Raw genomic sequence first — 56,742 nt, forward strand, 5'->3', positions numbered from 1 at the left:
AGCGACTATTTCCAACACGACCCCTGCCTCTTGGCTCTTGCGAGCCTACGTGGGGGTTCTTGTTGTCGCTCGTCATCGATCCGCCAGACTTGCTTGAGGCGGTTGATGGTATGCAGCCAGCGAACCGGTACCAGATACTTGGCGTCTCCTTCCTCACCGTCCTCGTTGCGATATAGATGGAAGTAGTCTTCCCTGGAGGCCAATTTCAGCAGGGTCCGTTTGCCTTCCGAGAGTATGGCGAGGGTCCTGGAGTGCCAGGACGCGCGGCCGTGCTGATGCCCCTATACTGGCAGTAGCACTTCGAGCGCACCCGCGGAGAGGGGGAGTCGTCGAGGCCGAGGATGGTCTCGGTCTGGCCGGCCATGCCGATGCGGGTCAGAGTGCTTGGCCCAGAGGGACATCCCGCTCCTTCAGGAGGGCAACACAATGGCAGGCGATGCGTCGAAAGGGCTTTGGGTCACCCTGGTCTCCGGATTCCTGGCCATCGCCGGCATTGGCGCGAAGGGCCTGGCCGATCTTCATCTCGAGAGAGCCAGGCTGGATTCCCAACTCATCATCAGCGCGCTGGGCTCTTCGTCGGAGGAGTCGCGGCGCGAGACCCTACGGCTATTGGTAGATGCCCGGCTGATCGCCGATGAACAGACACGAGAAGGCCTGAAGCAGTATTTCGAGGGCACGTCGCCGCGTACGCCGCCACAAGTCGCGTCGTTCATTCAGAGCGGCGAAAGGGTCACCCTCACACCCACCACCGAAGCCAATGCCAACAAGACCGACATCGACCTGTTCGTCTGCGGCTCTGCCAAAAATAGCGAGAGCGCCGAGGCACTGATCGACAGGGTTCACCAAGCGTTGAATGAATCCGGTGAGTTCGGTCGGATCGCCCTCAAGGTGTGGGAAGGCAATCTCTACCAAGAGGCACCCGAGAGCATCTTGCAGGGTTTTTCGACGATGATTGTGGATGCCGGCCATGCGGAGTCCGGCCAAGTTCCCTTGATGGAGTCTGCCCTCAGCCACGTGTCGGAGTTGCCACCGGTAAAAGTGTTGAACAATCCCGGACCGAGCACCCCCTGGTTGATTTCGCTGGTGCTTTGTCCGGGTTAATCGCGCGTAGTGTCTAGTGATGTACCGAAAGGCCACGGCGCTTTCCTGGGCGGCATCACCACCCACTCGGGCTCCTCGAATTCGCCGATCGCCCGGATCTCGCAGAAGGGCGCGGCGCTGCGGATGATCTCCTTCACTTCCGGGTTCGGCTGGGCTTCCATGGCGTCGCGGCTGGCCTTGCTGTCCCAGTGGGCGATGGCGATCAGCGTGGTCGGGTCATCGATCTTGCGATGCAGTTCGGTGCCTCTCGCGCCTGGGGCCTGCTGTATGATCTCGCTGGCGCGGACCCAGGCCTCGGCGTAGTCCTCGGCTTGGTAGCCGTCGCGGATATGCACCTCGAAGATGTATTTCATGGGGAGACTCCTCCTCGGTTTTCTTCCTTGTCGGTTTCACAAATCAGTGTATCTCGCCACAGGCTTGCGTTCGCCCCGATCGGCACGTCCGCTGATATGCTGTAAGGCGATGCGCCCCGCTATCGATCACAAGGAGTGAGCATGTCTGATACCCCTTACGCTAAGACCCTCGCCGCCCTGGATGCACTGCATGCGGAGGATCCGCGCAGTGTGGAGGTGGACGGCGAGCCGGTACCCCAGGAGCTGTGGCATGCCGGGCGCATGAGCGCCTGGCTGGAGCGGCTGCATGAGCACCCCGACGAGCTGGTGCAGCTGGCGGTGCGCGGCCAGCACCTGCAGCGCTGGCAGGTGCCGCGGAGCGACTATCCCGAGGGACGGGTAGGTTACCTGACCTGGCGGCGCGATCAGGGTCAGCGCGCCGGCGAGACCACCGCTCGGCTCATGCAGGAGGCGGGCTACTCCGCCGAGCAGGCCGAGCGGGTGGAGCGGATGATTCGCAAGCAGGGGCTGGGGCGCGAGCCCGGCACCCAAGCCGTGGAGGACTGCGCCTGCCTGGTGTTCCTGGAGAACTATTTCGGCGACTTCTCAAAACAGATCGACCACGACCACCTGATCCGCATCGTGCAGATGACCTGGAAGAAGATGTCACCGGGAGCCCATGAGCTGGCACTGGGCCTACCCATGAGCGATGAGGCGCGTGGCCTGGTGGAAGAGGCGCTGGCGGGATAACGACAAGGATAGCGCCGACGCCTCAGGCTGGCCGGTATTCCTGTGTAGCAACCGGCTATGCCAGGCCCACCATCTGGGCGGTGTACCAGGCGATCATGCGCTCCTCGTCGGTGGGAATCACCCAGGCGCCGACGCGGCTGTCGGCCGCGCTGATGCGTTCGGCATCTCGGTCGTTGGCGTCGACATCGAGCTCGAGGCCAAGCCACTCACAGCCGCGGCAGATGGCTTCGCGCACCGGGGCGGCGTGTTCGCCGATGCCGGCGGTGAAGACGAGCTGGTCGAGCCCGCCCAGGGCGGCGGTCAGGCTGCCGATCTCGCAAATGGCGCGGTAGGCATAGAGTTCCACCGCTTCGCGCGCCTCGGGTGCAGCGCTTTCGAGCAACTCGCGCATGTCGCCGCTGATACCGGAAACCCCGAGCAGGCCGGAGCGCTTGTAGAGCATCTCGGTGAGCGCCTCGGCGCTCATGCCTTCCTGCTGGATCAGATGCAGCACCAGCCCGGGGTCGAGGCTGCCGCAGCGGGTGCCCATGGGCATGCCTTCAATGGCGGTGAAGCCCATGGTGGAGGCCACACTAGTGCCGTTGCGGATGGCGCACAGGCTGGCGCCGTTGCCCAGGTGGGCGACGATCACCCGTTCGCGACGAGCATCGCCCAGCTGTTGGGGCAGCACACGGTTGATGTAGTCATACGAGAGGCCGTGGAAGCCGTAACGGATCAGGCCGCGCTGGGTCAGCTCGCGGGGCAAGGCAAACTGGCGGGCCACCTCGGGCTGGTTGGCGTGGAAGGCGGTGTCGAAGCAGGCCACCTGTGGCAGGTCGGGGTGGCGCTCGGCGAGCGGCGTCACGGGTGCCAGGCAGAAAGGTTGATGAAGCGGTGCCAGCGACTCGAGTTCGCCCAGCTCAGCGGTGATCTCGGGCGTGAGTGCCACCGGCTGGTGGTAGTCGCGGCCGCCGTGCACAACCCGGTGTCCCACCGCGGCGAGTGACAGGTCGGGCAGCTCGTCGAGCCAGCTAAGCAGGCGCCCCATGGCGTCGGGCAGCTCGAGCCGGGTGGGCAGTTCGTCCTTCTCCATCGCCACGGGGCGGCCTTCACTATTCTGCAGCTTCAACCTGGGAGTGCCGCCGTTCAGCCCGGAAAACATGCCGCGATAGCGAGGCGTCAGGGTGTCGAGCGATTCGGCACCCGTCAGCGGGTAGAGGGCAAACTTCAGGCTGGAAGACCCGCTGTTGAGGGTCAGGATATTGCGCATCTCGAGCTCCTTCATCTCAGGCTTCTTGTCCGGGCAGGCCCTGACGCTTCTGATGGTCTGCCACGAGCAGGGCCAGGGCGCAGGAGGCCATGCGGGTGATGGCCTCGTCGGCGCGGCTGGTCAGGATGATAGGGACTCGGGCGCCCAGCACCAGCCCGGCACCGCTGGCATCGGCCAGGTAGGTCAACTGCTTCATGAGCATGTTGGCGGCCTCCAGGTCCGGGGCGACCAGGATATCTGCACGACCGGCGACCGGAGATTCGATCCCCTTGGTGCGCGCGGCGCTTTCGGAGATGGCGTTGTCGAAAGCCAGCGGGCCGTCCAGTGTGCCGCCCTTTATCTGGCCGCGGTCGGCCATCTTGCACAGGGCGGCGGCATCCAGAGTGGAGGGGATCCGGGGATTGATCGTCTCCACCGCGGAGAGGATGGCCACCTTGGGGTCGCGATTGCTCAGCGCGTGGGCCAGGCCGATGGCGTTGCAGATGATGTCGCGTTTCTGGTCGAGGCTCGGGTTGATATTGATGGCGGCGTCGGTGATGAACAGAGGCCGTGGATAGGTCGGGACGTCGAAGGCCATGACGTGACTGATGTTGCGTTCGGTGCGCAGGCCGCCGTCGCGCTTTAGCACTTCGTGCATCAGCTCGTCAGTGTGCAGGGAGCCTTTCATGAGGGCTTCGGCGCGTCCCTCTCGCACCAGGGCCACGGCGCGTTCTGCAGCGGCATGGCTATGCGGAACGTCGATGAGCTCGAACTCGCTGATATCGACCTCGGCGGCATCGGCCGCGGCGTGGATCTTCGCTCTCGGGCCGACCAGCAGGGGGATGATCAGGCCGTGGTGGGCGGCGGCCACGGCACCAGTCAGTGATACATCGTCCACCGGGTGAACCACGGCCACGGGAATGGCGGATGGATGGTCGGCGGCATTCAGGATCTCGTGCAGGCGGCCTCGCTCGGCCAGGCGCACCGTGGGCATCACGGTGCGGAGCCGGCGTACCTTCTCCTTGGGCGCGAGCACCCGGGCCTCGCCTTCGATAACCACCTTGCCCTTCTGGTTCTCGCAGCGGCAGTCCAGGCTCAACTGCGAGCGGGCGTCGTCCTTGGCGGTAACGCGTACGCTGACCTTGAGCACGTCCCCCAGGGCAACCGGTGCCCGGAAGCTCAGCGTCTGTCCCAGGTAGAGGGTGCCGGGGCCTGGTAACTGGGTGCCCAGCACCGTGGAAATCAAGGCTCCACCCCACATGCCGTGGGCGATGACTTCCTGGAAGCGGGAGCTGCGCGCGAAATCGTCGTCCACGTGGGCCGGATTGACGTCCCCGGACATGATGGCGAACAGCTTGATGTCATCCAGGGTCAGGCGTTTCTCGAGGTGTGCTTCGTCACCCACCTGGATCTCGTCGTAGGTGCGGTTCTCGATATAGCGGTCGTCGTTGGGTGCAGCCATGTGGGTCGCTCCGATGTTGATTACTGCGTTGCAGCAATTATAGACTCCCATCATAGCCGGCCGTTGGCTACCGTTCGTTGATCTATATCGGATGCTCGTCAATTCGATGCTTGCGTGGGGCAGAGGTGGCGCAGGGGTAACGACGCTCGCGGGCGGGTCCTGTAGAGGACCCGCCCGCAGGGTTCAAGCGAGCCGTGGCCCGCCGGGGAGATGGCTCAGGGCACCAGGGTCTGGGCGGCCTCGAGGTAGGCCGCACCGTGGTTGCGGACGCGCTCGCGCTCGGCGCTCTCGGAGCCCAGATGCACTTCCTCCAGATCCACGGCCATGGCGTCGAGCTCTTCATCGAACTTCGCCAGCGCATTTTCCAGGGTATAGGAGAGCCGGTGGACGGTGCCGAGATCGGCGTTGCTCAGCTCCTCCTGGGCGAGCAGCACGGCCAGCTGGTGGTTGGTATCGGAGAATTGGCTCACGGCCTCGGTCAAGGTATCGGCGGCCTCGCCCTCGAAGTGGTCGGGGCGCTCCTCGGCCTGGACGGTGGTGGCCAGCAGGCCGGTGCAGAGGGCGGCGAAAAGCAGGTGTTTCATGTTGGTATCCTTCATGATGATGAGAATCAATCGCATGAAGAAGCTATCACTCTCTCCTCCTAGTGACAATAATTGTCGTTTGCATTCATATCGCACTTGACCTGGGTCACCCCCTGACAAGCTGTCACTCAGTACCGAACTGCACGGTCAGGCTCTCGTCACTCTCGCAGGGCTTGCCGTGGCGAAGCGTCAGGCGACGCTGGGTAAGGTTCATCACCACCGAGAACAGCGTTTCCATGCGCTCCTCGGGGGGTTGGTCGGGATTGAAGTGTCGGCAGATGGAGAGCGGTGCGTTGTCATGGTCGCTGAGGATGGCGAACAGCTGGCCCTCGCCGATCTCGCCTTCGGTAGGTAGCCGCTCACGCAGTAAGGTATCCAGCCGCGCCAGGCGTGTGCGGGAGTCGGGGCGCGGGAAGTCCTCGACCTGGCAGGTGACGGTACGGGCGTAGAGGTGATTGGTGTGGGTGACCATGCCACCCTGCGGAGCCAACTGGCCTGGCTCGCCGGGGTGGACCTCCAGGCCGGCGGCCTGGCCCCCTTCGTTGCCGACTTGGGCACTGGCGATCAGGAAATGGGCTGGCGAGCAGACCCGGTCGTGGCTGGCTACTGCCACGGCACGTTCGATATCGGGGCTCTCGAGGATCTTGCGCAGGGCGACGTGGATGGGGAGCCCCTCGCCACAGGTTCGCGAGCGGATGGCATTGAGGCAGACCCCAATGCCGTGCTCGTTCATGCCGATCTTGGCCACCATGCCGGCTTCACCGATGCTGAACAAGGCGGGGGCATCGCGACCGCTGATCTCCAGGGCCACCACGTTGTGCAACTGGTCGGTCCGCCAGTCCCAGTTCTGGGCCAGCCACTGGTTGCCATCGCGGTTCAGGGCGAAGGCGGAGCAGCCGCCGCTGGCCTGGGTCAGCGAGATCTCGCTGCGGCAGTTGAGGGTAAGGATGTCCTCGAAGTCGAGCCCGGCTCCCCGGCCAATGCCTTCCATCTCCTCGAGGATGGCCGGGAAGCCGTGCTCGATCATCGGCAGGAAGCGCTCTGCCGCCTGGCGCGCCCTGGCCCAGTCCAGGCCCACGAAGTCCTGGAACAGCCGGTCATAGACCTCGAGGCTTTGGGTGATCAGCTCGGCATGGGCGCGGCCGTGAGCCTCGCCGATCTCGGCGCGGCTGCCGGAGAGGGGGGTGATATGCATGCTTATAGCACCTCGTCGAGCAGCTCGAGGAAGGCGGCCCAGGACTTCTCGTCGGCGCGCTGCTGGTAGCGGTCGCTGCCGAAGACGGTGAAGGCATGGGGCGCGCCGGAGTAGATCTCGATCTCGTAGGTGACATCGGCGGCCTCGAGTTCCTTGCCCAGGGTGGCGACGTCGTCCAGGGAGATCGACTGGTCGGCACCGCCGTGGGCGATCAGGATCGGGGCGGTATCGCCGCCGTAGGACTGGCCCTCGGGAGTTGCCAGGCCGCCATGGAAGGTGGCGTAGCCGGCGATGTCCTCTGCCTCGCCGGAGCGGGCGAGCTCCAGCACCACGGCGCCGCCGAAGCAGTAGCCCATTACCACGGTAGGTGTGGCGGCTCCCTGGTTGCGCGCCTCGGCCAGGCCGGCCAGGGTCAGGGTGCGCATGCGCTCGCGGTCTTCATATAGCCGAGCAGTCTCGGCCTTCTTGGCATCGATCTCCACCGGGCGATTGCCCTGGCCGTAGAGGTCGACGGCGAAGGCGTCATAGCCTTCTTGGGCAAGCATGTCGGCGCGCTGGCGCTCATAGTCGTCGAGGCCGTCCCAGTCGTGAATGACCAACACGCTGCCGCGGGCCTCGCCCTCGGCAGTGGCGAGGTAGCCCGCGAAGGTCTCGTCGCCGACGTCGTAGGTAACGTCCTGACCGGTGGGCTCGAAGGCGAAGGCACTGCCTGTGGCGAGGCCCAGGGTGGCGGCGAGGGTCAGGGTGGCGTGAAGCGGCTGGCTCATGTTGAATCTCCAGGGTCGATGGACGCCTGTCAGTATAGGCGTGCTCTCCGCGAACGTTGGTGATGCAGGCTTGTGTTCTGCCGGGAAGGGTTCCAGATTGTGAGGGTGTGTTACCCGATCAATCTGAGCGAGACGACAATCATGAAAAAACACGTACTGGCGATGGCAGTCGCTGCGTCCACGGTGGCCCTTTCGGGCGTGGCCCAGGCCGAGGTCAAGATCGGTTTCCTGGGCGGCTTCACTGGCGGGATCGAGAGTCTGACACCGCCGATCTTCGACGGTGCCCAGCTGGCAGTAGATCAGGTCAACGAGCAGGGCGGCCTCCTCGATGGCCAGATGATCGAGATGCCCACCGGTGATACCACCTGCTCCGATGCATCGGCGGCCTCCAACGCCGCTGACCGCATGGTCAATACCGAGGAGGTCACGGCCATCGTCGGCGCCCTGTGCACCGGCGCTACCATCGCGGCGGCCAACAACGCAGCCATTCCCGGCGGCGTTGTGATGGTATCGCCGGCTTCAACGGCACCGGCAGTCAGCGAACTCGATGACAACGACCTGGTGTTCCGCACCGTGCCCTCGGACGCCTTCCAGGGCGAGATGCTGGCCAAACTGCTGCTCGAGAAAGGTATCGACGAGGTGGCGGTCACCTACGTCAACAACGACTACGGCCAGGGCCTCTCCGACGCCTTCGCCACGACCTTCGAGGCCGAGGGCGGCACGGTCGCCGCGAACCTGGCTCACGAGGATAACCGTGCCGACTATCGTTCCGAGCTCGGCACCCTCTCGGCCAGCGGCGTGCCGACATTGGTGGTGCTGGCCTACGCCGACACCTCCGGCCAGACGGTGCTGCGCCAGGCCTACGAGAGCGGCATGTTCACCCAGTACGTGGGGGCCGACGGCATGGTCGGCAACAGCCTGGTGGATGCCGTTGGCGCCGATGTGCTCGAGGGCATGATCGCCACTCGTCCTGGCAGCCCCGACCTGCCGGGTACCGAGATGTTCAGCGAGGCCGCCGAGGAAGCCGGGGTCGATCCCGATGCGGTGTTTGCGGCCCAGGCCTACGACGCGGCCTTCTTGTTGGCACTGGCCATCGAGCAGAACGGCAGCGCCGAGCGCGAGGGGCTCTCCGAGGCACTGCGCAGCGTCGCCACCGCGCCTGGCGAGGTAATCCTGCCGGGTGAATGGGAAAAGGCGGTGGAGCTGATTGCCGCTGGCACCGAGATCGATTACCAGGGGGCCTCCGGCACCCATGAGTTCAACGAGGCCGGCGATGTGCCTGGCATCGTGGTCGAGATGGTTGTCGAAGACGGCGAGTTCGTGCAGGTCGGCGAACTCGAGGCTAACGACAGCTAAGGTACCGGTAACCAAAGCAAGAGGCCCCGGCGGGCAACCGCCGGGGCCTCTTGCGTATGGGCGCCCCTCGTTTGGAGGCGAGGTGTTAAGGAGCTGGCCCTTATCCGTGGTGGCGGACCTTCTCCGGAAGCAGCCCCTTGGGCGCGTAGCGCAGCACCAGGGTGATCAGCAGGCCGATCACGAAAACCCGCGCCTGCAGGGCACGGCTGTCCATGTTGGTCGGTGTCTCCCAGCCAAGGCCTGCGCCCAGGGCCATCGCCAAGTCCATCAGGTACAGCGCCATGGGCGCCGACATGATCCAGATGATGTAGACCGCCACGGCGCCGAAGATGGTGCCCAGGTTGTTACCGGGGCCGCCAAGGATGACCATCACCAGCACCAGGAAGGTGTGGTTGAGCGGTAGGTAGCCCTGGGGATCGAACATGCTGTTGAAGCTGGCCAGGGCCGCACCGCCGATGCCCATCAGGATGCAGCCCAGCACGAAGATCTCCAGTCGACGCTTGTTGATGTCCTTGCCCATGGCGGCGGCGGAGATCTCGTTGTCGCGGATGGCGCGGATCATCCGCCCCCAGGGCGCGTGATAGGCGCGGCTCAGCAGGAAGAAGATCGCCGCGATCATCACCGCCGTGACCGAGAGATAGAGGGCCCGGGCCAGGGTGAAGCCTACCTCGGCCGGGCCTGGCACCGGCCAGGGTAGCGGCGAAACCGTGGCGGTGCCGCGGGTCAGCCAGTCGGAGTTCTTGAGGAAGGCCTTGATGATCTCGGCGATACCCAGGGTGGCGATGGCCAGGTAGTCGCTGCGCAGTCCCAGGCAGACACGTCCGATGAAGTAGCCCACCCCGCCGGCGAGTGCCCCGCCGACGACCCAGCCGACGCCGACCGGCAGGCCGAGGCCGCCGACGAAGCCGGCGCGAGACTCGATCTGGTCGGTCACGCCGCGGAAGGCATTGACTACTACCAGATAGAGAACCAACCCGAGGATGACGGCGAGGAGGGTACGCAGCTTTTTCGGCACGCCGATGCGGTCAAGCCGGGTGGCGCCGAACACCACCAGCACGGCGGCGATCATGTAGAGCAATGCCAGACCCAACTCGCCGGGCAACTCGCTTTCCCAGAAGTCCGGGTTTATCGGAAAACTGAAGAACATGGCGCAGAAGCCGCCCAGGGCAACGAAACCCATCACGCCGGCGTTGAACTGGCCGGCATAGCCCCACTGGATGGTCAGGCCCAGGGCCAGGATGGCGTAGCAGGCGGCCTCCACCAGCATGCGGGTGCTGTAGGCCGGGCCCATGGCGGCATAGACGGCCAGCACGGCCAGCAGCACGGCGGCGAAGAGCAGGACCTCGCGTAGCGGGAAGCGGCTCTGAGCGGCGACGGTATCGGCGCGTTTCGTTTCCATCAGATCACCTTACCCTTGAAGATGCCGGTGGGGCGCCACACCAGGATGACGACCAGAATGAAGAAGGGCACCACGATCTTGTACTCGGTGCCGACGAAGGCCAGGTTGCCGGATTCCAGCAGCCAACTCGGCAGGCTGTCGCGGAAGGGTCGCAGCAGAACGCTCCAGTTGAAAACGGCGAGGGTCTCGGCGAAGCCGACCACGAAGCCTCCGGCAACGGCGCCAAAGGGGTGGCCCACGCCACCGACGATGGCAGCGGCAAAGATCGGCAGCAGCAGGAAGAAGCTCAGGTCGGGCTTGAAGGTCACGTCCAGCGACAGCAGGGTGCCGGCGATCGCGGCCAGGCCCCCGGCGATCACCCAGGTCACGGCGACGATAGTGTTGGTGTTGATGCCCGATGCCTGGGCCAGGTCGGGGTTGTCGGACATGGCGCGCATCGCCTTGCCCAGCCGCGAGCGGCTGAGAAAGACGTGCAGGCCGATGACCGCAACCAGGGTGATCACGAAGAGGTAGAGCTGCGGTTCGGTAATCACCACCGGGGCCCGCGCGCCCTCGAAGGGCAGGGCGAGTCGAAAGATCTCCTTGCGGTCATCGATGTAGAGGCTCTGGCCGCTGGTGCCGGCGAATAGGCGGATCAGGCCCTGGAGCATCAGGGTCACCCCCAGCGAGCCGATCACCAGCACGATCGGCTTGACCCCGTGGGCGCGCAGCGGCTTGTAGAACGCCTTGTCGATGCCCACCGCCAGCAGGGCGGTGAGCGCCATGGCCAGGGGCAGCAAGACCAGCGCCGAGGGCACGCCGAAGGCGTCTCCCGCTGCGGGGAAGGCGGTCGCCAGCAGCAGCACCATGAAGGCGCCGAAGGTCATCATGTCGCCATGGGCGAAGTGGGCGAAGCGCATGATGCTGAAGATCAGCGTCACGCCCACCGCGCCGATGGCGTAGATCGAGCCGCTCACGCTGCCGGCGATCACCACGTTGTTGATAAAGAAGACGAGTTCATTCACGGGATGGTTCTCCAGTACTGGCTCCGGGGGCTAGCCACCGAGGAAGCTCTTGGCGACTTCCGGGTCGGCCAGCAGGGCGGCGCCGGTATCGGTGAAACGGTTCTGGCCGGCGGCCAGCACGAAGCCGCGGTCGGCAATGGCCAGGGCCTGCTTGGCATTCTGCTCGACCATCAGGATGCCCACGCCGGCCGAGTTGATCAGCTTCACCTGCTCGAAGATCTGGTTCATGTAGAGCGGCGAGAGCCCGGCAGTGGGCTCGTCGAGCAGCAGCAGGCTGGGCTCTGCCATCAGGGCCCGGCCCATGGCGACCATCTGCCGCTGGCCGCCAGAGAGCTCGCCGGCCGGCTGGTGGCGCTTGTCGTGGAGGGGCGGGAAGAATTCGTAGACCTGCTTCAGCATGCGCTTGACGTTACCGGGCTTGAGGAAGGCGCCCATCTCCAGGTTCTCCTTCACCGTGAGGCTCGGGAAGACGTTGTGCTCCTGGGGGACGAAGCCCATGCCCTTCTGTACCAGCTTGTTGGTCGGCAGGTTCTGGATCGGTTCGCCACGCAGCAGGATCTCGCCCTGGCTGACGTTGAGCAGGCCGAAGATGGCCTTGAGCATGGTGGACTTGCCGGCGCCGTTGGGGCCGACGATCACGCCGATCTCGTCGGCCTCGATGGCCATGTCCACCCCGTTGAGGATGTTCATGCCACCGTAGCCACCGTGCACGTCGCGTGCGTCGAGTAATGGCATTCAGACGTTCTCTGCGTTCGTTCTCGTTGTTGGAAAGCGCTGGGATGCGCTGGCCGGAGGCGCCGTCGGGCGGCGGCTTTCCCGTCAGGACGCGGCGCCGAAGTAGGCCTCGATGACCTGGGGGTTGTTCTGGATCTCCTCGATGCTGCCCTCGACCATCACGCTGCCCTGGGCAAGCACGATCACCGGCTCGCAGAGCCGCGCGATCATGTCCATGTCGTGCTCGATGACCAGGAAGGTGTAGCCCATCTCACGGTTGAGCCGCTCGATGTTGGTTACCAGGTCGCCGAGCAGGGTGCGGTTGACCCCGGCGGCAATCTCGTCGAGCAGTACCACCCGAGCGTCGGTCATCATGGTGCGGCCGAGCTCCAGGAGCTTCTTCTGGCCACCGGAGAGGTTACCGGCCAGCTCGTTACGTACGTGGTGCAGGCCGATGAAGTCGATCACCTCCAGCGCCCGGCGACGCACCTCGGCCTCCTCTTTGCCCACCAGGGAGGGCTTGAACCAGGCGTTGAAGAGAGTCTCGCCGGCCTGGGCCGGGGGTACCATCATCAGGTTCTCCAGCGCCGTCATCTGCGAAAATTCATGGGCGATCTGGAAGGTGCGCAGCAGCCCCTTGTGGAACAGCTCGTTGGCGGGCCGGTTGGTGATCTCTTCGCCATCGAGCAGTACCCGGCCGCTATCCAGCGGCAGGGCGCCGGCGATGATGTTGAACAGCGTCGACTTACCGGCCCCGTTGGGGCCGATCAGGCCGGTAATCGAGCCCTGCTCCACCTGGATCGAGCAGTCATTGATGACCTTGAGGCCACCGAAGGCCTTGTGGACGTGCTGGACGTCGATGATGGCTGCCATATCGTGTTCCGTCGGTTGTCGTTCTTACAGTTCCTGGCTGTCGTCGGCCAGGAAAGTGCGGCCGGCGGCGAAGGCGCCGACGATCACCACGGCGCCGATGGCCGGAATCAGGTAGCCCTCCACCTGCGGAATGCTGCGTAGGAAGACGAAGGCGACCGCGGCGGGCGCCACGAAGCGTACCAGGAAACGCCAGATGCGGAACCAGCGCTCGTTGGTCCGCATCTCCTTCATCACCTCGGCGTGGGTCAGCGCCCAGCCGGCGAACAGTGCGATCAAAAGACCGCCCAGCGGCATGAAGATGTTGGTCAGCAGCTCGATGAACGCGAAGGGACTGCGTCCGAAGAGGGTGTGGAAGAGCGTGCCCTCGGCCCAGAGGTTGAAGCTGAGTACGGTGAGCAGCCCCAGCGCCCAGCTGGCGATGACCATGATCGCCACTGCCTGGGGCCGGGTCATGTCGAAACGCTCGACCAGGAAGGCCGCTACCGGCTCGATCAGCGAGATCGAGGAGCTGATCGCCGCACCCAGCACCAGGATGAAGAAGGCACCGCCGACCAGCGCCCCACCGGGCATCTCGGCGAAGGCCAGCGGCAGGGTGACGAACATCAGCCCCGGGCCCTCGCCGGGATCGAGCCCGGCCCCGAAGACCAGCGAGAAGATTGCCAGGCCGGCGACCATGGCTACCGCAGTGTCGACCACGGCGATGGAGAAGGCGGTGCGGGTCAGCGAGGCTTCGCCGGGCATGTAGGCGCCATAGGCCATGATCGCGCCCATGCCCAGACTCAGAGTGAAGAACGACTGGCCCATGGCCTGCAGCCAGCCTTCAAGGCTGAGGTCGGCGAGGTTGAAGGTGAACAGGAAGCTGGCCGCGGCGCCCAAGTCGCCGATGATGGCCCCGTAGCTCAGCACCACCAGCAGGATCACGAACAGTGAGGGCATCAGCACGCGCAACCCCGCCTCGATGCCCTTGTGGATGCCGAGGCCGACGATCAGTGCCGAAGCGGCGATGAACAGGGTGTGATAGAGCGTCAGCAGCCCGGGCGAGGCGAGCAGGGCATCGAAGCTCTGTCCCACGCCGGCGGCGTCCACGTCGATCAACGCACCGGTGAACATCAGTCCGGTGTAGTGGATCGCCCAGCCGGCGATCACCGAGTAGAAGCTCAGGATCAGGAAGGCCGAGGCGGCACCCAGCCAGCCGATCGACTCCCAGCTCCGCGACGTCTGGTGAGTACGTGTCAGGAAACGCATGCCCATGATCGGGCTGCATCGGCTGTTGCGCCCCAGCATGATCTCGGCAATCAGGATGGGAATGCCCACCGCGAAGATGGTCAGGGCATAGATCAGGATGAAGGCCCCGCCGCCGTTCTCGCCGGTCAGATAGGGAAAGCGCCAGAGATTGCCGAGCCCGACGGCCGAGCCGACGGCAGCGAGCAGGAAGGTGCCCTTGTGGGTCCAGACGTTGTGCGTGCTCATGGGGATCCAGGATTGTCTTGGTGGGCCTTGTGGGCCTGCCCCGCGACTTTGCGGCACAAGCCCCCTTCCTGGCTAGTAGACCTGCGTTTAGGGGGCGTTGGCGGAGACGATGGTATCCGTGCGCTGAATCACTCCTTGTCGTCCTCGGCGTCGTCGGGTTCGGGTTCCAGGGCGCGCTTGTCGTCCGGCAGGCGCACGGTGTCGCCGAGGGCGAGCTTGCCGTGGGACTTGAGGCGTCGGCCGTTGTCCATGGCGATGATCGCCGCTACCTCGCCGATGCTGGTGCCCTCGACCCAGGCATCAACCTTCACCCGAACAATGGTGCCTTCGTAGCGGGCCGAAAGGATGTCGCCCTGCCGGGGCTCGATTCGCTGCTCGGGATCGTTGGCGAAATGTTCCAGCACGCTGTCGCTGCCGGGGGCGTCCCACTCCACGTGCTTGTGCATGGTGGCTCTCCTTGGGTAAGGGGAATACAGCCTCCAGCATAGCCGTCGACGCCGTGAACGACAGTACGCTGCGGGCGTAAACGAAAGAGCCCGCCTGGTGGCGGGCTTCTCTGCGCTGGCGCGAGGGACGTTATTTCTTGCCGGCGCGCTTGCGATCGTTCTCGGTCAGGTGCTTCTTGCGCAAGCGGATGTGGTGCGGGGTGATCTCGACCAGCTCGTCGTCATCGAGGAATTCGATGGCCTGCTCGAGGCTGAACTTCACCGGTGGGGTGAGGACGATGTTCTCGTCGTTGCCCGAGGCGCGCATGTTGTCGAGCTTCTTGCCCTTGGTAGGGTTGACCACCATGTCGTTGGCGCGGTTGTTGATGCCGATCAGCATGCCCTCGTAGACCTCGGTGCCGTGGTCGATGATCAGCTTGCCACGCTCCTGCAGGGCATAGAGGGCATAGGCCAGGGCCTTGCCGGAGACCATGGAGACCAGTACGCCGTTGCGGCGCTCGATGGAGGCATCGGGCTTGAGCGGGCCGTAGTGGTCGAAGCGGCTGGTGAGGATGCCGGTGCCGGAGGTCAGGGTCAGGAACTGGCCACGAAAGCCGATCAGCCCGCGGGCGGGGATCATGAAGTCCAGGCGCACGCGGCCCTTGCCGTCCGGGTTCATGTTGAGCAGCTCGCCCTTGCGATAGCCCAGCTCCTCCATGATCGCGCCCTGGTGCTGCTCCTCGCAGTCGATGATCACTTCCTCGTAGGGCTCCTGCTTCTCTCCATCGATCTCGCGGATGATCACCTCGGGACGCCCAACGGCGAGCTCGAAGCCCTCGCGACGCATGGACTCGATCAGCACCGAGAGGTGCAGCTCCCCGCGCCCGGAGACCTTGAACTTCTCCGGGGTCTCGCCCTGCTCCACGCGCAGCGCCACGTTGTGGATCAGTTCCTGTTCGAGCCGGTCCTTGATGTTGCGGCTGGTGACGAACTTGCCGTCCTTGCCGGCGAAGGGCGAGTCGTTGACCTGGAAGCTCATGGAGACGGTGGGCTCGTCCACGGAGAGCGGCGGCAGCGCCTCGACGGCAGCCGGGTCGCACAGGGTGTCGGAGATCGCCAGGCTGTCGATGCCGGTGATGCAGATGATGTCGCCGGCAGTAGCCTCGTCGGTCTGCACGCGCTCCAGACCCATGTGGGTCATCACCTGGCCGATCTTGCCCTTGCGGGTGTTGCCTTCCTTGGTGATGACGGTGACCTGCTGGTTGGGCTTGACCGAGCCACGCTTGATGCGGCCCAGGCCGATGACGCCGACATAGCTGTTGTAGTCCAGTGCGGAGATCTGCATCTGGAAGGGGCCGTCGAGCTCGACCTTGGGCGGCTCGACGATGTCGACGATGGACTGGAACATGGGCGTCATGTCCTCGGCCAGTTCATCGGGGTCTGGTCCGGCGATGCCGTTTAGCGCCGAGCAGTAGATGATCGGGAAGTCGAGTTGGTCGTCGCTGGCCCCGAGGTTGTCGAACAGGTCGAAGATCTGGTCGATGACCCAGTCCGGCCGAGCGCCGGGGCGATCGATCTTGTTGACCACGACGATGGGCTTGAGACCCTGGTCGAAGGCTTTCTGGGTGACGAAGCGGGTCTGCGGCATGGGGCCGTCGACGGCGTCGACCAGTAGCAGCACGGAGTCGACCATGGACATGACGCGCTCGACCTCGCCACCGAAGTCGGCGTGTCCGGGCGTGTCGACGATGTTGATGTGGTAGTACTGGCCGTCGGGGCCTTGCCAGCGGATCGCCGTGTTCTTGGCCAGGATGGTGATGCCGCGTTCCTTCTCCTGGTCATTGGAGTCCATGATGCGCTCCTGCCCCTCGGCCTTGCGGTCGAGAGTACCGGACTGGCTGAGCAGTTTGTCGACCAGGGTGGTCTTGCCATGGTCGACGTGAGCGATGATGGCGATGTTGCGAAGGTTATCGATCACGACGGGATCCTGCTGACAAAATTGGGGCCGCATTATAGGGGCAGGGTGATGACGGCTACCAGCCTTGTCGCCTTTTATCTTGCCGTGCCATGGGATATCAGTGACTTGGCAGCCTTTCCGTTTGACCATCCATGTCTCAAGCCACGACGATTGTGATCCTGGCATGGCAGGCACGCAGACGCTCGATCAGGTCGGGCACAGCCTCGGTGTCGAGTGCCGGGTCGCAGCCTCCGATGCGCTCGAACCAGGTCCGCGAGACGCAGAGGGTGTCAGCAGGCGTCTGGTGGCGTAGACGTTGCCAGAGTTGTATCAGTCGGCTAGTGCTCGCCGTAGCCAACACCACGGCGTCCCAGCTGTGTTGCTCTATGTCAGTCAGCGATTTCTTGAGCCAGCCGGCGGGGATGGCGCGCCCCTGGGCCGGGAATAGCAGGGCCTGTCCCTGACTGTGGGCCGCGGCCATGTTTAAGCGATCCCCCAGCGGGGTGCCTTCTGTGGTCACGAGGCACGCATTGTGTCCTCTTGTCAAGCGCACCAGGCGCGGGTCTTTAGTGTCGTCGGCAAGCATTACTTGCACCCGCAGGTCGCGCCGTTGGCGGAGTGGTCTCAAGGCCGCCAGGCGGCGGGGGAGGCCGGAACCCGCGGAGCGGGCATCGAGGAGAATGCTGCAGGCGATCATTCTCGTACTGGCTCCAGTGGTGGGTCGTGCCCGGGTCGGGCTGATATGGCGCCATTTCCAGAACCCGCGCCTCACCGGCCTGCGCCGCCATGTAAGTGAGTGTAGTTTTTGGTTGTAAAGCGTATCAATGAGGCGCCGGACTGATATTTCTTCGCACGAGACATGACATTTTGGCCGCCTCAAGCATGAGGTGCGCCATCAGCGGTCTAGGGGTGTGGAAGCACGTGCCAAGATGGTGCGCAGGAGGCTGATTGTGCACTTTAATGGTGCAATGAGGCGCGCAACATCCCCGCTCCCCGCGTCGACATGCCGATGTTGGTGCAAGGTGTGTCCGGCGTGGAGGAGATAAAATTCTGTTAAATCAATAGAATGTGGAATGGGTGGCATAGATCGGTGCAAAACTGGCACGCTGCCTGCATTGCTTTGGGCAGTGCCATGCTCGTGCATGGCGGCCGTGGGCAGCGCTGCTGCGGCGTGCTACAACACGTGCTGGGATCGCCAGTGCCATTGCTTTACATCAGCCCAACCTTTCGAGCCTAGCTCACAGTGGAGGACATCATGTCTGCCAAGACTCTCGCCCTGATTGAAGAACACGACATTACGTGGGTCGACCTGCGCTTCACCGATACCCGTGGCAAGGAGCAGCACGTCACCATCCCGGCCCGTGACGTCGACGAAGAATTTTTCGAGAACGGCCAGATGTTCGACGGTTCCTCCATCTCCGGCTGGAAGGGCATCAATGAGTCGGACATGATCCTGCGCCCCGAGGACGGTACCGCCTTCCTCGACCCCTTCACCGAAGATGCCACCCTGGTGCTGCGCTGCGATATCATCGAGCCGGCCACCATGCAGGGCTACGAGCGTGACCCGCGTTCCATCGCCAAGCGTGCCGAGGCCTATCTGCAGTCCTCCGGCCTGGGCGATACCGCCTTCTTCGGTCCGGAGCCCGAGTTCTTCATCTTCGACGAGGTGCACTGGAAGTCCGATATCGAGGGCTCCATGTACAAGATCACCTCCGAAGAGGGTGCCTGGTCCACCGATCGTCAGGTCGAGGGCGGCAACCTAGGGCACCGTCCGCGCGTCAAGGGCGGCTACTTCCCGGTTCCGCCGGTGGATAGCTTCCATGACATCCGTGGTGCCATGTGCAACACCCTGGAGGCCATCGGCCAGACCGTCGAGGTGCACCACCACGAAGTGTCGAATGCCGGCCAGAACGAGATCGGCGTCAAGTTCAACACCCTGGTCAAGAAGGCCGATGAGCTTCAGGAAATGAAGTACGTGGTGCACAACGTCGCTCACGCCTTCGGCAAGACCGCCACCTTCATGCCCAAGCCGCTGGTCGGCGACAACGGCAGTGGCATGCACGTCCACCAGTCCTTCTGGAAGGAAGGTGTCAATCAGTTCGCCGGTGACGAATACGCCGGTCTCTCCGAGATGGCGCTTTATTACATTGGTGGCATCATCAAGCACGCTCGCGCCCTGAACGCCTTCGCCAACGCTTCCACCAACTCCTACAAGCGTCTGGTGCCGGGCTTCGAGGCACCGGTGATGCTGGCTTACAGCGCCCGCAACCGCTCCGCGTCGCTGCGCATTCCCTACACCGCCAGCCCCAAGGGCAAGCGTGTCGAGCTGCGCTTCCCGGACCCGACCGCCAACCCCTACCTGTGCTTCGCGGCGATGCTGATGGCCGGCATCGACGGCATCAAGAACAAGATCCACCCCGGCGACGCCATGGACAAGAACCTCTATGACCTGCCGCCGGAAGAGGGCAAGTCCGTGCCGACCGTGGCCCATAGCCTCGATCAGGCCCTGGAGGCGCTGGATGCCGATCGCGACTTCCTTACCGAGGGTGGCGTGTTCACCGACGAAATGATCGATGCCTACATCGAGTTGCTCAGCGAGGACGTGGAGCGCATCCGCATGACCACGCATCCGATCGAGTTCGACATGTACTACAGCTGCTGATCGTGCCCGGACCTTCCGGTCCGGTGTGGTTCATCACCACAGTGTTGAGCGAAGAAGGGGTTCCGCCATGGCGGAACCCCTTCCTTTCGTACACTATCCAAGAAGCGATGATGCAATATCATGGCCGTTGCCGTCAGGCGGCGGCAACCACGCAGGGGGTAGGCATGAACAAGGTACTCGTGATCCTGGCGCTGGGGCTCTCGGTCAGCCTCGTGGCCCAGGCTCAGACCATCTACCGCACCACCGACGCCCAGGGCAACGTGGTGTTTACCGACAACCCCGAGCGCGGCGGCGAGGAAGTCGACCTCGATCCACTCACGGTGGTGCCCAGCCGGGGCGATGTCCGCGAGGCGGAGTCGCCGGCCGTGATCAATGGTGGCGACAGCGGGAGTAGTGGCGGGACCTCAGCCGGTGCGGGGCAACCCTTCATGCCTTATGACAGCTTCAGCCTCCTCTCGCCGGATCAAGAGGAGACCTTGCCCACCGGGGCCGCCGGCAACGTCCGGGTGACCCTGGGCATCGAGCCGGACCTGCGCGAGGATCATCGTGTGCGTCTGCTGGTGGACGGCAGGATCAGCCAGACTGCCATGCATACCGATACCTTCATGCTCAACAACCTGAATCGCGGGGAGCACGTGCTGCAGGCCGAGCTGCTGGATGCAAGTGGGGCAGTGCGACATCGCACGTCCCCGGTGACCCTTTACGTGCAGCGGGCAAGCGTCAACCTGCCCCAGAACCCCAACAATCCGTCCAACAATTAGCTGCCCCCTCGCCGGCCACATCGGCCGCTGTGTCCGGACGGTAGCCACAGGCCCTGTCGCGAGCCTCAGCCTCGTGACGAGGGCAGCTTCGATGCCTTCGATCATGCCGACCGGGTGAGCGAGGGCAGCGCCTTCAACTATCTGGAGCGACTGCGCGACGGCGAGGCTCCGCATCATCCCGATGCCGGTCGGAATGCACCGACATACCCGCCCCACCGCCATCCTTCCCGCGACTTCCGTCCCCCGGCGTCGCGCTGACCGTCCTGCTCGTATTGCATCCCCGCGGCACGACAATCGGCAGTCCGCGCCATTCTGCACTAAAATGGTGCGCAATTCGGGTGCGGCCCTGCCCCGATAAGGCGCCATGACGTGCCCCGTAGGATGGCGCGCTTCTTGCAGCATGTCTTGAAAGACACGTCTTGAGAGTGCCTCCCGAGGGAGGCCACAACCGGACCGGGCAGGACCTTTTCATGTACCAACGCTTGATGGAACACCTCACCACGGCGGTGCTGCTGCTCGACGGCGAGCTGCGGCTGCGCTGGATGAATCCGGCCGCCGAGGCGCTGCTGGCGATCAGCCTGAGTCGCCTCAAGGGGCTGCCTCTGCCATCCCTGGTGGACGGTGGGAAGGAAATCGGCGAGCTGCTGGCCAAGGCTCGCGACGAATTTCACCCTTTCACCCAACGCGAGGCGCGCCTGACCCTGGCCACTGGCGAGATGCTGACCGTGGACTACACCGTCTCACCGCTTTCACCCGACGAGCTGCTGCTGGAGGTGGAGCCCCGTGATCGGCTGCTGCGCATCTCCAGGGAAGAAGCGCTGCAGACCCGCCAGGAGACCATCAAGGTACTCGCACGGGGCCTGGCCCACGAGGTCAAGAATCCACTGGGCGGTATCCGCGGCGCGGCCCAGCTACTGGAGCGTGACCTCGACGATCCCGGCCTGCAGGAGTTCACCCATATCATCATCGAAGAGGTCGACCGGCTGCGTGATCTGGTCGATTCCATGTTGGGGCCCAACCGGGTGATACGCCACGAGCCACTCAATATCCACAAGGTACTGGAGCGGGTCCGCGCTCTGCTGATCGTCGAGCATCCGGGCGTTTGGATCAAGCGCGACTATGATCCCAGCTTGCCGGACCTGTCCGGTGATGAATCGCAGCTGATCCAGGCCGTGCTCAACGTGGCGCGCAATGCGGTGGAGGCCATGACCGAGGCTGGCATTGCCTCGCCGAGGCTCACGCTGTGCACCCGGGCCCGCCGCCAGTTCACCCTGGGGGCCGAGTGCCACCGGCTGGTCTGTGAGGTGGCGATTGTCGACAACGGCCCGGGCATTCCTGCGTCGCTGCGCGAGACCCTCTTCTACCCCATGGTTTCCGGGCGTGCCGAGGGCAGTGGCCTGGGGCTCTCCATCGCGCAGTCGATCCTGCACCAGCACCATGGGCTGATCGAGTGCGTGTCCGAACCCGGCCATACCCAATTCCGACTGCTGATTCCGCTGGAGAAGCGCCATGACTGATGTCGCACGCGTGGTGGTCGTCGACGACGATCGCGCCATTCGCTGGGTGCTGGAGCGTGCCCTGGCCCAGCCCGACCTCGAGGTCGAGACCCTCGCTCGGGCCGATGGAGCCTTGGAGCGCCTGCTCGAGGCGCCGCCGGACGTGCTGGTCACCGATATCCGTATGCCAGGAATCGACGGCCTGGACTTGATGGCCAAGGTACGCGAGGTTCATCCGGAACTGCCGGTGATCGTGATGACGGCCCATTCCGACCTCGACAGTGCCGTGGCCTCCTATCAGGGTGGCGCCTTCGAGTATCTGCCCAAGCCCTTCGACGTCGACGAGGCACTGGCCTTGGTGCGCCGTGCTGTAGCTCACGCCCGTGAGCGCCAGCGACCGGTCAGCGTGCCCGAGGGACTCGATACCGAGATCATCGGCGAGGCGCCGGCCATGCAGGAGGTGTTCCGCGCCATCGGCCGGCTGTCGCACTCGCACATCACCGTGCTGATCAACGGCGAGTCGGGGACCGGCAAGGAACGCGTCGCCCAGGCGCTGCACCAGCACAGCCCGCGGGCCGGCAAGCCGTTCATCGCCCTGAACATGGCGGCAATTCCCAAGGACCTGATCGAGTCGGAGCTGTTCGGCCACGAGAAGGGCGCCTTCACCGGTGCGACCGCCCAGCGCCAGGGCCGCTTCGAGCAGGCCGATGACGGCACTCTGTTCCTCGACGAGATCGGGGACATGCCCGCCGAGACCCAGACCCGCCTGCTGCGGGTGCTCGCCGACGGCGAGTTCTACCGGGTGGGGGGCCATACCTCCGTGAAGGTGGACGTCAGGATCATTGCCGCCACCCACCAGAACCTGGAGACCCTGGTGGAAGACGGGCGCTTCCGCGAGGACCTCTTCCACCGCCTCAATGTCATTCGCGTTCATCTGCCGAAGCTGGCCGAACGACGCGAGGACATCCCGCGGCTGGCGCGCCACTTCCTGGCCGAGGCGGCCAAGGAGCTCGCCACCGACGTCAAGGTGCTGACCCCCGAGGCAGAGACACACTTCACCCGACTGCCCTGGCCAGGCAATGTCCGCCAGTTGGAGAACACCTGTCGCTGGCTGACGGTGATGGCCTCCGGCCGCGAGGTGCTGGTCGAGGACCTGCCGCAGGAGCTGCGTGACCCCGGCGCCACTGTGGGCAATAACGGTGACTGGCGCACCGCCTTCCGCGACTGGGCCGACCGGGCGCTGGCCGCTGGCCACACCCACCTGCTCGAAGAGGCAGTACCGGACTTCGAGCGCATCCTGATCGAGACAGCGCTCAAGCACACCGGGGGACGCAAGGGTGAGGCCGCCGAGCTGTTGGGCTGGGGGCGCAACACATTGACGCGCAAACTCAAGATGCTGCTGCCGGCATTGGCGGAGGGGGAGTGAGTCTTGCGGGGCTAGGACGAAAGGCGGATTGTTGATCGCGCTGTGACTGCCGTAGCGTCACCATTGTATAAGCAATCTTTCATTCACAGGTTTCCTCATGCCCGCTACTCCAGAAATTCCGCCGTCGCATCTCCACTTCGGTGACGTGGACACGGCGCTGGGGTGATATCCATGGCAACCTTCGACTCCCAGACATCGGGTTCACTGGCCGGCATTCGCGTCATTGACCTGACCCGCGTCATCTCCGGACCCTTCTGCACCCAGATCCTCGGCGATCATGGCGCCGACGTGATCAAGATCGAGCCGCCGGGAAAGGGCGACGTGGTACGCAGCCAGGGCAATATGGTCAATGGCGAGAGCTGGTACTTCGCCCAGTTCAATCGCAACAAGCGTTCGCTCACCCTCGACCTGCGCAGCGAGGACGGCAAGCGGATCCTGCATCGCCTGCTGGAGGAGGCCGATGTCCTGGTGGAGAACTTCCGACCAGGGGTGCTGGGCAAGATGGGGCTGGATGACGATACCCTGCGCGAGCGCTTTCCGCGTCTGGTAGTGGGGCGCATCAACGGCTTCGGCTCCACTGGCCCCTATCGCGACCGTCCCGCCTACGACTTCATCGCCCAGGCCATGAGCGGCTTCATGGGCGTGAATGGCCCGGCCGACGGTGAGCCCATGCGGGCGGCACCGCCCATCAGCGATATGGTAGCCAGCCAGAACCTGGCCTTCGGCATCTGCGCGGCCCTGGTGCGTCGTGCTGCCACCGGCCAGGGCGACATCGTCGAGACGGCGCTGACCAACGGGTTGATCGCCATGATGGGCTACCTGGCCGCCGAGTTCTTCGCCACCGAGCGCGTGCCGGCGCGCACCGGCAACGACCACCCCATGCTCTACCCCTATGGGCTGTTCAAGGCCAGCGACGGTGAAGTGGCCATCGCCCCCAGCAATGACGCCATGGTGGAGCGCTTTCTCGGTGCCCTGGACAATCTGCACCTGCTCGAGGACGAGCGCTTCGCCGACAATGCACGGAGAATGGCCAACCGCAATGCCCTGCGCGAGATCCTCAACGGGGTGACCGAAACACGCGGGGTAGATGAATGGATCGAGCACCTCAATCGCGCCGGGGTGCCGTGCGGGAGGGTGCAGGACCTGCGCGAGACCTTCGCCGACCCTCAGGTGCAGGCTCAGGAGATGCGCCTGGAGCTAGAGCAGGATTCCGGTCGGGTTCCAGTGACCGGTTTTCCCGTCAAGATGCGCGAGGCGCCGGCGATGCTCTACCATTCGGTGCCACGTCTCGGCGAGCACACTAACCAGCTACTCGAAGAGCTGGGGCTGACCGAGAGCGAAGTGGATGACCTGGCCTCGCGGGGAGTGATCTGAGCTACCCTGCACAGCCCGAGGTGATCGATATGCCGGGCGGGGGTGGGCTCCGTGGCCTTCGCAAACGTCGAGAGCAACCGAGCCGGCGCAAGCAACCTGATCGTCGCTGGCCTCGTCTACTCCTGGATGCTTCGGAGCCACCTGCCATAGGTCGTCAGGACTGGGCGGCGGCGGCGGCGGCTGCCAGAATGGGCGATCCAAGGAGAGAATGCCCATGACGCAGATGAGCTGGGAGCGGTTGCTCGACCCGGGCCGCCTGCACGACCGGCGCGACGAGCGACCCGGCGGAGGTCGTGACGAGATCGGCCGCAGCCCCTTCCACAAGGATCACGATCGCATCGTCTTCGCCGGCTCCTTCCGGCGCCTGGGGCGCAAGACCCAGGTCCACCCGTTGACTGACAACGACCATATCCACACCCGGCTGACCCACTCCCTGGAGGTAGGCTGTGTGGGGCGCTCGCTGGGCATGATCGTCGGTGAGCGGCTCAGCGGTCGCCTGCCCGAGTGGATTACGCCGGCGGACCTGGGCGTCATCGTCCAGGCCGCCTGCCTGGGTCACGATATCGGCAACCCGCCCTTCGGCCATGCCGGCGAGTACGCCATCCGTGACTGGTTCGCCCGCGCCGCAGTCGACAGCAACGGTCTGTTGGAAGGGCTCTCGGCGCCCGAGCGCCAGGACCTGCTGACCTACGAGGGCAACGCCCAGGGCTTTCGCATCGTCACCCAGGTGGAATACAACCAGTTCCGCGGCGGCATGCGCCTTACCACGGCAACCCTGGGTACCCTGCTCAAGTACCCCTGGACCGTGGAGCACGGCGGCGCGGCGGGGAAGTTCGGCTGCTACCAGAGCGAGCGCAAGTTGCTGGTCGAGGTGGCCGAGCGGCTGGGCCTGCTGCCCCGCGGCGAAGGGCGCTGGTGCCGCCACCCGCTGGCCTGGCTGGTAGAGGCCGCCGACGATATCTGCTATGCGCTGCTCGACCTGGAGGATGGCCTCGAGATGGGCATCCTGCGCTTTGAAGAGGTCACCGAGATCCTGATCCAGATTGCCGGTGGGGAGCCTGCCGACTATGCCTCCATGCAGCGCGATGGAGTTTCCCAGCGGCGGCGCATCGCCGCCCTGCGCGGCGCGGCCATGGAACGAGCGGTGAACGACGTGGGCGCGGTCTTTGTGCAGCACGAGGCCGAATTGCTGGGTGGGCGCCTCAAGGATGACCTGCTGGAGCTCTGCCATCCAGACCTGGGCTGGGGGGTGAAGGCGGCCAAGCAGTTGGCCCGTGAGCGCATCTTCCAGAACGAGCGCAAGGCCAAGCTGGAGATCGGTGCCCATACCACCTTGGGCATCCTGCTTGAGGCCTTTATCGGCGCGGCCCACGAGCTTCACCATACCGGTCGCTCCACCTTCAAGCATCAGCGGGTACTGGTACTGGTCGGCGAGAATACCCCGCGGCCCTCCTGGAGCCTCTACGATAGCTACCGTCGCATGCTCGACTTCATCGGCGGCATGACCGATCACTACGCCGTGGACCTGGCCCAGGAAATGGGCGGCCGGCTGCGGGGGGACTGAAATGACGAAATGGCGTGCCACGACTGCTGGTTGGCAGGGGATGCTGCTCGGGCTGTTGCTGGCGGCCTTCTCCTCCTTGGCCGCGGATCCCCTCGAACGCCTCAAGGGGGAGGGCTTCGACCACTACACCCTGGCGCTGACTTGGCACCCCGGCTTCTGCGAGAGTCGCTCGCGCCCGCCGCGGGAGTGTCGTGAATCGTCCTTGTACGAGCTAGCCGACCGGGGCTTCGTGCTCCACGGCCTGTGGCCCTCGCTGCCCATGCGTTTCGCCGAGCGTGGGGTCGATCGGCGCCGCTGGTGGCGTGAGGGCTGCTTCCTCGAGACACCCCGGCCCGACGGCAGCTTCTGCCGCGCCCATCCGACCCTCGACCTGCCGGAGACACTGGACGATGCGTTGGATACCGCCATGCCGGGCCGCGCCAGTTGCCTGGGGCGCTACCAGTATGCCAAGCACGCCGCCTGCCTGGCGTTGCCCGAGGTGGGATACTTCGCGGCATCGGTCGCCCTGGTTGAGGTGGTTAACGAGAGTGCCTTCGGTGCCTTCGTGACCCTCAATCAGGGCGGGGAAGTGGAGCGTAACGCGCTGATCGACGCCTTCGAGGTGGCCTTTGGTGAGAAGGCCGGCCGGGCGCTGCGGCTGGAGTGTGGCGGGCGCGGCAATCGTCTGCTCACCGAGGTGCGCATCGGCATCGACGCAGAACGCCTGGCGGACTTCCCGGCAGCCGAGAGCCTGGTGCGCCAGGATCGTGGCCATTGTGCGACTCGAGTGCGGATCGCCACCTTCGACTGATCAGACCGAGGGGGCCGCCAGAGGCGGCAGGTCCAGCAGGCTGACGCGATGGCTCAGCGCCTTGATGACGGTGTCGTGGGTAGCAGCGTCGATCCCGCCTAGCCGGGTCGCGGTGAGCCGGCTTGCCAGATCGTTGCCACCGACCACCAGCAGGTCGTCCGGTGCCTGGGTGATGTCGATCTCCCAGCCGGGCAAGGCCAGCACACCCTTGACCGGCAACGGACTGCCGACCTGGCGTTCGAGCCAAGCGTTCAGCCAGCGTGTGGCCTGGCGGGTCTTGCGCAGCGGCCGGTGCTCGCTCCAGCCCGGGAAGCGCAAGCGATCCGGCTCCACGGCAACCAGGTTGACCTCGCGGCCGCCGGGCGTGATGGCGGGGGTGCGGCCGCGGGTCTCGACCACGAAGATACCGTGAGGAGTGACCGCCACGTGATCGATGGTATAGCCATCGCCGGGTACGTCGTGGAAAACGAAATAAGGGTGCGCCTCGGGACGGATCAGGCGCTCGAGCTCCTGGCCCACGGCGAGTTCGCAGGCCAGGCCCAACTTGAGCCGACGAATGCGCTGGAAATCACGGATCAGCAGGAAGCAGAACACCAGCGCCAGCAAAGTGCAGAGCGCCCCGTAGAGCGCCCACTCGATCCAGTCCTGCTCGCTGGAAAAGAGCATGCGACCCATGCCGTAGACCAGCGGCGCCAGGGTGACGATGGGCCCCAGGGCGCCGTCGAGGAAGAGGCCGGCGAAGGCGCGGTCGAGGCGGTCGCGCAGGGCCTGTCCGGGTTCGCGCAGCGGGTGGGCGTCGAAGGGCGAGCGCACTCGGGCATCGTGCAGGTTGCGCAGCGCCATCACGATCACCGCAGTGGCCGCCAGCGGGAACAGGAAGATCAGCGGGAGCAGGTATTCCAGCCAGGCCATCGGGATTCCTTGCCCTGAGGGAGAGTGCTCATTCTAGACAACCTGCCCCTCGTGGGGCCATGCTCTTTCGGCGTGAGGGGTGAGGAGAGCGAGTGTGGAGCAGGTTCTAAGTGATACTTCCGGAAATCTCGAGGCGCTCGCCGCCTTCTTCGAGCGGCATCCGCGCTCGGTCGTGCTCACCGGCGCGGGCATCAGCACCGCCAGTGGCATTCCCGACTACCGTGACGACCGCGGCGACTGGAAGCGCCCACCGCCCATGCAGCACCAGGTGTTCATGGCCAGTCACGCGGCGCGACAGCGCTATTGGGCTCGGGCCCTGGTAGGCTTTCGCGCCCTGCAGGATGCCAGGCCCAATGCGGCTCATACGGCCCTGGCGCGGCTCGAGGCGCTGGGCCATGTCAGCGGGGTGATCACCCAGAACGTCGATGGCCTGCATCAGCGGGCCGGCTCACGGCGGGTGATCGACCTGCATGGCCGTGCCGACATGGTGCGCTGCATGGGCTGCGGTGCCCGGCGCATGCGCCATGACCTGCATGCCGAGCTGGCCGCCCGTAACCCGCACTGGCTGGAAGCTGGCGCACGGGCGGGCCCGGACGGCGACGCGGACCTCGAGGCTGACTTCTCGGGGTTCCAGGTGACCGATTGCACGCGCTGCGGCGATGGCATTTGGAAGCCCGACGTGGTGTTCTTCGGCGATAGCGTGCCGCGTACCACCGTGGAGGACGCCTTCGCCCTGCTGGCCGAAAGCGATGCGCTGCTGGTGGTGGGCTCCTCGTTGATGGTCTTCTCTGGCTTCCGCTTCGCCCGGGAGGCGGCGCGCCAGGGCCAGCCCATTGCCTGTCTCAACCTCGGCCGCACCCGGGCCGATGAGCTCTATGCACTGAAGGTACAGGGTCCAGCCGAATCCCTGGAATCCCTGTGCGGGATGCTGGAGGGCGGCTCGCCGTCGGAACTCATCCGCCGGCCAGCTTGACGCGGTAGCCTCGCTTCTCGAGCTCGTCCTTGAGCAGCTCACGGTGGTCGCCCTGGATCTCGACAACGCCTTCCTTCACCGCCCCGCCGGTGCCGCAGCGCTTCTTCAGCGCCTTGGCCAGGGCCTTGAGCTCGGTTGCGGAGAGCGGGACGCCCTCGATGGTGGTCACGCCCTTGCCCTTGCGGCCGCTGGTCTCGCGGCGAATGCGCACGATGCCGTCCAACTCGGCCAGGCGGGCCTGTTCGGCCTGCTGGGCACAGTTGCACTCGGCCAGGGGATGGCGGCAGTCCGGGCAGGTGTCGCCATGGTCGGTGGAGTAGACCAGGCCGCCGAGCTGGTCCTTCAGGGATGCCATGTCGGCCTCCTCGTATTCGAGATTTTCCGAGCAATGATAGCCCTGCCGTGGGCGGTCTGCATCTGCAGTCGCTATCCACAGTCAGTGGGCTGAAGGGGCGGTGGATATCAGGCGTGGGTGGCCAGGGCGCGACTGCGCTCCAGATGGCGGATCACCGTGGGTAGCTGGAACATGTTGCTGATCATGATGGCCCCCTCCGGTGTCTCTTCTACGTCAGGGAAGCGGTTGAGGTGAATCACCGTCATGCCGGCGGCCAGGGCGCCCCTGACGCCCACCAGGGCATCGTCGATAACCACGCACTCCTCGGGTGTGAAGCCCATCAGGCTGGCGGCATGGCGGAACAGGCAGGGGTCGGGCTTCCAGCAGTTGGCCGTGTAGGCGCTGAACAGGCGATTACCGAACACCTCGCCGAGCCCGGTGGCCTCGAGCGAGGTGCGGATCTTGTTCTCGGGGCCATTGGAGACCACCCCCATGGGATGGCCGGCGAGGGCGGCCAGCGCCTCGGTGGCGCCATCGATGGGAATGAGCTCGGTGGCCAGGCGACGGTTGAGGTTGGACCGCATGCGACACTCGAGGGGGTCGAGCTGCTCGGGATCCACGCTGCCGTGGCGGCGCTCCAGCTCGGCAACGATATGGCGAAAGCGGGCCCCGCGAAACTCCCCCATGTAGTCGCTGGCCTGGAAGGGCAGGCCGGCGTCGGTCAGGCTGGACGACATCTCGTCGGCGAGCAGCGGCTCGCTGTCGACCAGGGTGCCGTCACAATCGAAGAGCAGGCAGAGGGGGCGTGCCATCACCGGGCCTCACGAGGAATCAAAACGTTATAAGCTCATTGTTACAGATGTCGGATCTTCCTGCCCAATATTAAAGCTCAGTTTCACTGTTTTGTGAACACTGTTCTTCAATATCGGGAGACCGGTCGTTACCGAGTCCGTCATGGTGGTGGCGTTCGCGGTCACTGCAGGCCCATGCCTATACTGACGGCGCGCCTCGGCCAGGAGCAGGCCCATGAATTTCGAACGTGTCGTATTCGGTTTTTTCATCATCCTCACCCTTAGCCTCAATGTCGCCTTCGTCGCGGGCGGCCTCGAGACGGCCGCACACCACAATGTCTGGGTTCTCACCCTCGCCATCATCGTCAACCTGGTCGCGATCGGCCTGAAATTGGGAGATCGCTCCCAGACCGGGGCGTTGCTGTTGGCGTCAGGTCTGGTTGCCGGCCTCCTGCTGATCACGGCGCGCGTCGTCTGGATCGTCGCGGAGCCCGCTGGCGGGGGCGGGCCGGGGCCTGCAGGAATGGCTGATATCGTCTCGATCGCAACGGGCGCGCTGGTCGCGAATATCATCGCGACGATGATCCTGGTCGGCGATACGCTGCTCTCGCGGCGTTAGCAAGGTGCCCAGGTTGGTTCAGCATGGCAGTCTCGATCCGGGACAGGCAGAGGGAGGATTGAACGCGTGACGCAGACTTCCGATCTCGACCGTGTGGCGATGATCGTCCTGCGCTACATGCGCCGGCCGCTGTTCGCCCTGCTGGCCGTCTATTCGATCGGCATCATGGGCATGGCCCTGATGCCCGGCCAGGTCGTCGATGGTCAGACGACGTACATGAATCTCTTCCACGCCTTCTATTTCTTCACCTACACGGCCACCACGACCGGTTTCGGTGAACTGCCGAACGGCTTCAGCGACGAGCAGCGCCTGTGGACGATCTTCTGCCTCTATACCGGTGTTTTTGCGTGGTTCTACGCGGTCGGGTCCCTTATCAGCCTGTTCCAGCACCCGCATTTCATTCAGGCCATGGACAGGTTCCGGTTCGCCCGCAAGGTCGAGGGCAACGTGGAACCTTTCATCATCCTCTGCGGTTTCGGCGATACCGGCAGCCTGCTTGCCCGTGGCCTGAGCGACCACCAAATGCGTGCGGTGATACTCGATTTCGACCCCGAACGCATCAAGGCACTGGGCGTGCGCGATTACACGGTGGCGATGCCGGGACTCCATGCGGACGCCAGCGCGCCGAAACATCTGCTCGCCGCAGGCGTGGATCATGATGCCTGCCGCGCAGTCGTGGCGCTGACCAACGATGACGACGTCAATCTCAAAATCGCGGTGATGGCACGGCACTTGAACCCGCGGCTCAAGGTCATCTGCCGGTCGACCTCGGCGCGCCACGAGGCCAATCTGCGGGCGCTGGACAATGTGACGGTCGTCGATCCGTTCGAGATCTTCGCCCAACTCGTCTACTGGGCAATCGCACGCCCCGAGCTGCACAACCTCAATGCGTGGTTGGTGGGCACACATGGCGTCGAACTCGGGGTGCCGGTAAACGTGCCGCGAGGCGACTGGATTCTGTGCGGGTACGGACGGATGGGACATTGGATCGAACGCTGCCTTCAGGCCCATGGCGTCGGCTTACGGATCATCGATCCGGAAGTGGACCCCGAAATGGCCGGAGAAGGTACGGTCAAGGTCAAGGCGCACGCCGATCATTCGGCCCTGGTAAACGCGGGAATCGACGATGCAGCCGGTGTCGTCGCCGCCACGAATCGTGATTCCGACAATCTCAGTACGCTGTTGTCGGTTACCGAGCTCAACCCGGATGCGTTCCGCATCGTGCGCCAGAACAGTCACGAAAACCAGGTCGCGTTCGATGCCGCTCGGGCCGACCTGGTCCTCCAGCACAGCCTGACGACGGCGCGCCGCATCCTGAAATTGCTGATCTCGCCTCTTATCCAGGAACTGATCGAGTGGCTCGCGCAACGCGAACCGGGCCGAACAGAAGCCTTGGTGGCTCGTCTGCAGGCGGCCGTGGGTGAGGAACCCCCGCATCTGTGGTCGGTCAGGCTGGTCCCACACGAAGCGCCGGCGGTGACCGATTATCTGGATGCTGGAGGAGCGGTGGTGTTGGGTGCGCTGTGCCGCGACGCCCGTTCGCTTCCGGAAGGGCTCCCGTGTGAAGCGCTCGCCGTTCGCCGGGTGGGCAAATCTATCATGTTGCCGGGTAAGGATTTTCCGCTGGAGGTCGGTGACGAGCTGCTTTTCTGCAGTGTGCATCGGGTAGAGCCGATGCTGCAGGCGACACTGCATAATCCCTATACGCTGCGCTATGTCGTAACGGGGATCGATGAGCCTCGCGGGTACGTCTTCGCCTGGCTCGATGAGAAGCTAAGGCGTCGTCGCAACGATCGATCATAAGCCGAGCGGTCATCGGCCCCCGTCATGACCTTATTGGCCGCGTAAGCGCAACGATCTCGAAGATGATGGCGTGATGTTGGCCTCAGGGTGCCAGTAAAAGGGCGAGCACTCCGGCAAGGTAGCAGGCGATGATGCCGACGCTCTCGAAGCCGATGTGCGCTGGCCCCTGGCGTTGGCGGTGGAGCATGCCCACCAGCAGGATAGCCGTCATCAGTAGCGACAAGGCGACCCACAGCGACACCTGGTCGGGAATGGCGTGGTAGATTGAGCCGCCTCGATAGGCGATGTCCGAGGCCGCGACGAAGAGGGTGTCGAAGGCGTTGCCGCCAATGATGCCGGCCACGGCCAGGGTCAGGGCGCCACGGCGTACCGCGGCTATCGAGGTGACCAGCTCCGGCAGCGAGGTCACCACTGCCGTCATCAGCGCCCCCACCACCGACTGCCCGAGGCCGGTCTCTAAGGCGATCACTGCGGCAGAGCGCTCCAGCAGCCAGCCGCTCACGCCGAGCATTGCCGCCAGGGCCAGAAAAGAGAGCCAGAGCCGAGCCGCCGAGCGCTTCATGGATTGATCGTCGGGCACGTCGGGCTGGGTTTCCCGGGTCTGGGCGGGGCTCCACATGGGGTTGTCGCGGCTACGATCCACGAGGCGCAGGCCGAACAGGTAGACGATCACCAGCAGCGGCGTCACGGGGTGCACCTGCCACAGGGTCCACTCCGGGGCGAAGCGTCCCACCAGCACCAGCGACAGCAGGCACAGCAGCAAGCCGCCCTGAAGCATGTTGCCCAGGGAGGCGGCGGCGTGTTCCAGGTTGGCACGCCGGTGGGTGATGTCGGCGATGGTCAGGAACAGCGTCTGCACGGCGATGCCGCCCAGGGCGTTGCTCATCGCCAGGGTGGGACGATCGGCGAGCGCCGCCGAGATCGACACCACCAGTCCCGCCAGGGAGGTGGCCATGCCCAGCAGCAGGGCGCCGGCAATCGCCTCACCCAGGCCGGTACGGTCGGCGAGGTCATCGACGATGCCGGTCAGACGTGTCCCCACAACGCCGATCACCAGGGTGCAGCCGCCGAACAGCAGCAGGGCCAGGCCGAGCGACAGGTCGAGCATCATGCGCTCCTCATGGCGTACCCGGAATCAGCGTACCTTGGGATCGAGCTCGCCGCGCTCGTAGCGCAGGTACATCTCTTCCAGGTTGATCGGCGTGATCTTCGAGGCGTTGCCGGCGGTACCGAAGGCCTCGTAACGTGCCTTGCAGATCTCCTTCATGGCCGCAACGGTGGCCTTGAGGAACTTGCGCGGGTCGAACTCGTCAGGGTGCTCGGCCAGGAAGCGACGCACCGCGCCGGTGGAGGCCAGTCGCAGGTCGGTGTCGATATTGACCTTGCGTACGCCGTGCTTGATGCCCTCGACGATCTCCTCGACCGGCACGCCGTAGGTCTCGGGAATCCTGCCGCCGAACTCGTTGATCACCGCCAGCCACTCCTGGGGCACCGAAGAGGAGCCGTGCATCACCAGGTGGGTATCGGGGATGCGCGCGTGGATCTCCTTGATACGCTGGATGGAGAGGGTGTCGCCGGTGGGCGGACGGGTGAACTTGTAGGCGCCATGGCTGGTACCGATGGCGATGGCCAGGGCGTCCACCCCGGTCGCCTTGACGAAGTCGGCGGCCTCTTCCGGGTCGGTGAGCAGCTGGTCGTGATCCAGCTTGCCCTCGGCACCGATACCGTCCTCCTCGCCGGCCATGCCGGTCTCCAGGCTGCCCAGGCAGCCCAGCTCGCCCTCCACCGAGACGCCGCAGGCATGGGCCATCTCCACGGTGCGGCGGGTGACGTCGACGTTGTAGTCGTAGTCCATGGGGGTCTTGCCGTCCTCGCCCAGGGAGCCGTCCATCATCACTGAGGAGAAGCCCAGCTGGATGGAGCGCTGGCAGACGGCGGGGCTGGTGCCGTGGTCCTGGTGCATCACTACGGGGATGTGGGGGAACTCCTCCACGGCGGCCAGGATCAGGTGGCGCAGGAAGGGGGCGCCGGCGTACTTGCGGGCGCCGGCGGAGGCCTGGACGATCACCGGCGAGTCGGTCTCGTCGGCGGCCTCCATGATGGCGCGCATCTGCTCGAGGTTGTTGACGTTGAAGGCCGGCACGCCGTAGCCATGTTCGGCGGCGTGGTCCAGCAGCTGGCGCATGCTGATCAGAGCCATGGATTCACCTGTTGTGTATGAGTAAGTCTTGACGGCGCGGCCGCAACGGCCACGCCGATACAGTGGATATCGAGGATGCGAGTGCCTCAGCGGGCGGCGGCGTCTTCCAGTGCCTTCACCGCCGGCAGGGTCTTGCCTTCCACGTACTCGAGGAAGGCGCCGCCGCCGGTGGAGATGTAGGAGACACTCTCCTCGATGTCGTACTTGTCGATGGCGGCCAGGGTGTCGCCGCCGCCAGCGATGGAAAAGCCGTTGCTCTCGGCGATGGCCAGCGAGAGCGCCTCGGTGCCCTTGCCGAACTGATCGATCTCGAACACGCCCACCGGACCGTTCCAAAGGATGGTGCCGGCATCCTTGAGCAGGCCGCCCAGTCGGCCGGCGGTCTCCGGGCCGATGTCGAGGATCATCTCGTCGTCCTTCACCTGGTCGACCGGCTTGACCACGGCCTCGGCGGACTCAGAAAACTCGGTGGCCACCACCACATCAGAGGGCAGCGGGATCTCGACCCTCTCCATCAGCGCCTTGGCCTGATCGATCAGCTCACACTCGTACAATGACTTGCCGACGTTGTAACCGGCCGCGGCAATGAAGGTGTTGGCGATGCCGCCGCCGACGATCAGCTGGTCGCACTTCTCTGAGAGGGCGTTGAGCACCTCGAGCTTGGTGGAGACCTTGGAGCCGCCGACGATCGCGACCATGGGGCGTGCCGGGGTGGCGAGTGCCTTCTCCAGGGCGTCGAGCTCGGCGGCAAGAAGCGGGCCGGCGCAGGCGGTGGCGGCGAAGCGCGCCACGCCATGGGTGGAGGCCTGGGCGCGGTGGGCGGTGCCGAAGGCATCCATCACGAAGACGTCGCAGAGTGCTGCATACCGCTGCGAGAGCGCCTCGTCATCCTTCTTCTCGCCGCGATTGAAGCGCACGTTCTCCAGCAGCACCACCTCGCCGTCGGCGACATCGACCGCGCCGTCGAGGTAGTCTCGGACGAGTCGTACCGGGCGACCCAGCAGATCTCCGAGGCGCTCGGCTACCGGCGCCAGCGAGAACTCTTCGGCCGGCTCGCCTTCGGTGGGACGCCCCAGATGGCTCATCAGCATCACCCGGGCACCGGCCGCCAGAGCGGCTTGGATGGTTGGCACGCTGGCCCGCAGCCGAGCGTCGCTGGTCACCTTGCCGTGCTTGATGGGCACGTTCAGGTCCTCACGGATCAGCACCCGCTGGCCGTCGAGGTCGAGGTCGGTTATCTTGCGCACGTTCATGGAAGCAGGTTCCTCGTCTGGAGAAGCCGAAAGGACGTCATCTGTCGGGAATGTCGGATGGTGCCGGGGGCAGGGTGGCCAGATGCTGGGCGACATCGAGCATGCGGTTGGCGAATCCCCACTCGTTGTCGAACCAGCACAGCAGCTTGACCAGGCGGCCACCGGCCACCCGGGTCTGGGTGGCGTCCACGATACCCGAGCGCGGATCGTGGTTGAAGTCGACCGAGGCCACCGGCTCCTCGGTGTAGCCGAGCCGTCCCGAGAGTCGACCACGACTTGCCTCGGCCAGCAGGGCGTTGACGTCTTCTGCCGTGGTGTCCCGCCGCACGCAGATCGACAGGTCCATGGTCGAGACGTTGATGGTCGGTACCCGCACGTGCAGGCACTCGAAGCGCCCGGCCAGGTGGGGCATCAGGCGGTTGATGCCGCGGGCCAGGCTGGTGTCCACCGGTACGATGGAGTGCATCGCCGAGCGGGTCAGTCGCAGGTCGGTCTGATGGTAGGCGTCGATCACCGGCTGGTCGTTCATCGCCGAATGGATGGTGGTGGTCACGCCATGCTCGATCTCGAGCGCCTCGTCGAGCACGGTGAGCACCGGCACCAGGCAGTTGGTGGTGCAGGAGGCGGCGGAGATGATGCGGTGGTGCGAGGCCAGGGTATGGTCGTTGATGCCGCTGACGATGGTAGCATCGACGTCGCTCTCCGCGGGCTGCGAGAACAGCAGTCGCCCGGCGCCGGAGGCGAGATGCTGCTCGGCGGTGGCGCGGTCGCGAAAGCTGCCGGAGCACTCCAGCACCAGGTCGATGCCGAGCTCGGCCCAGGGCAGCTTCTCCGGGTCGGGTTCGCAGAGTACCCGGATGGTTCGGCCATTGACGATCAGCCGATCGCTCGCCACCTCCACGCTACCGGGAAAGCGGCCGTGGGTGGTGTCGTAGCGGGTCAGGTAGGCGATGGTGGCGAGATCAGAGAGCTCGTTGATCGCCACGATCTCCAGGGGCGGCTCACCGGGAGCGAGCTGGCGTGACGCCTCTGCCTCGACGAGGGCGCGCAGCACGCACTGGCCGATGCGGCCGTAGCCGTTGATGGCGATGCGAAGGGCCATGGGGATAACAGGGACTCCGAGCTCAAGAAACGCAGGGCGGCAATTCTAGCGCATCTGCGTCCCGAGCGTCTGCTCTACGCCCCTACCAGTCTCCAGGCGAGCGGCAGCAGCAGGGCGCTGACGATGCCGGTCAGGCTCATGCCCAGCGAGGCGAAGGCGCCGGCGACGGGGCCAATCTCGAAGGCGCGCACCGTGCCCAGGGCATGGCCGTTGAGGCCCAGGGCGAAACCGATGATGCGCTCATCGTGGATGCCCAGCAGGCGTGCGCCCAGGCCGACGAAGCCGATCGCCGCCACACCGGTGATCAGCAGTCCGCCCATCATCAGGGAAACCGAACCGCCGATCTGCTCGGTGATGCCGATGGCGATGGGGGCCGTGACCGACTTGGGCGCCAGGGAGGCGAGGATCTCCGGCGGGGCGCCGAGCAGCCAGGCGATGCCCACTGCATAGGCGGCGGCCAGCAGCGCCGCGAGCGGCAGACAGGCCATCAGCGGTCGCCACAGCGCTCGGATCTGCGGCATCTGCTCGTGCAGTGGCAACCCCAGCGCCACCGTGGCGGGGCCCAGCAGTAGCATCAGCCAGGCCGCTCCCCGGCGATAGTCCGCGTAATCGATGGAGAGCAGGGCCAGTACGCCGGCCAGCAGCAGCGAGGCCACCAGGACCGGTGGGCACCAGGCGGGAGTGCCAACGGCCTTGAGCAGCCGAATGCCGGCGACATTGGCGGTCAGGGTCAGGGCGATGGCCAGGATAGGGGTGGCCAGCAGGTGGTCGAGCAGCTCATTCATGGCCGGGATCCGCCGGGTCGTGGTGCGTTTCATCCATCAGTCGGCGCATCAGCCACAGGGTGGTCAGCACGCTGAGCAGGGTGCCGCCGACCAGCGCCGCGAGGATCGCTGCCCATTGGCCGGCAAGTTCGTCGATGAGGAAGTAGACGCCCACTACGCCCGGCATGATCAGCATCGCCAGCATGGCAATCAACGGCTGGGCGGCGCTGGCTATGTCGCCGAAGCCCCCGCCGTGGAGCAGCAGCCAGGCCGTCAGCAGCAGCATGCCGACCACGCCGGCGGAGACCGGCAGCCCGGTAAGCGTCACCAGGATCTCGCCGATCAGCAGGAAGCCCAGCAGCCAGAGAAAGCCGCGCAATGCCGGCATGGGGGTGTCCTTGTTGGAAGAACTTTCGTGAGCGGGGTGGCGGGGCATGCAGACCCCTTGAAAAACGTCGAAGCGCTCCTATTGTGCAGATTACCGGGGCGATGTCAGCCGCGCATGGCGATCTCCCGGCCATCTCATGAGATCAATCAGCGTAGGAGGTGTTCGTGATGTTCGGAGATCTCAGGCGTTTCGATACTGGCCGGACCCAGGGTCTGGACTGGTTCCGGCAACTGATGGACGAGATGCTGCCCGAGGCCGGTGCTGCGGATATCCGCTCGGTGCCCCACGGCAGCTTCCCGATGATCAATGTGGGGCGCACCGACGATGCGGTGCGGGTCTATGTGTTCGCCGCCGGCCTGTCGGCCGAGGACCTGGAAGTGAGCCTCCAGGATAACGTGCTCACCGTGTCGGGCACTCGTGAGGTCGCGGCCCCGCCCGAGGCAGCGCGTACCGACTTCCGTCGCGAGCGCTTCCGTGGCGAGTTCAGCCGTACGCTGGCGCTGCCGGATGGCCTGGATGTCGAGCGGGCCGAGGCACGCTTCCGTGACGGGGTGTGCGAGGTGGTGCTGCCCAAGCGTGAGGAGCTCAAGCCGCGGCGCATCGAGATCCAGGCAGCATGAGACAGGTCGTGTGTTCGAGTACTTCCGAGGAGGTGAGTGACATGAACGATGTGACCCGACACGATGCTCCCCAGGCGCCGGACAACCGCGAGCGGGAGATGGAGACCCTGCTGCCGCCGGTGGATATCTTCGAGGACGGCAGCGCCTTGCATCTTATTGCCGACATGCCCGGCGTCACCCGCGAATCGCTGCATATCGAGGTAGACAACAACGTGCTGAGCCTGGAAGGTGAGGTGCGACTCGATATGCCCGATGGGCTGGCCGCGATCTACGCCGAGGTTCGTGCCCAGCGCTATGCGCGGCGCTTTACCCTCAGTCACGAGATCGATGCCGAGGCCATTCAGGCGCGCATCGACAAGGGCGTGGTGGAGCTGGTGCTGCCCCGCAAGGAGACCCACCGCCGGCGGCGCATCGAGGTCAAGGCGGCCTGAGCGGACGCTGACCCACAAGCGCCTGCCCGCACCGGGCAGGCGCTTGCATTGCATGTGCGTCCTCCTCTCGGTACGGTTTTCCCCTACGCTGGGAAGAGTGTATTCATCGGTGCCAAGGAGAGGAGCGACATGAGCGATATCACCAAACTGCTGGGCAGCGAGGCCGACACCCTGCTGGGACACGTCTGCCGCGGCGTGCCCGTGGAGACGATCCACCCGCCCGGAGCGGATTTCGTCGACCGGGTGATGGCCCAGAGCGACCGTCGCCCAAACGTGCTGCGTAACATGCAGGCGCTGTTCGACCACGGCCGACTGGCCGGCACCGGCTATCTCAGCATCCTTCCGGTGGATCAGGGCATCGAGCACTCGGCGGGGGCCTCGTTTGCGCCCAACCCGCGCTATTTCGATCCCGCCAATATCGTCGAACTGGCCATCGAGGGCGGCTGCAACGCCGTGGCCTCGACCCTTGGCGGTCTGGCCTCCGTGGCGCGCCGCTATGCCCACCGGATCCCCATGATCCTCAAGCTCAACCACAACGAGACGCTGAGCTACCCGGCGATCTACGACCAGACACTGTTCGCCCAGGTCGAGCAGGCCTTCGAGATGGGCTGCGTGGCGGTGGGGGCGACCATCTACTTCGGCTCCCACGAGAGCCGTCGCCAGATCATGGAGGTCAGCGAGGCCTTCGAGCGCGCCCACGAGTTGGGCATGGTCACGGTGCTCTGGGCTTACCTGCGCAACCCCGACTTCAAGCAGGACGGCACCGATTACCACGTGGCCGCCGACCTCACCGGTCAGGCCAACCACCTGGCGGCGACCCTCAAGGCCGACATCGTCAAACAGAAGCTGCCCGAGACCAACGGCGGCTACCGTGATATCGGCTTCGGTCATACCCATGCCAAGGTCTACGACGAGTTGACTTCGGACCACCCCATCGATCTGGCACGCTACCAGGTGGCCAACTGCTACTTGGGTCGCGCCGGGTTGATCAACTCCGGCGGCGGCTCGAAGGGCGCCTCCGACCTCGCCGAGGCGGTGCGTACCGCGGTGATCAACAAGCGTGCCGGTGGCATGGGGCTGATCTCGGGTCGCAAGGCCTTCCAGAAGCCCACGGCCGAGGGTATCGAACTGCTCAATGTCATCCAGGACGTCTATCTGTCACCTGAGGTGACCCTCGCCTGAAATGATCGTGGTCACCAACGCAAGCGGGCCCGGCATCTGCCGGGCCCGCTTGCGTTCGGGATGAAATACTGGCCGATGGGCTCAGTCCATCAGGGCAGTTGCCTCGGCGACCACGTTGTCTACCGTGAAGCCGAAGTGCTTGAACAGGTCGCCAGCCGGGGCGGATTCGCCGAAGGTGGTCATGCCGATGATGGCGCCGTTCAACCCTACGTACTTGTACCAGACGTCGGGATGACCGGCCTCGACGGCCAGGCGTGCAGTCACCGCAGAGGGCAGCACCTGCTCGCGGTACTCGGCGTCCTGACGGTCGAAGAGGTCGGTGGAGGGCATGGAGACCACGCGCACTGAGCGCCCCTGTTCCTCGAGCCGGGCCGCAGCGTCCATGGCCAGGCCGACCTCGGAGCCGGTGGCAATCAGGATCAGCTCCGGGGTGCCTTTGCCGTTCTTTAAAACGTAACCACCGCGCTGGATGTCGGCCAACTGTTGATTGCTGCGCGCCTGGTGCGGCAGGCCCTGGCGGGAGAAAACCAGTGCAGTCGGGCCGGAGCGGCGCTTTATGGCGGCGTCCCAGGCGACGGAGGTTTCTACGCTGTCGCAGGGGCGCCAGGTGGCGAGGTTGGGCGTGGAGCGCAGGGTAGTCAACTGCTCGATGGGCTGGTGGGTGGGGCCGTCCTCGCCCAGGCCGATGGAGTCGTGGGTGAAGACGTAGATAACCTGCTTGCCCATCAGCGATGCCATGCGCACGCTGTTGCGCATGTACTCCATGAAGATCAGGAAGGTCGCACCGTAAGGCACGAAGCCGCCGTGTAGCACAATGCCATTCATGATGGCGCCCATGCCGAACTCGCGCACGCCGTAGTGCAGATAGTTGCCCCCCGGCTCGTCGGGAGTGATCGCCTGGGCGCCCTTCCAGAAGGTCAGGTTGGAAGGGGCCAGATCGGCACTGCCGCCGAGCAGTTCGGGCATCTGGGGGCCGAGCTCGTCGAGGCAGGCCAGGGAGGCCTTGCGGCTGGCCACGCTGTCACCCCTGGCCTGGGCGGCCTCGACCATCGCCTCGCTGGTGATGCTGGTCGGCAGGTCACCCTTGATACGGCGCTGGAATTCCCGAGCCAGCTCCGGAAAGGCCTCGGCATAGCGTGCGAAGCGCTCCTGCCAGGCGTCCTGGCGGGCCTGACCGGTCTCGGCGGCGTCCCAGCCCTGGTAGATGTCCTCGGGCACATGGAAGGGGGCATGCGGCCAGTCGAGCTGGCGACGCGCGGCGGCGACCTCGTCCTCGCCGAGCGCAGCGCCGTGGCACTCCTCCTTGCCCTGCTTGTTGGGGGCGCCGAAGCCGATGATGGTCTTGCAGATGATCAGGCTGGGGCGGTCTTCCTGCTGATGGGCCAGCTCGATGGCTGCCTTGACCTCTTCGGGCTGGTGGCCGTCGACGTTGGGCACCACGTGCCAGCCATAGGCTTCGAAGCGCTTGGCGGTATCGTCGGTGAACCAGCCCTCGACCTCACCGTCGATGGAGATGCCGTTGTCGTCGTAGAAGGTGATCAACTTGCCGAGCTGCTGGGTACCGGCCAGCGAACCGACCTCATGAGAGATGCCTTCCATCAGGCAGCCGTCGCCGACGAAACAATAGGTATGGTGGTCGACGATGGTGTGGCCGGGGCGATTGAACTGGGCCGCCAGGGTGCGTTCGGCCAGGGCCATGCCCACGGCGTTGGCCAGGCCCTGGCCCAGCGGGCCGGTGGTGGTCTCGATGCCCGGCGCATAGCCGAACTCGGGGTGGCCGGCGGTCTTCGAATGCAGCTGGCGGAAGTTCTGCAACTCCTCGAGGCTGAGCTCGTAACCGGTGAGGTGCAGCAGCGAGTAGAGCAGCATGGAGCCGTGGCCGTTGGAGAGCACGAAGCGGTCGCGATCGGGCCAGTGCGGGTCGGCCGGGTTGTGGACGAGGTAGTCGTTCCACAGCACCTCGGCGATATCGGCCATGCCCATGGGCGCGCCGGGGTGGCCGGAGTTGGCCTTCTGGACGGCATCCATGGACAGGGCGCGTATGGCATTGGCCAGTTCGAAACGGGACGGCATGGTGTGCTCCTCGCCTGCGGCGGAAAGTAGGCAACGACACGGACGGACCAAGGGAGACATGGCCGGACGTGACTTCTGGCTGGATGACGCCGCGGGACGGGCGGCGTGGTCGAATTCGGGCGGCTATTGTGGCCGACTTGCCGCCCTGCATCAAATCGTGGATGCCCGGGGGAGCCGCAGCGTGTAGACTTCGCGACTGCCTATTGCTGATATAAAGAGGGCCGAGGACGCCATGAGCGAATACTCTCTGTTCACCTCCGAGTCCGTGTCCGAAGGGCATCCGGACAAGATTGCCGACCAGATATCCGATGCGGTGCTCGACGCCATCATCGCCCGTGACAAGCAGGCGCGCGTCGCCTGCGAGACCCTGGTCAAGACCGGCGTGGCCATTGTCGCCGGCGAGATCACCACCTCGGCCTGGGTCGATCTCGAGGCGCTGGTACGCGAGGTGATCACGGGGATCGGCTACACCTCCTCGGACGTCGGCTTCGATGGCGAGACCTGTGGCGTCCTCAACTTGATCGGCAAGCAGAGCGTGGATATCGCCCAGGGTGTCGATCGCAGCAAGCCCGAGGACCAGGGCGCCGGCGACCAGGGCCTGATGTTCGGCTACGCCACCAACGAGACCGACTCCTACATGCCGGCGCCGATCCACTACGCGCACCGGCTGGTGGAGCGCCAGGCCGAGCTGCGCAAGCACGGCCTGCTGCCCTGGCTGCGCCCCGACGCCAAGAGCCAGATCACCTTCCGCTATGATGAACACGGCAAGCCCTGCGCCGTGGATGCCCTCGTCTTCTCCACCCAGCACGATCCGGAGATCGACCAGGAGGAGCTGCGCAGGGTGGTCCGCAGCGAGATCATCGAGCAGGTGATACCCGCCGAGTGGCTCACCGCAACCACCAAGTACCACATCAATCCCACCGGCAAGTTCGTGATCGGCGGCCCGGTGGGCGACTGCGGCCTGACCGGGCGCAAGATCATCGTCGATACATACGGTGGCACGGCTCGCCATGGTGGCGGCGCCTTCTCCGGCAAGGATCCCTCCAAGGTCGATCGCAGCGCCGCCTATGCCGGCCGCTACGTGGCCAAGAACCTAGTTGCCGCCGGCCTGGCCGACAAGTGCGAGATCCAGGTCTCCTACGCCATCGGCGTGGCCGAGCCTACCTCGGTCTCCGTCAACACCTTCGGTACCGGCCGAGTGGACGACGCGCGCATCATCGCGCTGGTGCGCGAACACTTCGACCTGCGGCCCAACGCCATCACCCGCATGCTCGACCTGCTGCATCCGATGTATCAACTGACCGCGGCCTATGGCCACTTCGGCCGTGAGCCCTTCGAGCACTCCTATACCTGGACCGACACCCAGGGCGAGAAACAAACCGAGACCTTCACGGCCTTCCCCTGGGAGAAGACCGACCGCGCCCAGGTCCTTCGTCAAGCCGCCGGTTTGTAGGATATCGCCTACAGGCAATGACGGGCCTTGCTGGCAGCGCCAGGCAGGGCCCGTTGCTATGGTCAGGGGAGTCCTTGCGTGGGAGCTGCCCTGATGTCCCGCTATCTGGCCGGCTGGCTGCTGGTCCTTTCGACCGCACTCATTCCGACCCTGGCCATGGCTTGCCCCGAGTGGTCCGGAACGCGGGCCGAGCGCGAAATCATCGCGCTGTCCGAGCGACTGACCGGCTGGGACGACGCCTATTATCGCCGAGGCGAGTCGCCGGTCTCCGATGACGTCTATGACCAGGCCCGAGAGCGGCTCGTGGCCTGGCGGCGTTGCTTTCCCGGGGTCCTTGAAGAAGGAGGGCTCGAGGATGATGCGCCTGACGTCGCGCGACCGGCCGGCCCGGTTCGCCATCCCGTTGCCCAGACCGGGCTCGCCAAGCTCGCCGACGAAGCGGCGGTGCGCCGCTGGCTGGCGCGCCGCGACGATGTCTGGGTTCAGCCCAAGGTGGACGGCGTAGCGGTGACCCTGGTCTACGAGCAGGGGCGCCTGGCGAAGGTGGTCAGCCGTGGGGACGGTAATTATGGGCAGGACTGGACGGCGGCGGCACGCCGCATTCCGGCGGTTCCCGTGCGACTTCCGGGTGAGATCGATGCGCTCCTGCAGGGCGAGCTCCATCTGCGCCTGGAGAATCACGTCCAAGCCGAGGCGGGAACGGCCGGGGCACGCAGTGAGGTGGCCGGGCTGATGTCCCGCGATAGGCTGGAGGCCAACGCGGCAGGACGCATCGGCCTCTTCGTCTGGGACTGGCCGGATGGCCCGGCCGAGATGCGCGAGCGACTCGAGGGCTTGAGGCGCCTGGGATTCGGCGAGACTATCGCCTTGACCCGGCCGGTGAAGCGTCGGGACGAGGTGGCACTGTGGCGGGAGCGCTGGTACCGCGGCCCGCTGCCCTTTGCCACCGACGGCGTGGTGTTGCGCCAGGGAAGCCGGCCACCGGGGCCGGTGTGGCAGGCCGAACCGCCGACATGGGCGGCGGCCTGGAAGCATCCGCCACGCGAGGCGCTGGCCGAGGTGCGCGGCATCGAGTTCCGTATCGGCCGCACCGGTCGCATCACTCCGTTGCTGCACCTGTATCCCGTCGAGTTGTCGGGCCGGACGATCCAACGGGTGGGCCTGGGGTCACTGGCGCACTGGCATGAACTCGACATTCGCCCCGGAGACCAGGTGGTGATCGCCCTGGCCGGCCTGACGATCCCCCGGCTGGAGGATGTCGCCTGGCGAGCCACCGAGCGCCTGGCTGTATCACCGCCCGAAGCGTCGGACTACCACGCCCTGAGCTGCTTCCGGCTGCTGCCGGGGTGCGAGGCTCAGTTTCTCGAGCGCCTGGCCTGGCTGGGGGGCCCGCAGGGGCTCGACTTTCCCGGTGTGGGGTCGGGCACCTGGCAGGCCCTGGTCGACGCGGGCCTGGTTACGGGCCTGCTCGATTGGTTGACGCTTGACGAGCGAGCCTTGCGCCGTGCTCACGGTATTGGCGAGGTTCGTGCCAAGACCCTGATGACCACCTTCGAGACGGCGCGGACGGCAGCGTTTCCCCGTTGGTTGCAGGCGCTGGGCGCGCCGCCTGGCGTCGAGGTCGCCCTGCCGGCCGGCTGGGCGACCCTGCTCGAATATGGCCGCAGCGACTGGGCGGCGCTGCCCGGCGTGGGACCCGGACGCGCCATGGCACTGGTCGACTTCTTCGCTCACCCCGAGGTACAGGCGCTGGCGCAGCGACTCGGCGAAGCCGGCATCGATGGCTTCGGATCCCGTCATGGCAGCTCTGGCCGCCCATAGGTGGGGGCTTCATCCTCCATAGTCAATTATGCTTCAGGGGAGCGCTGACGTTTTGCGTACCCTGGGTTTTCCGTATCATGGGCGCCATCTACCCTACATTTTTCGTACCTTCAATTCCTTGCACTTCAGAGAGGCAGAACATGAACCAACCCGCCGTTTCCGCTCCCGCGGCCACCGACTGCAAGGTTGCCGATCTCACCCTCGCCGACTGGGGACGTCGCGAGATCCGTATCGCCGAGACCGAGATGCCGGCGCTGATGACGATCCGCGACAAGTACCGTGATGAGCAGCCGCTGGCCGGTGCGCGTATCGCCGGCTGCATCCACATGACGATTCAGACCGCGGTACTGATCGAGACGCTGATCGATCTAGGGGCCACGGTGCGCTGGTCGTCCTGCAATATCTTCTCTACCCAGGATCAAGCGGCTGCAGCCATCGCCGCCGCCGGCATCCCCGTCTTCGCCTGGAAGGGCGAGACGGAGGAAGAGTTCTGGTGGTGCATCGAGCAGACCGTGGAAGGCCCCGATGGCTGGACACCCAACATGGTGCTGGACGACGGTGGCGACCTGACGGCGCTGCTGCACGACAAGCGCCCCGACCTGCTCGATGCCCTACACGGCATCTCCGAGGAGACCACCACCGGCGTGCATCGCCTGCAGGAGATGATGCGTGACGGCACCCTCAAGGTGCCGGCCATCAACGTCAACGACGCCGTGACCAAGTCGAAGAACGACAACAAGTATGGCTGCCGTCATTCGCTTAACGACGCCATCAAGCGGGGCCTCGACCACCTGCTGGCCGGCAAGCAGGCACTGGTGGTGGGCTACGGTGACGTCGGCAAGGGCTCGGCGGCCTCGCTGCGCCAGGAGGGGATGATCGTCAAGGTCACCGAGATCGATCCCATCTGTGCCATGCAGGCCTGCATGGATGGCTACGAGGTGGTTTCCCCCTATATCGACGGGGTCAACCGGGGTTCCGAGAGCGTCGACCGGGCCTTGCTCGGCAAGATCGACCTGGTGGTGACCTGCACCGGCAACATCGATGCCTGCGATGCGGGCATGCTGGAGGCGCTGAAGCCCGGTGCGGTGGTGTGCAACATCGGCCACTTCGACAACGAGATCGATACCGCCCATATGCGGCGCCAGTGGCACTGGGAAGAGGTCAAGCCGCAGGTGCACAAGATCTACCGCGACAGCCGCCCCGGCGACTTCGATCCAGAGAGCCGCGACTACCTGATCCTGCTCTCCGAGGGCCGCCTGGTGAACCTGGGCAACGCCACCGGCCATCCCTCGCGCATCATGGACGGCTCCTTCGCCAACCAGGTGCTGGCGCAGATCCATCTCTTCGAGGGCCGCTTCGCCGAGCTGTCCGATGGCGACCGCCGCGGTGCCCTGGGTGTGACGGTGTTGCCGCGGCACCTCGACGAGGAAGTGGCCCGCTACATGGTGCAGGGCTTCGGTGGGATGGTCACCCGCATGACAAAGGAGCAGGCCGAATATACTGGCGCGGCCATCGATGGGCCCTTCAAGCCGGACGCCTATCGTTACTGATGCTTCCAGGCTTACAGCAACGAGGAGTGCCGGGGGCAGGTCGCAGAGGAGGTCCTATGCCAAGGATGGCATCGGTAGCGTACATGGAAGTATTCACAGCGCCTCCTCGCAGGCCTGCTCCCGGAAAAAGCTTCGAGCGAGAACTCTTTTTTCGCACAGTTTAGAGTCCTACAGCCCGCATCATCAGCGTCAGGTAGAGCGGAATCAGCAGCGGGGCGGCCAGGGTGGTGATCAGCACCGCCAGGGCGCCCTTCTCCGGGGCGATGCCGAGTTCCATGGCCACCACCACCACGTTGGCGGCCATGGGCACTACCCCGATCAGCAGCAGCGCCAGGGCCAACTCCCCCGACAACGGGAACACGGCCTGCAGGCCCAGCACCGCGGCCAGCGACAGCAGCGGCCAGAGGCCATAGCGGATCGCCACGCAGGCGCCGATGAAACGCAGGTCGAACTCCCTCACGCTGACCCGCCCCAGGGTCATGCCGATGATCATCATGCCGAGCAGGGTGTAGGTCGCCGGGAAGGCGGCCATGCCCCGCATTACCGCGTCCGGCACCTGGAGGCCGAGGCCACTCACCAGCAGGGCGGCGAGGAAGGCGTAGACCAGCGGCAGCCGGGCGATCTTGACCAGGCTCTGGTGCACCGAGAACTGTCCCCGGGCGCTGAGGTAGAAGCCCACCGTGAACTCGTAGAGGGTCACCCCCAGCACGCAAAAGAGATACAGCGTTACCCCCTGGGGCGGCAGCAGCACCAGGGCCACCGGTAGGCCGAAGTAGCCGGTATTGCCGGTGCCCGAGGAGAAGGCCAGCAGGGCGCTTTCATGAGGGGCGAAGCCGTGCTTCGCCAGCCGATGGACGATCACCGCGATCAGGCTGGCCACCGCGAACAGCGCGGCGGTCAGCAGCAGGTATGCCGGCGTCGGGCCTCCCTGAATCAGGCCGCGAAAGAAGGTCAGCGGAGCGACCAGGTAGATCAGCAGGGTGGCTACGGGGCGCGGGTCCACCGCCAGCCGGCGGGCGGCCAGCCAGCCCAGGCCGATATAGGCGAGCAGGGTCCAGAGGGGGCCCATCAGGGTGCCGGGATCGATGGTGGTCATGTCCTTCCCTGGGTAGTCAGTCTTGGCGCCGCCGCTGCATGAACAGGATTGATGCAGCATCGCGTATCTTTCATTGGTCTGCGGCCAGACCAGCCGTCAGAATAACCGCAATATGCACCATTTTCATGAGGTAAGCCGATGAGCACGCAGGAACACCCGCTGGGGATCAGCTTCGAGTTCTTCCCGCCCAACACCGATGCGGGGCGGGAGAGGCTGGTCGGCGTTCGTGACGCCCTGGCCAGCCGCGCACCACGCTTTTTCTCGGTCACCTTCGGTGCCGGCGGCTCCACCCAGGATCGTACCCTGAACACCGTGCGGATGGTGCGCGAGTCCGGTTTCACCACCACGCCGCATCTTTCCTGCATCGGCAGCGACAAGGGCGCGCTGCGCGAGCTGCTAGCGCGCTACCGGGAGGATGGTATCGAGAGCCTGGTGGCCTTGCGTGGTGACATGCCTTCCGGCATGGGCGGGGGCGGTATCGGCCAGTTGCGCTACGCCAACGAGCTGGTCGAATTCATTCGCGAGGAGACCGGTGACCATTTCGAGATCGCCGTGGCGGCCTACCCGGAGTCCCATCCCCAGGCGGCGAACCTCGAACAGGACCTGACGAACTTCGCCCGCAAGATGAAAGCCGGCGCCGACATTGCCATCACCCAGTACTTTTTCAGTGCCGAGTCCTACTTCCACTTCGTCGAACGGGCGCGTGCCCTGGGCGTTGAGGCGCCTATCGTGCCCGGTATCATGCCGATCACCAACTACACCAAGCTGGCGCGCTTCTCGGATGCCTGCGGTGCCGAGATCCCTCGCTGGATCCGCAAGCAGCTCGAGAGCTATGGCGACGACAGCGAGGCCATCGGCGCCTTCGGCGAGGAGCTCGTGACACGGCTCTGCCAGCGGTTGCTCGACGGCGGCGCCCCGGGCCTGCACTTCTACACGCTCAACCAGGCGAAGCCGGTGCTGCGGATCCTCGACAATATCACCGGTTGACGCGGCACTTTCCTGGAACGCAACGGGCCCCGTCAATGGCGGGGCCCGTTGCGTTCCAGGGGAGGCTCTTGCTCAGCCGGAGGCAACGGCCTTATCCCCGCCGTCGGAGCGGCCGCGTTGCATCATGAACATCAACACGCCGACGGCCAGGCCGGCGATGTCGGAGTAGATGCCGCCATAGATCATGCAAACCGCCCCGACCAGCATCAGCAGGCGCTGCCAGGCCTTCACCGGCCCGAAGAACCAGGCCTGGACGGTGGCCGCCAGCAGCACGATGCCCAGGGTGGCGGTCAGGCCCACACGCAGGATCTGCATCCAGCTGCCCTCCATCAGCATGGCCGGGCTGTAGAAGAACATGAAGGGCACGATGAAGGCCGCCAGGCCGATCTTGAACGAGGCCACCGATGTCCCCATGGCGTTGTCGCCGGAGATCCCCGCTGCTGCATAGGAGGCCAGCGCCACGGGCGGGGTGATCGCCGAGACCACCGCGAAGTAGAACACGAAGAAGTGCGCCACCAGCGGCTGGATGCCGATGTTGATCAGGCCCGGCGCGACCACCGAGGCGGCCACCGCGTAGGCGGCGGTCGTCGGCATGCCCATGCCGAGCAGAATCGAGATGCACATGGCGAAGAACAGCGCCAGCAGCTGGCTGACGCCGGCCAGGCCGAGCAGCAGCGAGGAGAAGCGCGCACCGACCCCGGTCAGCGAGATCACCCCCACGATCAGGCCGGCACAGGCGCACACGGCGATGATCTGGATGGCCATGGTGCCGGCCAGTTGCAGGGCCCTGAGGATCGCGGCGATGCCCATCTTGTTGGGCGAGAACCAGCTCACCACGGCCGCCGAGGCGGTGGCCAGAGTGCCGGCACGGATTACCGAATAACCCATGAACAGTGCGGCGATGAGGATGATGATCGGCGCGAACAGATAGACCTGCTTGACCAGCTTCGAGAACAGCGGGATCTCATCCTTGCGCATGCCGCGCATGCCCTTGCGGGCCGCCTCGAAATCGACCATGCAGTAGATCGAGAGGAAGTAGAGGATGGCGGGAATCAACGCCGCCACGGCGATCTCCGTGTAGGGAATGCCGGTGATCTCGGCCATGATGAAGGCGCCCGCGCCCATGATCGGCGGCATGATCTGCCCGCCGGTGGAGGCGGCGGCTTCGATGGCGCCGGCGCTGCGCCCCGGGTAGCCCACCTTCATCATCAGCGGGATGGTCAGCGAGCCGGTGGAGACCACGTTGCCGGCGCTGGTGCCGTTGATCATGCCCATCAGGCCGGAGGCGAAGATCGATACCTTGGCGGGGCCGCCCCGGGCCCGGCCGGCCGCGGCGAAGGCGAAGTTGACGAAGTAGTCGCCCACCTTCGAGGCCTGCAGGAAGGCGGCGAAGATGATGAACAGGATGATATAGGTCGACGAGACCGCGGTGGTCGGCCCGAGGATGCCAGCGTCGGTGTAGACCTGACTGAAGAAGCGGCCCACCGAGAGCCCAGGATAGCCGAGGAAGCCCGGCAGGAAGGGACCGGCGAAGACGTAGATCAGGAAAATGGCGGAAATCACCACCAGCGCCAGGCCGGCGACGCGACGGGTCAGCTCGAGAATCAGCAGCGAGCCGGCGATGGCCGCGTAGGAGATGCCCATGGGCGCGAAGGAGGTGCCGGTGGAGGCGCGCAGCGGGCTGTTGAACATCACCAGCAGGTAGCCGGCCACTGCCATAGCGCAGACCATCAGCACCAGGTCGGCCGGCGAGATGCGATCGCGGAACTGGCGATAGCTCCAGGAGAGCAGGATGCCGGCCATGGTGGCCAGGATTAGCGGATAGCCGAAGTGCCAGGCCTCGATCGCCGGATCGATGCGCATGGTGTCACCGCTCATTGCCTGGTACATCATTACCACCCGCACCAGGGCATAGAGGGCAGGGACCAGCATGGCGTAGCTCACCCAGGAGAGCCAGGCGGGGGAGCGGTGCTGGTCCTCGTCCGCGAAGCGGGTGCCGGCATAGAGGCCGTAGCCGAGAATCAGTGCACCGGCGATGTGCACGATGCGAAACGACCAGGTCTCCAGCGGATAGACGTTCAGCGAGACCAGGTGAAACAAGGAGTAGGCGATGGCCAGGGCACCGAAGAGCAGCCACTGCCAGCCGGTGTAGAGCCGCCGGTTGGACTCGATGGCGGCCTCGTCGACGCCCTCGGCGTTGACGGTCTCGACGACGTCTTCGACTGACGCCTCGTCACGGGATTCGGGGGTATTGGACATGGGGAGACCCTTCGGGGTTGACGGAGGAGCACATGATTTGCCCCGCACCGCCCTTTCGTGGCGCGGTGCGGGGCAGCCGATCAGGTCAACGGATTACAGCTTCAGATCTTCCGGGATCTCGTAACCGTTCTCCTCGTACCAGCGCACGGCACCCGGGTGGAAGGGCAGTACGGTGTTGTACTTGATGTTCTCCGGGATGCTGGTCGCCGCGCTGCGGTGGACGTCGCGCATGCGGTCGTTGTTCTCCAGGCTTAGCTTGGTGACCTCGTAGATGAAGTCCTCAGACAGGTCGCAGCCGGCGATGGTGAAGTTCCACATGGAGACGGCACGGGCATCCTCCTCGAGGGTCTCGTAGGTGCTGGCCGGAATCTGGAACTCGGAGACCGGGAAGTTCTCGAGCACCGTCTGCTGCTCCTCCTCGGTGAACTCGATGATGTTGACGTCGGTCTGCACCTCGAGCTGGCTGACGGCAGGAATCGGGATCCCGGCGGCGAAGGCGATGACGTCGATCAGGCCGTCCTGCAGCTGGCCGCCAAGGTCAGACCAGCCACCGTTGCGGCGGTCGAAGTTCACGCCCAGGGTCTCCAGCATGGCCGGGAAGTAGGTGTCGGAGGTGGAGGCCGCCGGGCCGAAACCGATGCGGGCGCCGTCCGGGATGTCGGAGATCGATTCGATGCCGCTGCCCTCCAATGCCGTGATCGAGAAGGGCGTCTCGTACATCGGGAAGAGCGCACAGACGTTGTCCATGACCATGCCCGGAGCGAGGGGGCTCTCGCCGGCCAGGGCCTCGGCGGCCGGGCCCATGGTGGTCAGGCCCAGGGCGACGTCGCCACTGTGGACCAGTGCCATGTTCTGGGTCGGGCCGCCGGTGACCTCGCCGCCGCCAGAAACACCCAACTCGTCGGCGATCAGGTTGGCCCAGCCAGAGCCGTACACGAAGTAGGTGCCGCCCTGGCTGGCGGTACCGACGGTGAAGCTGTCCGGCCAGTCGCTGCGGTCTGACTGGGCCGCAGCCGAGGCGGCGACCAGCAGGGTACCGGCCAAGGTGCCGGTCAGAGTGCCGGCGAGGATCCGAGAGGTTGCGTTGCGCATGGTGTGTCTCCTGTATGCGGTTGTGCTCTTGTTGAATGCCCGGGCCGTCGTACCCCCGGGACTGCATGCCCCCACCAGTATGGTCACCGTTTGCGGAATCTACCGTGATCCAGCCCGGGGTGGCATCAACGCCCATACAAGGCAATGGCCATGCCCGTTCAATGGAATATATTTCATTTCATGTAGTTGCGAGATCATGCCTCGACCTTCGTCGAGGCATGATTGGCTAGCTGGGGCCGGGATCCCGCACGGAGAAGAGGTTGCAGCGTGTGGATTTTCGCACAGGTTCTGGCGCCGCCAGGCGTCAGGCATTGAGATCAAGACGGCCGTTCCCTGGCCCATGTAAGTCAGTGCCCTTTCGGATCGAGGATCTTTACGGTCTGGACGTCGTTGCGGGTCTGCTCCTCGCGCTCGCGGTTGACCCGGGTCTCGAGCTCCGGCAGGGCTTCGTCCTCGATGGGCAGCTGCTCGAAGAAGTCACAGCTGACGCAGTCACGGTAGCGGATGCCGTTCTGTTCCCAGCTGCGAATGCGGTCCATCTCGGCGCAGCGCGGGCAGATGGCCCCGGCGATGAAGCGTTTCTGGACGGCCATGGTGGCTCCTGAGGTGGCCCCGGCGGTGCCGCCGAGGCATGTGGATGTCATGGGCTCAGGCGGCACGGATGCCGCTGTGTCGCAGCAGGGGCTCGACGCTGGGTTCGCGACCGCGGAAGGCGCGGAACAGCTCGGCGGCGTCGCGGGAACCGCCGCGCTCGAGGATCTCGGTGCGGAAGCGCCGGCCGGTCTCGGGGTCGAAGATCCCGGCTTCCTCGAAGGCACTCCAGGCGTCCGCGGAGAGCACTTCTGCCCACTTGTAGCTGTAGTAGCCTGCCGCATAGCCGCCGGCGAAGACGTGGCCGAAACCGTTCTGGAAACGATTGAAATCGGCCCGCGGCACCACGGCAATGGCATCGCGCACCGCGTCGAGCAACGCCTGGATGTCGGCGGCACTCGGGGCGGCGAGCTCACGATGCAGGCGGAAGTCGAACAGAGAGAACTCCAGCTGGCGCACCATGCCCATGGCGGACTGGAAGTTCTTGGCCGCCAGCAGCCTCTCGAAGAGCGCCTCGGGCAGCGGGGCGCCGGTCTCTACGTGGCCGGCGATCAGGTCGAGTCCCTCGCGCTCCCAGCAGAAGTTCTCCATGAACTGGCTGGGCAGCTCCACCGCGTCCCAGGCCACGCCGTTGATGCCGGAGATGTCGGCGACGGTCTGGCGGGTCAGCATATGGTGCAGGCCATGGCCGAACTCGTGGAAGAGAGTAGTGACCTCGTCGTGGGTCAGCAGGGCCGGGGTGTCTCCCACCGGGCGCGTGAAGTTGCAGGTCAGGTAGGCTACCGGCAGTTGCACCGCGTCTCCTTCCAGGCGGCGGACCCGGCACTCATCCATCCAGGCGCCCCCACGCTTGCCCTCGCGGGCATAGAGGTCGAGGTAGAAGCCGGCAATGGGAGTGCCCTGCTCCAGGATGTGGAAGTAGCGCACGTCGGGATGGTAGCGCGGGGCCGTCTCGTCCTCCGCGAAGGCGACGTCGTAGAGGCGCTCGACCACCCGGAACAGGCCATCGACCACCTGCGGGGCGGGGAAGTAGGGGCGCAGCTGCTCGTCGGAGATGGCATAGCGCGCCTCGCGCAGCTTCTCGCTGGCGAAGCCCACGTCCCAGGGCTCGAGCTCTTCCATGCCTAGCTCGTCGCGGGCGTAGGCCGTGAGCTGCGCATACTCCTCGCGGGCCTGGGGGACGGCACGCGCTGCCAGGTCCTCAAGAAAGGTGATCACCTGGTCGGGTGACTCGGCCATCTTGGTGGACAGGGAATAGTCGGCATAGTCGCTGAAGCCAAGCAGCTCGGCCAGTTCGTGGCGCAACGCGAGGATCTCCTCCATCACCGGGGCGTTGTCAAATTCGCCGGCGTTGGGGCCCTGGTCGGAGGCGCGGGTGACGAAGGCGGTGTAGACCTCGCGCCGCAGCTCAGGATCCTCGGCGTAGGTCATCACCGGAAAGAAGCTGGGAAAGTCCAGGGTGATGCGGTAGCCGGCCAGGCCCTTGGCCTCGGCATTGGCCCGCAGGCTGGCCAGGGCGCTGTCGGGCAGGCCGGCGAGGCGGGCCTCGTCGGTGAGATCCAGGTGCCAGGCCTGGGTGGCGTCCAGCAACTGGTTGGAGAAGGTGTTGGAGAGTTCGGAGAGCCGCGCCTTGATCTCGCCGTAGCGCTGCTTCTTTTCGGTGGGAAGATCCACCCCGGCCAGGCGGAAGTCGCGCAGCGCATTCTCCACGGTGCGACGCTGGCCTTCGTCGAGGGTCTCCCAGGCGGGGCCGTCACGCAGTGCCTGCCAGGCCTGGAAGAGCCCCTCGTGCTGGCCGATCCAGGTGCTGTAGTCGGAGAGCTTGCCCAGGCAGGCCTGGTAGGCCTCGCGCAGTTCGGGGCTGTTCATGGTGCCGTTGAGGTGCGAGACCGGTGACCAGGCCCGCGCCAGGCGGTCATTGAGGGCCTCCAGCGGTGCGGCAAGGCTGTCCCAGCTCGGGGCAGTCTCCTCGGCGCGGGCCACGAGCGCCTCGATGGCTGTGCGGTTTTCAGCCAGCAGCTCCTCGATGGCCGGCACCACGTGCTCGGGCCGGATGGCATCGAAGGGGGGGAGTTCGTGGGTTTCGAGCAGCGGATTCCGGGACATGCACACCTCGAGTGGGAACTGTGGAATGAGCCTTAGATGCGGGCGGCCGCGGCGGGTTTCAATGTGCTAGGCTTGCGCCCTTTTCAGGCTCGCGGAGTGGACCCATGAACGAGACGCTGGAGCGCTGGAGTACTCGGCGCGCCTTCATCCTGGCAGTGACCGGGGCGGCGGTGGGACTGGGCAACATCTGGCGCTTTCCCTACATCACCGGGGAGAACGGTGGTGCCGCCTTTCTGTTTCTCTACATGGCCTTCGTGTTGGTGCTAGGGCTGCCGGTGATGATGGCCGAGATCCTGATTGGCCGCGCCGGACGCCGTAGCCCCATGCAGTCGCTGAGTCATCTGGCCAGCCAGGCGGGAGCGAGTCGCCACTGGCGGCTGCTGGGGCTTTTCGGTGCCGTCACGGTGTTCTGCATTCTCTCCTTCTACTCGGTGGTCTCGGGCTGGTCTATCGAATTCCTGGTGGCCGCGGTCAACGGCGACTTCGTGGGGCGCAGCGCGGCGGAGATCGGCGCCGGCTTCGACGCCTTCCTTGCCGACCCCGCCCGCATGACCTTCAATCATACGCTCTTCCTGGTGATGACCATGCTGGTGGTCGCCGCCGGCGTGGCCACGGGGCTGGAAAAGCTCAACAACCTGCTGATGCCGATGCTCTACCTGCTGCTGCTGGTGCTGGCCGGCTACGCGGCCACCACCGAGGGCTTCGAACCGGCGCTGGCTTGGCTGTTCCTGCCGGACCTCTCGGCGGTGACGCCAATGGTGATGCTGCAGGCCATGGGTCATGCCTTCTTTACCCTGGCGGTGGGCGCCTGCGCGCTGATGGCCTATGGTGCCTACATGCCCGACCATCAGAGCTTGCCGCGGGCAGCTGCCGCGGTGGCGGTGCTCGACGTGGCGGTAGCCCTGCTGGCCGGTATTGCCATCTTCTCGGTGGTGTTCGCCCAGGGCATGAATCCTGGCGAGGGGCCGGGGCTGATGTTCGTCACCCTGCCGGTGGCCTTCGCCGAACTGCCCGGAGGGCCGCTGTGGCTGTCGCTGTTCTTCCTGCTGTTGCTGCTGGCCACCTGGACCTCCTCGATCAACCTGGCCGAACCCATGGTTGCCACCTTGCAGGGCTGGGGTCTGCGCCGGGGGACGGCCGCGGCCCTGGTAGGGCTGGCGGTATGGGGGCTGGGATTGCTCTCGGTACTTTCCTTTTCGAGCCTGGCCGAGACCCGGGTGCTGTTCGGCATGAACCCCTTCGAGCTGCTCAGCACGATTCCACCGGAGATCTTCCTGCCACTGGGAGGACTGTTGATCGCCATCTTCGCCGCCTGGGTGATGCCCGAGCAGACCAGCCTGCGGGCACTGGATGCCGGTCCCAATGGCTTCCGTGCCTGGCGGGCCCTGGTGCGCTGGGTATCGATCCCGCTGACGCTGGTAGTATTGTTGGCCGGACTGATCTGAAAAAGCCGAGGTGAATAATGAGCGAGGCAAAAAGCCTGCGGCCCTGGAAGGGCCTCGAGCCGCAGCTGGGCGCACGGGTCTACATCGACCCGGCCTGCATGGTACTGGGTGACGTGGTGCTGGGCGATGACAGCTCGGTGTGGCCCATGGCGGTGATCCGCGGCGACATGCACCGCATCCGTATTGGCGCGCGCACCAGTGTGCAGG

51 protein-coding genes (1 of these 51 running past the window's edge) are annotated in these 56,742 nt (G+C 65.4%); 22 read left to right on the forward strand and 29 right to left on the reverse strand.

From position 1 onward, the window contains the following. The first annotated feature begins 426 nt into the window (after positions 1-426). Complete coding sequence (locus BMY30_RS04650; RefSeq protein WP_089711074.1) at positions 427-1,101, forward strand: hypothetical protein; 675 nt, start codon at positions 427-429, stop codon at positions 1,099-1,101. On the opposite strand, the gene BMY30_RS04655 is transcribed toward BMY30_RS04650, so the two are convergent. Continuing rightward, positions 1,098-1,454 (reverse strand): antibiotic biosynthesis monooxygenase family protein, encoded by a 357-nt coding sequence (locus tag BMY30_RS04655; protein ID WP_089711075.1) that lies wholly within the window; start codon positions 1,452-1,454, stop codon positions 1,098-1,100. The genes BMY30_RS04650 and BMY30_RS04655 overlap by 4 nt on opposite strands. Before the next feature lie 141 nt (positions 1,455-1,595). Here BMY30_RS04655 and BMY30_RS04660 point away from each other — a divergent pair, with 141 nt between their 5' ends. Further along, positions 1,596-2,183: a DUF4202 domain-containing protein gene (locus BMY30_RS04660; RefSeq protein ID WP_089711077.1), complete on the forward strand. Its 588-nt coding sequence runs from the start codon at positions 1,596-1,598 to the stop codon at positions 2,181-2,183. 55 nt (positions 2,184-2,238) lie between these two features. Here the strand turns inward: BMY30_RS04660 and BMY30_RS04665 are convergent, their stop codons facing one another. The 5 genes from BMY30_RS04665 to BMY30_RS04685 form a co-directional block, all read right to left on the reverse strand. Continuing rightward, positions 2,239-3,447 carry an acetate/propionate family kinase gene (locus tag BMY30_RS04665; RefSeq protein WP_244516123.1) on the reverse strand — a complete coding sequence of 403 codons (1,209 nt, stop codon included), beginning with the start codon at positions 3,445-3,447 and terminating at the stop codon, positions 2,239-2,241. 1 nt (position 3,448) lies between these two features. Further along, positions 3,449-4,873 carry a bifunctional enoyl-CoA hydratase/phosphate acetyltransferase gene (locus BMY30_RS04670; RefSeq protein ID WP_089711079.1) on the reverse strand — a complete coding sequence of 475 codons (1,425 nt, stop codon included), beginning with the start codon at positions 4,871-4,873 and terminating at the stop codon, positions 3,449-3,451. A 215-nt stretch (positions 4,874-5,088) separates the two neighbouring features. Then, positions 5,089-5,457 (reverse strand): DUF6746 family protein, encoded by a 369-nt coding sequence (locus tag BMY30_RS04675; protein WP_089711226.1) that lies wholly within the window; start codon positions 5,455-5,457, stop codon positions 5,089-5,091. A 124-nt stretch (positions 5,458-5,581) separates the two neighbouring features. Beyond that, positions 5,582-6,652 carry a C45 family autoproteolytic acyltransferase/hydrolase gene (locus tag BMY30_RS04680; protein WP_089711081.1) on the reverse strand — a complete coding sequence of 357 codons (1,071 nt, stop codon included), beginning with the start codon at positions 6,650-6,652 and terminating at the stop codon, positions 5,582-5,584. A gap of 2 nt (positions 6,653-6,654) precedes the next feature. After that, the gene (locus BMY30_RS04685; protein WP_089711083.1) at positions 6,655-7,419 is read right to left on the reverse strand and encodes a dienelactone hydrolase family protein; all 765 of its coding nucleotides are present in this window, start codon (positions 7,417-7,419) and stop codon (positions 6,655-6,657) included. Positions 7,420-7,560: 141 nt separating this feature from the next. Here BMY30_RS04685 and BMY30_RS04690 point away from each other — a divergent pair, with 141 nt between their 5' ends. After that, the gene (locus tag BMY30_RS04690) at positions 7,561-8,775 is read left to right on the forward strand and encodes an ABC transporter substrate-binding protein (RefSeq protein WP_425283422.1); all 1,215 of its coding nucleotides are present in this window, start codon (positions 7,561-7,563) and stop codon (positions 8,773-8,775) included. Between the two features lie 100 nt (positions 8,776-8,875). Here the strand turns inward: BMY30_RS04690 and BMY30_RS04695 are convergent, their stop codons facing one another. The 8 genes from BMY30_RS04695 to BMY30_RS17550 all read right to left on the reverse strand — a co-directional run bounded on the left by BMY30_RS04695 (position 8,876) and on the right by BMY30_RS17550 (position 17,098). Then, complete coding sequence (locus BMY30_RS04695; RefSeq protein ID WP_089711086.1) at positions 8,876-10,174, reverse strand: branched-chain amino acid ABC transporter permease; 1,299 nt, start codon at positions 10,172-10,174, stop codon at positions 8,876-8,878. After that, a complete protein-coding gene (locus BMY30_RS04700; protein WP_089711088.1) occupies positions 10,174-11,178 on the reverse strand; it encodes a branched-chain amino acid ABC transporter permease in 1,005 nt (334 codons plus the stop codon). Before BMY30_RS04700 ends, BMY30_RS04695 begins: the two co-directional genes overlap by 1 nt. 30 nt (positions 11,179-11,208) lie before the next feature. After that, positions 11,209-11,913, reverse strand: coding sequence for an ABC transporter ATP-binding protein (locus BMY30_RS04705; protein ID WP_089711090.1), 705 nt, complete (start codon positions 11,911-11,913; stop codon positions 11,209-11,211). Between the two features lie 84 nt (positions 11,914-11,997). Next, positions 11,998-12,765: an ABC transporter ATP-binding protein gene (locus BMY30_RS04710; protein WP_089711092.1), complete on the reverse strand. Its 768-nt coding sequence runs from the start codon at positions 12,763-12,765 to the stop codon at positions 11,998-12,000. A 24-nt stretch (positions 12,766-12,789) separates the two neighbouring features. Then, entirely contained in the window at positions 12,790-14,235 is a 1,446-nt protein-coding gene (locus BMY30_RS04715) for a sodium-dependent transporter (RefSeq protein WP_089711093.1), read from the reverse strand. 128 nt (positions 14,236-14,363) lie between these two features. Beyond that, positions 14,364-14,681: a hypothetical protein gene (locus BMY30_RS04720; protein ID WP_089711095.1), complete on the reverse strand. Its 318-nt coding sequence runs from the start codon at positions 14,679-14,681 to the stop codon at positions 14,364-14,366. Between the two features lie 130 nt (positions 14,682-14,811). Then, positions 14,812-16,638 carry a translational GTPase TypA gene (gene typA, locus BMY30_RS04725; protein ID WP_089711097.1) on the reverse strand — a complete coding sequence of 609 codons (1,827 nt, stop codon included), beginning with the start codon at positions 16,636-16,638 and terminating at the stop codon, positions 14,812-14,814. Between the two features lie 136 nt (positions 16,639-16,774). Then, positions 16,775-17,098, reverse strand: a complete 324-nt coding sequence (locus BMY30_RS17550) for a hypothetical protein (RefSeq protein ID WP_139195469.1) — start codon at positions 17,096-17,098, stop codon at positions 16,775-16,777. Positions 17,099-17,872: 774 nt separating this feature from the next. Between BMY30_RS17550 and glnA the strand changes: the two genes are divergently transcribed. The 7 genes from glnA (at position 17,873) to BMY30_RS04765 (ending at position 26,690) form a co-directional block, all read left to right on the forward strand. Beyond that, positions 17,873-19,279, forward strand: coding sequence for a glutamate--ammonia ligase (glnA, locus tag BMY30_RS04735; RefSeq protein ID WP_089711101.1), 1,407 nt, complete (start codon positions 17,873-17,875; stop codon positions 19,277-19,279). A 164-nt stretch (positions 19,280-19,443) separates the two neighbouring features. Beyond that, a complete protein-coding gene (locus BMY30_RS04740; protein ID WP_089711103.1) occupies positions 19,444-20,040 on the forward strand; it encodes a DUF4124 domain-containing protein in 597 nt (198 codons plus the stop codon). A gap of 470 nt (positions 20,041-20,510) precedes the next feature. Beyond that, positions 20,511-21,557 (forward strand): nitrogen regulation protein NR(II), encoded by a 1,047-nt coding sequence (gene glnL, locus BMY30_RS04745; RefSeq protein WP_089711104.1) that lies wholly within the window; start codon positions 20,511-20,513, stop codon positions 21,555-21,557. Then, positions 21,550-22,962 carry a nitrogen regulation protein NR(I) gene (gene glnG / locus BMY30_RS04750; protein ID WP_089711106.1) on the forward strand — a complete coding sequence of 471 codons (1,413 nt, stop codon included), beginning with the start codon at positions 21,550-21,552 and terminating at the stop codon, positions 22,960-22,962. The genes glnL and glnG overlap by 8 nt, the downstream gene beginning before the upstream one ends. A gap of 171 nt (positions 22,963-23,133) precedes the next feature. Then, complete coding sequence (locus BMY30_RS04755) at positions 23,134-24,336, forward strand: CaiB/BaiF CoA transferase family protein (RefSeq protein WP_089711109.1); 1,203 nt, start codon at positions 23,134-23,136, stop codon at positions 24,334-24,336. Between the two features lie 214 nt (positions 24,337-24,550). Further along, positions 24,551-25,900, forward strand: coding sequence for a deoxyguanosinetriphosphate triphosphohydrolase (locus BMY30_RS04760; RefSeq protein WP_089711111.1), 1,350 nt, complete (start codon positions 24,551-24,553; stop codon positions 25,898-25,900). A gap of 1 nt (position 25,901) precedes the next feature. Then, complete coding sequence (locus BMY30_RS04765; protein WP_089711113.1) at positions 25,902-26,690, forward strand: ribonuclease T2 family protein; 789 nt, start codon at positions 25,902-25,904, stop codon at positions 26,688-26,690. On the opposite strand, the gene BMY30_RS04770 is transcribed toward BMY30_RS04765, so the two are convergent. Then, entirely contained in the window at positions 26,691-27,602 is a 912-nt protein-coding gene (locus BMY30_RS04770; protein ID WP_089711115.1) for a nuclease-related domain-containing protein, read from the reverse strand. A gap of 94 nt (positions 27,603-27,696) precedes the next feature. Between BMY30_RS04770 and BMY30_RS04775 the strand changes: the two genes are divergently transcribed. Then, positions 27,697-28,575 carry an NAD-dependent protein deacetylase gene (locus BMY30_RS04775; protein WP_089711117.1) on the forward strand — a complete coding sequence of 293 codons (879 nt, stop codon included), beginning with the start codon at positions 27,697-27,699 and terminating at the stop codon, positions 28,573-28,575. On the opposite strand, the gene BMY30_RS04780 is transcribed toward BMY30_RS04775, so the two are convergent. Continuing rightward, positions 28,556-28,930, reverse strand: a complete 375-nt coding sequence (locus tag BMY30_RS04780) for a translation initiation factor Sui1 (protein ID WP_089711118.1) — start codon at positions 28,928-28,930, stop codon at positions 28,556-28,558. The two genes, BMY30_RS04775 and BMY30_RS04780, sit on opposite strands and share 20 nt — an antisense overlap. Before the next feature lie 107 nt (positions 28,931-29,037). Next, the gene (locus BMY30_RS04785) at positions 29,038-29,721 is read right to left on the reverse strand and encodes an HAD family hydrolase (protein WP_089711121.1); all 684 of its coding nucleotides are present in this window, start codon (positions 29,719-29,721) and stop codon (positions 29,038-29,040) included. Between the two features lie 214 nt (positions 29,722-29,935). Between BMY30_RS04785 and BMY30_RS04790 the strand changes: the two genes are divergently transcribed. Beyond that, positions 29,936-30,319, forward strand: a complete 384-nt coding sequence (locus BMY30_RS04790; RefSeq protein WP_089711123.1) for a DUF6394 family protein — start codon at positions 29,936-29,938, stop codon at positions 30,317-30,319. Positions 30,320-30,385: 66 nt separating this feature from the next. Next, positions 30,386-32,122 carry a potassium channel family protein gene (locus BMY30_RS04795; protein ID WP_089711125.1) on the forward strand — a complete coding sequence of 579 codons (1,737 nt, stop codon included), beginning with the start codon at positions 30,386-30,388 and terminating at the stop codon, positions 32,120-32,122. Between the two features lie 82 nt (positions 32,123-32,204). On the opposite strand, the gene BMY30_RS04800 is transcribed toward BMY30_RS04795, so the two are convergent. From BMY30_RS04800 to BMY30_RS04825, 6 genes are all read right to left on the reverse strand, one after another. Next, entirely contained in the window at positions 32,205-33,233 is a 1,029-nt protein-coding gene (locus BMY30_RS04800; protein WP_089711127.1) for a sodium:calcium antiporter, read from the reverse strand. A 24-nt stretch (positions 33,234-33,257) separates the two neighbouring features. After that, a complete protein-coding gene (gene fba, locus BMY30_RS04805; RefSeq protein WP_089711129.1) occupies positions 33,258-34,322 on the reverse strand; it encodes a class II fructose-bisphosphate aldolase in 1,065 nt (354 codons plus the stop codon). Between the two features lie 86 nt (positions 34,323-34,408). Continuing rightward, positions 34,409-35,575 (reverse strand): phosphoglycerate kinase, encoded by a 1,167-nt coding sequence (locus BMY30_RS04810; RefSeq protein ID WP_089711131.1) that lies wholly within the window; start codon positions 35,573-35,575, stop codon positions 34,409-34,411. Between the two features lie 37 nt (positions 35,576-35,612). Next, the gene (locus BMY30_RS04815) at positions 35,613-36,677 is read right to left on the reverse strand and encodes a type I glyceraldehyde-3-phosphate dehydrogenase (protein WP_089711132.1); all 1,065 of its coding nucleotides are present in this window, start codon (positions 36,675-36,677) and stop codon (positions 35,613-35,615) included. Between the two features lie 74 nt (positions 36,678-36,751). Then, positions 36,752-37,462, reverse strand: a complete 711-nt coding sequence (locus BMY30_RS04820) for an LrgB family protein (RefSeq protein WP_089711134.1) — start codon at positions 37,460-37,462, stop codon at positions 36,752-36,754. Then, positions 37,455-37,829 carry a CidA/LrgA family protein gene (locus tag BMY30_RS04825; protein ID WP_089711137.1) on the reverse strand — a complete coding sequence of 125 codons (375 nt, stop codon included), beginning with the start codon at positions 37,827-37,829 and terminating at the stop codon, positions 37,455-37,457. Before BMY30_RS04825 ends, BMY30_RS04820 begins: the two co-directional genes overlap by 8 nt. Positions 37,830-37,996: 167 nt before the next feature. On the opposite strand from BMY30_RS04825, the gene BMY30_RS04830 reads away from it, so the two are divergent. From BMY30_RS04830 to BMY30_RS04840, 3 genes are all read left to right on the forward strand, one after another. Beyond that, on the forward strand, positions 37,997-38,449 hold the full coding sequence (locus tag BMY30_RS04830; protein ID WP_089711139.1) for an Hsp20/alpha crystallin family protein: 453 nt from the start codon (positions 37,997-37,999) through the stop codon (positions 38,447-38,449). A 41-nt stretch (positions 38,450-38,490) separates the two neighbouring features. Beyond that, positions 38,491-38,880, forward strand: coding sequence for an Hsp20/alpha crystallin family protein (locus BMY30_RS04835; RefSeq protein ID WP_089711141.1), 390 nt, complete (start codon positions 38,491-38,493; stop codon positions 38,878-38,880). Between the two features lie 129 nt (positions 38,881-39,009). Further along, positions 39,010-40,062: a class I fructose-bisphosphate aldolase gene (locus tag BMY30_RS04840; protein WP_089711144.1), complete on the forward strand. Its 1,053-nt coding sequence runs from the start codon at positions 39,010-39,012 to the stop codon at positions 40,060-40,062. Positions 40,063-40,143: 81 nt separating this feature from the next. On the opposite strand, the gene tkt is transcribed toward BMY30_RS04840, so the two are convergent. Beyond that, the gene (gene tkt / locus BMY30_RS04845; RefSeq protein WP_089711146.1) at positions 40,144-42,135 is read right to left on the reverse strand and encodes a transketolase; all 1,992 of its coding nucleotides are present in this window, start codon (positions 42,133-42,135) and stop codon (positions 40,144-40,146) included. A gap of 232 nt (positions 42,136-42,367) precedes the next feature. Between tkt and metK the strand changes: the two genes are divergently transcribed. From metK to ahcY, 3 genes are all read left to right on the forward strand, one after another. Next, positions 42,368-43,588: a methionine adenosyltransferase gene (metK, locus tag BMY30_RS04850; RefSeq protein WP_089711148.1), complete on the forward strand. Its 1,221-nt coding sequence runs from the start codon at positions 42,368-42,370 to the stop codon at positions 43,586-43,588. Positions 43,589-43,681: 93 nt separating this feature from the next. Then, positions 43,682-45,409 (forward strand): NAD-dependent DNA ligase LigB, encoded by a 1,728-nt coding sequence (gene ligB / locus BMY30_RS04855; RefSeq protein ID WP_089711150.1) that lies wholly within the window; start codon positions 43,682-43,684, stop codon positions 45,407-45,409. A 140-nt stretch (positions 45,410-45,549) separates the two neighbouring features. Continuing rightward, complete coding sequence (gene ahcY / locus BMY30_RS04860; RefSeq protein ID WP_089711151.1) at positions 45,550-46,959, forward strand: adenosylhomocysteinase; 1,410 nt, start codon at positions 45,550-45,552, stop codon at positions 46,957-46,959. A 160-nt stretch (positions 46,960-47,119) separates the two neighbouring features. Here the strand turns inward: ahcY and BMY30_RS04865 are convergent, their stop codons facing one another. Then, positions 47,120-48,055 carry an AEC family transporter gene (locus tag BMY30_RS04865; RefSeq protein ID WP_089711153.1) on the reverse strand — a complete coding sequence of 312 codons (936 nt, stop codon included), beginning with the start codon at positions 48,053-48,055 and terminating at the stop codon, positions 47,120-47,122. A gap of 138 nt (positions 48,056-48,193) precedes the next feature. Here BMY30_RS04865 and metF point away from each other — a divergent pair, with 138 nt between their 5' ends. After that, entirely contained in the window at positions 48,194-49,042 is an 849-nt protein-coding gene (gene metF / locus BMY30_RS04870; protein ID WP_089711155.1) for a methylenetetrahydrofolate reductase [NAD(P)H], read from the forward strand. A gap of 72 nt (positions 49,043-49,114) precedes the next feature. Here the strand turns inward: metF and BMY30_RS04875 are convergent, their stop codons facing one another. The 4 genes from BMY30_RS04875 to prlC form a co-directional block, all read right to left on the reverse strand. Beyond that, positions 49,115-51,301, reverse strand: a complete 2,187-nt coding sequence (locus tag BMY30_RS04875) for a TRAP transporter permease (protein WP_089711157.1) — start codon at positions 51,299-51,301, stop codon at positions 49,115-49,117. A gap of 93 nt (positions 51,302-51,394) precedes the next feature. Continuing rightward, positions 51,395-52,393, reverse strand: a complete 999-nt coding sequence (locus BMY30_RS04880; RefSeq protein ID WP_089711159.1) for a TAXI family TRAP transporter solute-binding subunit — start codon at positions 52,391-52,393, stop codon at positions 51,395-51,397. A gap of 347 nt (positions 52,394-52,740) precedes the next feature. Next, complete coding sequence (locus BMY30_RS04885; protein WP_089711161.1) at positions 52,741-52,986, reverse strand: YheV family putative zinc ribbon protein; 246 nt, start codon at positions 52,984-52,986, stop codon at positions 52,741-52,743. Between the two features lie 55 nt (positions 52,987-53,041). Further along, a complete protein-coding gene (prlC, locus tag BMY30_RS04890) occupies positions 53,042-55,090 on the reverse strand; it encodes an oligopeptidase A (protein ID WP_089711164.1) in 2,049 nt (682 codons plus the stop codon). A gap of 104 nt (positions 55,091-55,194) precedes the next feature. Here prlC and BMY30_RS04895 point away from each other — a divergent pair, with 104 nt between their 5' ends. Both BMY30_RS04895 and BMY30_RS04900 read left to right on the forward strand, forming a co-directional pair. Then, positions 55,195-56,535: a sodium-dependent transporter gene (locus tag BMY30_RS04895; protein WP_089711166.1), complete on the forward strand. Its 1,341-nt coding sequence runs from the start codon at positions 55,195-55,197 to the stop codon at positions 56,533-56,535. A gap of 17 nt (positions 56,536-56,552) precedes the next feature. Beyond that, positions 56,553-56,742: the 5' portion of a gamma carbonic anhydrase family protein gene (locus BMY30_RS04900; protein ID WP_089711168.1), read on the forward strand. Its footprint extends 362 nt past the window's final position; 190 of the gene's 552 nt are visible here — the first part of the coding sequence; the start codon lies at positions 56,553-56,555; its stop codon lies beyond the right edge, outside the window.

Source organism: Halomonas daqiaonensis (assembly GCF_900109725.1).
Lineage (GTDB): Bacteria > Pseudomonadota > Gammaproteobacteria > Pseudomonadales > Halomonadaceae > Halomonas > Halomonas daqiaonensis.

Excerpts from the sequence above, each read along its gene's own strand:
- BMY30_RS04650 (WP_089711074.1), top strand. The coding sequence starts at position 427 with ATGGCAGGCGATGCGTCGAAAGGGCTTTGGGTCACCCTGGTCTCCGGA.
- BMY30_RS17550 (WP_139195469.1), bottom strand. The coding sequence starts at position 17,098 with ATGGCCGCGGCCCACAGTCAGGGACAGGCCCTGCTATTCCCGGCCCAG.
- BMY30_RS04765 (WP_089711113.1), top strand. The coding sequence starts at position 25,902 with ATGACGAAATGGCGTGCCACGACTGCTGGTTGGCAGGGGATGCTGCTC.
- metK (WP_089711148.1), top strand. The coding sequence starts at position 42,368 with ATGAGCGAATACTCTCTGTTCACCTCCGAGTCCGTGTCCGAAGGGCAT.
- fba (WP_089711129.1), bottom strand. The coding sequence starts at position 34,322 with ATGGCTCTGATCAGCATGCGCCAGCTGCTGGACCACGCCGCCGAACAT.
- BMY30_RS04885 (WP_089711161.1), bottom strand. The coding sequence starts at position 52,986 with ATGGCCGTCCAGAAACGCTTCATCGCCGGGGCCATCTGCCCGCGCTGC.
- BMY30_RS04785 (WP_089711121.1), bottom strand. The coding sequence starts at position 29,721 with ATGGCACGCCCCCTCTGCCTGCTCTTCGATTGTGACGGCACCCTGGTC.
- glnG (WP_089711106.1), top strand. The coding sequence starts at position 21,550 with ATGACTGATGTCGCACGCGTGGTGGTCGTCGACGACGATCGCGCCATT.
- glnA (WP_089711101.1), top strand. The coding sequence starts at position 17,873 with ATGTCTGCCAAGACTCTCGCCCTGATTGAAGAACACGACATTACGTGG.
- glnL (WP_089711104.1), top strand. The coding sequence starts at position 20,511 with ATGTACCAACGCTTGATGGAACACCTCACCACGGCGGTGCTGCTGCTC.
- BMY30_RS04705 (WP_089711090.1), bottom strand. The coding sequence starts at position 11,913 with ATGCCATTACTCGACGCACGCGACGTGCACGGTGGCTACGGTGGCATG.
- prlC (WP_089711164.1), bottom strand. The coding sequence starts at position 55,090 with ATGTCCCGGAATCCGCTGCTCGAAACCCACGAACTCCCCCCCTTCGAT.
- BMY30_RS04660 (WP_089711077.1), top strand. The coding sequence starts at position 1,596 with ATGTCTGATACCCCTTACGCTAAGACCCTCGCCGCCCTGGATGCACTG.
- BMY30_RS04710 (WP_089711092.1), bottom strand. The coding sequence starts at position 12,765 with ATGGCAGCCATCATCGACGTCCAGCACGTCCACAAGGCCTTCGGTGGC.
- BMY30_RS04770 (WP_089711115.1), bottom strand. The coding sequence starts at position 27,602 with ATGGCCTGGCTGGAATACCTGCTCCCGCTGATCTTCCTGTTCCCGCTG.
- tkt (WP_089711146.1), bottom strand. The coding sequence starts at position 42,135 with ATGCCGTCCCGTTTCGAACTGGCCAATGCCATACGCGCCCTGTCCATG.
- BMY30_RS04760 (WP_089711111.1), top strand. The coding sequence starts at position 24,551 with ATGACGCAGATGAGCTGGGAGCGGTTGCTCGACCCGGGCCGCCTGCAC.
- BMY30_RS04840 (WP_089711144.1), top strand. The coding sequence starts at position 39,010 with ATGAGCGATATCACCAAACTGCTGGGCAGCGAGGCCGACACCCTGCTG.
- BMY30_RS04815 (WP_089711132.1), bottom strand. The coding sequence starts at position 36,677 with ATGGCCCTTCGCATCGCCATCAACGGCTACGGCCGCATCGGCCAGTGC.
- BMY30_RS04755 (WP_089711109.1), top strand. The coding sequence starts at position 23,134 with ATGGCAACCTTCGACTCCCAGACATCGGGTTCACTGGCCGGCATTCGC.
- BMY30_RS04670 (WP_089711079.1), bottom strand. The coding sequence starts at position 4,873 with ATGGCTGCACCCAACGACGACCGCTATATCGAGAACCGCACCTACGAC.
- BMY30_RS04685 (WP_089711083.1), bottom strand. The coding sequence starts at position 7,419 with ATGAGCCAGCCGCTTCACGCCACCCTGACCCTCGCCGCCACCCTGGGC.
- BMY30_RS04695 (WP_089711086.1), bottom strand. The coding sequence starts at position 10,174 with ATGGAAACGAAACGCGCCGATACCGTCGCCGCTCAGAGCCGCTTCCCG.
- BMY30_RS04780 (WP_089711118.1), bottom strand. The coding sequence starts at position 28,930 with ATGGCATCCCTGAAGGACCAGCTCGGCGGCCTGGTCTACTCCACCGAC.
- BMY30_RS04895 (WP_089711166.1), top strand. The coding sequence starts at position 55,195 with ATGAACGAGACGCTGGAGCGCTGGAGTACTCGGCGCGCCTTCATCCTG.
- BMY30_RS04655 (WP_089711075.1), bottom strand. The coding sequence starts at position 1,454 with ATGAAATACATCTTCGAGGTGCATATCCGCGACGGCTACCAAGCCGAG.
- BMY30_RS04715 (WP_089711093.1), bottom strand. The coding sequence starts at position 14,235 with ATGAGCACGCACAACGTCTGGACCCACAAGGGCACCTTCCTGCTCGCT.
- BMY30_RS04865 (WP_089711153.1), bottom strand. The coding sequence starts at position 48,055 with ATGACCACCATCGATCCCGGCACCCTGATGGGCCCCCTCTGGACCCTG.
- ligB (WP_089711150.1), top strand. The coding sequence starts at position 43,682 with ATGTCCCGCTATCTGGCCGGCTGGCTGCTGGTCCTTTCGACCGCACTC.
- BMY30_RS04875 (WP_089711157.1), bottom strand. The coding sequence starts at position 51,301 with ATGTCCAATACCCCCGAATCCCGTGACGAGGCGTCAGTCGAAGACGTC.
- BMY30_RS04720 (WP_089711095.1), bottom strand. The coding sequence starts at position 14,681 with ATGCACAAGCACGTGGAGTGGGACGCCCCCGGCAGCGACAGCGTGCTG.
- BMY30_RS04680 (WP_089711081.1), bottom strand. The coding sequence starts at position 6,652 with ATGCATATCACCCCCCTCTCCGGCAGCCGCGCCGAGATCGGCGAGGCT.
- metF (WP_089711155.1), top strand. The coding sequence starts at position 48,194 with ATGAGCACGCAGGAACACCCGCTGGGGATCAGCTTCGAGTTCTTCCCG.
- BMY30_RS04810 (WP_089711131.1), bottom strand. The coding sequence starts at position 35,575 with ATGAACGTGCGCAAGATAACCGACCTCGACCTCGACGGCCAGCGGGTG.
- BMY30_RS04675 (WP_089711226.1), bottom strand. The coding sequence starts at position 5,457 with ATGAAACACCTGCTTTTCGCCGCCCTCTGCACCGGCCTGCTGGCCACC.
- BMY30_RS04800 (WP_089711127.1), bottom strand. The coding sequence starts at position 33,233 with ATGATGCTCGACCTGTCGCTCGGCCTGGCCCTGCTGCTGTTCGGCGGC.
- BMY30_RS04740 (WP_089711103.1), top strand. The coding sequence starts at position 19,444 with ATGAACAAGGTACTCGTGATCCTGGCGCTGGGGCTCTCGGTCAGCCTC.
- BMY30_RS04820 (WP_089711134.1), bottom strand. The coding sequence starts at position 37,462 with ATGAATGAGCTGCTCGACCACCTGCTGGCCACCCCTATCCTGGCCATC.
- BMY30_RS04825 (WP_089711137.1), bottom strand. The coding sequence starts at position 37,829 with ATGCCGGCATTGCGCGGCTTTCTCTGGCTGCTGGGCTTCCTGCTGATC.
- BMY30_RS04690 (WP_425283422.1), top strand. The coding sequence starts at position 7,561 with ATGAAAAAACACGTACTGGCGATGGCAGTCGCTGCGTCCACGGTGGCC.
- ahcY (WP_089711151.1), top strand. The coding sequence starts at position 45,550 with ATGAACCAACCCGCCGTTTCCGCTCCCGCGGCCACCGACTGCAAGGTT.
- BMY30_RS04665 (WP_244516123.1), bottom strand. The coding sequence starts at position 3,447 with ATGAAGGAGCTCGAGATGCGCAATATCCTGACCCTCAACAGCGGGTCT.
- BMY30_RS04835 (WP_089711141.1), top strand. The coding sequence starts at position 38,491 with ATGAACGATGTGACCCGACACGATGCTCCCCAGGCGCCGGACAACCGC.
- BMY30_RS04790 (WP_089711123.1), top strand. The coding sequence starts at position 29,936 with ATGAATTTCGAACGTGTCGTATTCGGTTTTTTCATCATCCTCACCCTT.
- BMY30_RS04830 (WP_089711139.1), top strand. The coding sequence starts at position 37,997 with ATGTTCGGAGATCTCAGGCGTTTCGATACTGGCCGGACCCAGGGTCTG.
- BMY30_RS04880 (WP_089711159.1), bottom strand. The coding sequence starts at position 52,393 with ATGCGCAACGCAACCTCTCGGATCCTCGCCGGCACTCTGACCGGCACC.